Genomic DNA, 57,671 nt, shown 5'->3' with positions numbered 1-57,671 from the left:
CCTGCTGCACGTCGAGGTTGGCTGTTGAAAGGAGCTGGAAGTCCGTGGTTGTTTGCGGGTGAAGGCATCCTGAACAGGTCGGACACCGCCGGGGAACTGAAGATTTCCCCGGGCAAACAGATTCAGGCCACCTCCGGCAATTCATACCGCTCCACTGTGACAGCATGGAGTCCATACGTTGTTGTCGCCCTGTTGCTGGTGGCATCCAGGCTGAAGGTCTTACCACTGCAAAGCTGGATGAAGTCTGTCGCGTTTGAGTATGCAGACATTTTTGGAACCTCGATCTCCAAAAAAACGGAGCCACTGTTTCTGCCGGGGACCATCTTCCTGATGGCTGCACTTTATTGCGTCTTTATTTTCAGGATGAAAGGTGCGGCGATCAGGCGGGCTCTTTCAGTCTCCATGTCGACGATTCTGAAGGCATCAACCGCTTTGGTCTTTACTGTGCCGATGGTTCAGGTATTCATCAACAGCGATGGCGGTCTGGCAGGCTATGACAAGATGCCCCTTGTGCTGGCGAGTGGAGTTGAGAGTTGGGTTGGCGGCCTCTGGCCACTCTTCTCACCATTCATCGGCGGTTTTGGGGCTGCGGTCGCAGGCAGCAATACGGTCAGCAATATGATGCTGTCGCTGTTTCAATTTGATGTGGGACTTCGATTGCAGTTTGATCCGTTGTGGATTGTTGCCCTGCAGGCTGTTGGTGGAGCCGCTGGCAATACAATCTGCGTGCACAATGTCGTCGCGGCCTCAGCTGTCGGTGGCCTGTCGGGGCAGGAAGGAACGATCATCCGACGAACTCTGCCACTGTTCATTTATTATGCCGGCGTCGTCGGAGTCATAGGGTATCTGATTGTGACGCTTGGAGGTTGATTCAGTCTCTGGCGGGCTTTACGGGACCGCCTGTGGTTAGAAGAGATTCCCGAATGACAGCCGGTTTGTTGGTGGTAATGCCAATTGCCCCCAGCGACTGGAAATAGCGTGCGTCTTCCGGATCGTCGACTGTCCAGACGTGAAATTCCTTCAAACCACGTTGACGTAACGTCTCAATGAATTTCGGGGTAACAATGGCTCGGTTCCCCTGAGTTCCGAACCCGTCTGCGCTGGTGGCCTTCAGTGTCTTTGCGACTTCTTCGACGGTAGGTGTCCACTGACCAGTAATCTTGTTCTGCTTGTAGCCGGTTAACCAGTGAACCCGGATATCCGGCAGCACACGTTTGGATTCCATGACCGTCTCTGCCTTGAAGGCAATGATTAAGAGCTGTGATCGATCCGGCTTTAATCGGTCGAGTTCCGTTTTCAGCAGCGGAATAATCTCCGGCCCTGTCTTGAGCTCGATGACGAACAGCTTCCCTTTGGGAATCAGTGCCATCACTTCAGCAAATGTTGGGATTGGTTCCCCGTGAAACTTCGGCGACTTCCAGCCGCCGTATTCCAGTTCTCGAAGTTCTGCCAGAGTCGAATCTTTGACGACAAGCTTCGTGCCGCCGGTACGTTTCGCATCGGAATCATGGATGCAGACAATCTGGTTGTCCTTTGTGACGTAAAAGTCACCCTCAACACCATCCGCACCCTGTGCCCAGGCTTCCCTGAATGCCGCAAGCGTATTTTCCGGAGCATCAAACGAGGCTCCTCTGTGTCCAACAATCTTCTGCCCGAAGGAAACAGATGCTGACATATTCAGGGTCATGCAAAGCAGGATTAGATTTCGATACATAATCAGATTGTCCCCTGTACGGCTCTTTGGAAATGGAGACGAAGGGTAGGCAAAGGAGTTTAAGAATTGATGAATTCGGGTGTCGAGATGACTAACTACTTGCGCTGCGGTAATGGTTCAGTGACCAGTGGAAAATCGTGCGTGCCGACAGCATCCCAAACAATGTGACAATCAGACAGACGGAGGCGAATTTCCAGTCAGTCATCCGTCCCACGATGATTTGTGCCGGGATAGTGACAACCAGAAGAATCGGGATGATGTATGAAAAGAGGAACTGGATTGCCTCACCAGGCTCCACAGAGTCGGCTGATTTTCCATCGTAAATACTGCGAGGGTAACGAGCGAAGACCGTGATGTAGAACCAGAAATCGTATAGGCCCTGGTTTCGACCAAACATGACGCTGGTCGATGCTGTGGCGATCATCAGGGAGTAGAAAAACATCACTCCGATGGTCACATAAAGAATGTACAGTCCAACTTGTGAGACAGTGGGAACGTCGCCAATTCGATAGAGTGATCGACCCAGAAGCGCGAGTGACATCAGTAACTGGCTGATCATCGCCAGGTTGACTTTTTCAAGCGAAATCAGGAACTGCGTGTCGATGGGTTTCGTAAGTGCAAAATCCAGTTTGCCGGTGCGAATCTTTTCACTGAATTCCGCACAGTTGGGCATGAAGAACGCTTCAACGATGGAATTGATCAGCATCCCGGTTGCCATAAACGCGAAGTACTGGTCCTGGTCCCATTCTTTGATCAGCGATACCTGATTGAAAATGATCCCGAACAATGCGATCTGCGCGCCAAACCAGAACATCCGTGAAATCACCTGAATGATGAAATTACCGCGGAACGTCATTTCGCGAATCAAAGAGTTGCGAAAAAACGTGCAGAAGACACGCCAGTGATACATAAGACGTCAGGTGATTCTGTCAGGCAGGGACGGGTCGCAGAAATCTCGGCAGCGATTCTGCCGAACGAATGCTCACTATAGTCGTCGCGCCGAACAGGTCCAGTCGCTCACGCCAATCGTACCCATGAACGCCGACGAGTTCATCTCGAGTTAGCTCAGCTCAGGAGACCTGAAAACACGACGGTTTCCAGTCGTCCTGCGTGCCTGCCCCGGTTTCTCAACGGACCGTGAAGTTAACGGTCATCTGCGACGGCCTCATACACGGCGGTCGCCGCTTTTGCCATGGCATGCAGCAGCTTTGGGGTTGGTGAAACGGGTATGCTGATTTCCGCTTCCGCCAGAGCGTCTTCTATCGCCTGCGCCAGCAAACGTTCGATTTCAGTGACCGTACGCTGATTCATGTGAGTGCTTTCGATGGAGTTGAAGTGAGGGATGGAAGCCGAAAGCAGGCCAATGATCGGCGTCCGGAACGGAATACAGTCCTGAGTCAGGCAAAGCTGCAACAGGTACCGATGTGCCAGCCGGGTTTTACATCAGAGAGAGAATCGCATGCAGTGGTGGTAACAGCTTGTCTGCTCCACGCGTGCTGAATTTTCAGTTGTGGGGTAACTGAAGGCGAATTCGTTCTATGGCGATCTCAGGAGAGATACCCTTCAGAAGGATGTCTTTTTGCCTGCTGATTTCACCACGAACCAGTGTGATCGACGATTTTGGAATCTCAAGTATCTCTGACAACAGGGCAATGACTCCGCTGTTGGCTTTGCCTTTGTCGGGAGGTTCAGTGACAGACAGCTTCAGTCGGTCCTGGTGCATGCCGACAATGTGTCTGCGGCGGGCTTTGGGTTGAACAAACACACGCAGCAGGATTCCGTCTGCGGTTTCCGTCAACGACGTGCTCAGGTTGGTCACGCAGCAACTCGCAGAGCCAGTTCTTCTGTGTTCACAGCAACGACGGCAATTCCCAGTTTGTCCGCAACCTCGGCGACTTCCTGCGGATCCAGAATGATGGTCAAGCCAGCCTCAATGGCCAGAACTCTTCCGCCGGCTTCATGCATGGTCTTGATTGTCTCAACACCAACGGTTGGAACATCAAATCGCATGTCCTGATTGGGTTTGGCGACTTTCACCACAGTGAATCCGCCGCGACGACAAAGTTCGCCGGCTCGGCGAATGCACTTGTCGGTGCCTTCAATCGCCTCAACAGCAATGACGGCGGTGTCGTTGATCACCACTGTCTGTCCGATGTCCAGGCGACCCATTTCTCGGGCAAGTTCCCATCCGAATCGAATATCTTTCCACTGAGCGGAGGTGGGTTTCCGGGAGGTTAGGAATCCGTGTTTCACGAGAAGCTCCGGGCAGAATCTGAGTGCCGAATCAAAGACCAGGCCGTCGCGCTCGAATTCCCGAATGACTGCCAGCAGAAGGGTGTCATCTTTTTTGTTTTCGCGAGCGTAGCGAAGCCACATATGGATTGTTCGCCAGTCCGGCATCAACCGAAGCCAGCGAAACGGATGAAACAGGACCGTTTTTTCGATCTTTCCCGCCATCACAATTCGATCAACCCCAGCGCGGCGAAAGAGCCGAATCGCCTTTCCAAGCCTCGCCAGTGGGGCGGTCCGAAATCGGTCGCAGGCTTCATACAGTTCGTCAGATGCCATTCCTGCGACGCCAAGCCCGAACACGTAATGTCCTGCATTGCGAGCAGCCTGAGCGAACTTAATGGGGAAGTCGCCGGCGCCGGCAAGCAGGCCGACTCGGATGGGTTCTGAACTGATTCCTTCACTGATATCGAAGTTCTCTGCGTCAAAAGGATTCACACCGGCAGCCCTGGCATTGCGAAATGGCAGCAATATGGGTGAATCGGATTGATCTGAGAAAACAGACATGAACGTCACTTCGAATTTCAGAATTCAGGCATCTGGTGAGAGTCAGGGATGGAAGCTGGAACATTCTGCGATCACGCAGCACGCATCTGCTCATGGTTCGAGCCGGGGTCTTGCTGTGACTGTAGTTCGCGAATGGATCTGCGAAGTATCTCGATTTCTTTTTCAAGCTGCTTGAGCGTCGATCTCATTTCCGGCAGGCGTCGCAGTGCCATCAGCTGGCGTCCCGTTTCCGCAGCAGGGGCAGCGGGCGTTCCCAGGTATGCCTGTCCACCGGGCATGTCGCGATGAACACCTGCTTTTGCACCAATAATCGCGCCTGTCCCGAGATGGACGTGGTCAGCGATTCCCGCCTGGCCAGCGCAGACAACATAATCACCTGTGGAAACAGAACCTGCGAATCCGACCTGAGAGATCAGTATGTTGTGACGACCGATCTGGCAGTTGTGCCCGATCATCACCTGGTTGTCGATGCGTGTACCGGAGTTGATCAGAGTTTCGCCAATCTTCGCGCGGTCGATTGTGGTTCCCGCGCCGATTTCGACATCATCACAGATGCGAACAATTCCGTAATGTGGCAGTCGCTGGTGTCCGCCATCGACGAGCCGGTATCCAAAGCCATCCGCTCCAATCACACATGTCGCGTGGATCGTTACGTTATTGCCGATGATAGAATCGTGGTAAATCACCGTGTTGGCGTGAATGGTGACATGATCGCCAATCTGACAGCCGTCGCCGATGACAACGCCAGCATGGATGTCACAGTTGTGTCCAATAACAACATCGCGCCCCACGACCACCATGGGATGAATATTCGTATTGCCCATAATGTGAGCTGATTCATCAACGACAGCTCGGGAGGAGATCCCCAGTTGCGGTCGCGATCGAAGATTGCAGAACATCGCCGCGATTGTGAGCAATGCCTGTTCGGGTTCGTCCACCAGAATGAAGGAATGTTCATCCGATTCCGGAAGAGCGGCAGCACATGCTTCGGGGACGATGACCACTCGGGCTTTTGAAGTCCTGATTCGACTGAGGTTCTTTTCGTCTCCGACAAAACAGATCTCACCTGCTGCCGCGCGCTCTATGACGTTTGCGGACGTGACCTGTGTGTCCGGCGCGCCGATCAGGCGGGCCTGTAGGATGTTTGCAATTTCGCTCGCAGACAAAGATGGACGAGCGCTGACTGGTGAACCCTGTTTCTGCATGTTTGCCTCCCTGCAAACCGCGCAACTTCGGCAGGAGAGCCGAACTGGTCGATTTTCCGCTGATTTTTAAGTCAGAATGCCGTCTTGCTGCAAGCGGAGGATTGATTGGACCCATCAGAATATTGCCCCATTTGCCAGAAAGTCTGCCCATGTCGCCTGTCTTCGGCGAAATCCGCCAGTCATGATCCGGCTATTGCGAAATCTGTGGCGGGCGGGAACAATGGAGAGGACCTGCGGCGACCCCCGGTTTTTGCGGGCCGCCTTCATTCTCAGGATTTCAAAGATGTCTGCACACCCATTTCTCAACGAGCCGCCTGTCTGCCACAGACGAAAGCAGGTCTGCTTCAGAGCGGTCGTTTGTTCGGTAACGACTGGCTGTCTGCTGATCAGCTTCGCTTGGCCCGTGACAGCAGATGAGGATCCATCGCTTGCTGCTGGCGTTCAGGTATCCGAATCAGCTTCGGGGACAGCATCCGAATCTCCGGAAGCGATTCTGAACAGCCAGATTGAGCAGCTTGTTTCGGATTCGTTCGAACAACGTCAGGCGGCAGCCATGAAATTGCGGGAGTTGCCGGCAGACCAGGTCCCTTTACTTTTAGCTGCCGCAGAACGGTCAGAACAGGTTGAAGTCGTTCAGAGAGTGATGGCATTGCTGGATGCGTTCTATGTGAGTGATGACGCAGAAAAAGTTCAGGTGGCGTCCGAGCTTCTGGAAACGGCCGCCGCAAATCCAAGATGGTCGGTTGCTGAGTCGTCCAGAGATATTCTGAATCGTCACGAATCTCGGCGTTTTGCTTTGACCAGAACCAGTCTTGAGCAAATGGGGGCGTTCTTCAGCAGTCTGCATTCCACCTCACTGAATGGTGTGTTTCGTCAGCCTTTCTCCGCAGGGATGTTGCAGGTAAACCTGGACAGCGAATGGAAGGGCAGTGAACGTGGACTACAACTGCTGGTTCGTCTTGCCGAAATGTTTGATCCTTCGTCTCCGGCAGGTTCGCCGAGGGTCGGATTGTATCTGATCGATGGACATCCGTTGAAAGATGAGGATGTTGTTGTATTGAAGGCGGCATTCGGAGACGCTCGGGTTGTTTCCCGCGGCAAAGTTTGTCTTGGGATTACCAACGATCCGAGCAGGAACGATGCAACGGGTTGCAGAGTATCCGAAGTGCGCCGGGGGACGTCTGCCGATCAGGGAGGTATTCAGCCTGGTGACCTGATCGTTGCCGTTGATCAGGTTCGCATCAAAGATTTCGACCATTTGGTTGAGTTGCTGAAGGACTACGATATCGGGGTTGTTGTCAAAATGGAGATCCTGCGTGAGCCTGATCTTTCCGGTCGATTCGATGCGCCACGCGGGCCGCTGTTCCCGGAATTTCGTCAGCTGCAGGAGCCGCCTCTGGAGCCTGAAAAGCCCGATAACAGTGACGACGATGTTAAACCTGATGACCGATTACGGAACAGAAGACGAACTCTGGATGTGAAGCTGCTGGGTTGGCGTTCGGTACAGAGTCTTGAGGACGAGTAATTTTCTCGCCTGTGCGGCGTTTAGAAAAATGGCTGATCATAAGAATTTGTGAGGGAGACGGGACAGCAATGGCGGACTGGATTGAAGAGGGCAAGAAAGCCCCGGCGTTCACGCTGAAAGCGACTGATGGCAGTACGGTGAAGTTGTCAGCTTTGAAAGGCTCAATTGTCGTTCTGTACTTCTACCCTCGCGATAATACGCCCGGGTGTACCCGAGAAGCCTGTGCGTTTCGGGACCGATCATCAGAGATAGCGGCACTGGGGGCAAAAGTTCTGGGTGTCAGTACGGACGATGTCGCAAGCCATAAGAAGTTCACGGAGAAGTTTGATCTGAATTTTCCTCTGCTGGCTGACACGGAGCATGAGGTGGCCGAAAAATACGGCGCGTGGCGCGAAAAAAATATGTATGGCAAAAAGTCGATGGGGATACAGAGATCGACATTCATCATCGATGCAGAAGGTGTCGTCGCAAAAGTCTGGAAACGCGTTTCTGTGGACGGTCACGATGAGAAGGTCATCGAGGCTTTGAAAGAAATGCAATCCGCTTCCTGATCCACGGAGCCACCAAACCGTGGCGAAATCGGGATTTCGGCCTGCCGAACCCGATTTTTGCTGCTTTTTGCGAATCTGCGCCACCGAGCTGAAGGCTCAGATTGACTTGGACCGAAATGGTTGTATCCTACGCGGCTTCGTTGAAACCGGTGTTTTTGAACGGTTCGCCGTGATGGCGGACATCTGATTGTGACGGGATTTCAGGCGTTATGGGACGTACCGAACGAACACGAGAAATTGCTCGCCGCCGCAAACGTAAAGTGCAACTGCTGAAAATGCGCACTCGCTTTGCTGCCGCTACCTCTGAATCAGAGAAGGCAGAGATTCTGGCAAAGGCTCGCCGCATGAGCCCGTTTATCGAGCTGGAAGCGGCTGCAGGCTAACTGCTCTGCAGGTGAGAATTCGCCGATTTCTGAACTAAGCGTGGGCGGAGTTAACCTTTTCAGATTGCCTCCGCTCTTTGCATGCGCTGATTCTGGCCTGCGTTTTTGGAGACAGATCCTTCGGGCCGCTGGACGCTTTGCTGCGGTTTGGCTACAGATCGAACCTGCGTTGCCCTGAGAGGCGAAGCCCGATTCGACAGAAGCTACTTTCCGACAGGAGCCATCCATGAAGTCTGTCTGCGCCCGTGTGCTTTGTGTTTGCGCCCTTCTTGTTGTTTGTTTTGCAACTGTAGATCTGCCGGTTGCACGTGGCGAACTAAAGGCAGGAGCAGCAACCAGCAACATCACTCCGCCGCTGGGTGGAAGCATTGTCGGCGGTTTTCTTCCAGTGCCATCCCGGCATATCCACGATGAACTGCACGCGCGATGTCTGGTACTGGATGATGGAAACAAAAAACTGGCACTGGTTGTTTGTGACCTGCTTGGTTTTCATCGCGGTGTCAGTGATGCGGCCCGTCAGTTAATTGAACAGCGTCTGGGGATTCCAGCGTCCAACGTTCTGATCAGCGCGACGCATACGCATTCGGCGATGAGTGCACTCGGGCGGGATCGATTCCAGTTCCAATCGGAACTGGACGACTACCAGCAGTTTGTCGTGGAACGAATTGTGGATGGAGTTCAACGAGCAGGCAATCTGCTGCGACCAGCAGAGCTGGCTTTTGGAAGTGTTGATGTGCCTGAGCATGTTTTCAATCGCCGTTGGTTCATGAAGCCGGGGACCGTTCCCCCCAATCCATTTGGAGGGACCGATCGTGTGAAAATGAATCCACCCGGCGGAAGCCCGAATCTGGAAGAACCTGCAGGTCCCACTGACCCCACCGTTTCTTTTATCTCTGTACGCGAAGTCAATGGACCATTGGTCGGGCTCTATGCCGCCTATTCACTTCATTACGTGGGTGGTGTCGGTTCAGGCCACGTTTCGGCAGACTATTTCGCGATGTTCTGTGAGGAAGTCATTCGTTTGCAGGGCCTGCAGGATCAGGATCCGCCATTCGTCCCGATGATGGCCAATGGGACCAGTGGCAATATCAACAACATCAATTTTCGTGAACCTCGACCTCGCAAGGCTGCGTATGAGCAGATGCGATACGTGGCCCATGACGTAGCCGCCAGGGTCAGCTCGGAATTGAAGAATCTGAACTACGCATCACAGGTCACCCTGGATGCCGCATACGCAGAATTTGAGGTCGGTTGGCGCGTACCATCCGAAGAACAGTTGAGTTGGGCTTCGGGAAAGCTGGCAGCACCTGAGTCCGCTGGCCGAGGGGCCGACCTGCCTCGAATCTACGCAGAACGTGTCATGAGCATGAAAGATACACCGGCGCGCGCTCCGCTGCCGCTGCAGGTCCTGCGAATCGGCGATGTCTGTATCAGCACAATGCCGTGCGAGATCTTTTGCGAGATCGGACTGGCATTCCGTCGCGAGTCACCACAACAGCCTGCCTTCATGGTTTCGCTGGGGCATGGTTACTTTGGCTATCTGCCGACGCCGGAGCAGCATCGCCTGGGGGGCTACGAAACCTGGCTCGGCACGAATCGGCTGGAATTTGATGCTTCCGACAAGATGCTGGATCAGCTGCTGAAAATGGCCGCTTCGATTCAGGTGAAGTGATCCAGACAAAGTGGTCCAGGCAAAGTGATCCAGAATGTATTGCCCGGGTGTGACCCAAAGGGTCAGAATTCGATTTTGCAATTGGGCGAATGTCGAAGGAGGGAGTCTTTGGTCTCCGGGCTTGTGTCCTGCGCGCTGGTCAAAACAAGATGCTGCACCTGAGGAAGAGTATGGATTTCCTGATCGGACAACTGAACAGATCTCACGATCAGCGTGTCCAGTTCCCGAAAGCGGCTGAATTGGTGCACGTATTCTGAGGTCAGCGTGATCTCTGAAACCATCAACTTCTGCAGGCCTGGGTATTGATCCGCCAGAATTTTCAGATCTTCGGGGGTGATGTTCCATCGTCCCCCTTTGCCTCCGGATCGGAAGTCTGCGACCTGTGGCGTCCCGTGTTCGTCAATCAAAATGGACCAGAATGGCCTGGACCATTTTTTGTCGGATTCTGTCGCAGGAGCTGCTTCAAGCGATTTCTTTGTCATCACTCCGTCAGCGACGGGAAAACAAATCGGCGGGACAGCGATCTGCTCCGGATCTGCGACCGAGGGTGTGACAGCGAGCGATTCGATGATGCTTCTTGCAGTGCTGTTCGGCAGATCTCTCACAGAACCGTCACACATACAGAACATTCCGCCGTCCGATCGACCACCGTAGCTGCCGACGCCACCATTGACTGGCCATGTCAGGCTCCTCCAGTTGCAGGGGTACATCAGCGGTTGATAAACATTGTTGACTTCGCCAATCAGCCAGCTGTTCGTTGTGCCCTTCGTGAAATCCTGAATACAAACGCTGCTGTTACGGTGAAGAACATTCGGGTTGCCCATGTAGTGCATCAGGTAGACGCCTGACGAAGTTTGCTCGGGCTGTCCGGGAATCGAACCGTTCCGTGGGCCTTCGTAATGCAGGGGTGCATTGGCAGCGTGGTTCCATGACCGATTCTGGTCAAGACGGCTGTACCAATCGCTCGCTTCAAGATAGGGAATCAGTCTGGAGCACCATCCGTGCATTGCGGTCCCATCGGCCTGTATGTCAGCGCCAACCGGGAACCGCCCATAAGTGTCGTGGTAGTTATGGAATGCCAGCCCCCACTGTTTCAGGTTATTTCGACTCTGAGTTTTTCGGGCCGCCTCTCTTGCGCTCTGAATTGCCGGCATCAGCAGAGCCATCAGAATGAAGACTATTCCGACGACAGCGACGATATCCAGCCAGCCCAGAGTTGGCGCAATGGGTTTGGCAATTGCTGCAGCATCTTCCTGGGATGACGAATCGGGTGAAGGCTGGTTCATCATTGCCTTAGTCCTTATCCCGGCCCTGAATTGTGCCTCACTGCGGACATAGCTAACCATGGGCAGTTGCTGGCACGATGAGGTCGAAATCTTGAGGTCCGCTGCTGGACGACCTGCCGTGAGTCACAATTTGTCTGTCGGATTCTGAATTTCCGCACAAGGCAGACAAGTGTTCCGGCGAAGGTGGCGCTTAGCTGTCCGTTGAAAGACCGGAACAGGCACGCAGGACGACCGGACACCGTCGTGTCTTAAGGTCTCCTGCTCGAACCAGTCCTGTTCTTCGACTGGCTGTTAAGTTAAGTTAGCCGTCTGTGATTTCAGTGCGGCCGATAAAGTCCGTTCACTGGTGGCGAGTGGTGTTGCGCAGAGGGAACGCCCACCTCAATAAAGGACAGCGGCCTTTAAGGGGATCCACGCACTGGTTGCTGTCGAAGTAGATTCCGTTGCCGAATTCAACTGGATGTGTAACCAATCGGATCGCTGTTCGAGTACTGTGAATTCCATACCATCCAACAATGGAGTGGTGAAGGCCGGTTCGAAGGTTTCAGAATTTCCTTTTCGGGCGATTTGTTCAGTGGTGACCACGCCGTGACGAATCTGATGAGCATTGTTCCAGTCGTTTGCCAGAGACACGGCAGACATGGCCAGTAACATCAGGCTGCCCAGAATTGGCGGCGTGAGGAATTTCCAGGAAGGCTGACAGGTCTTCAGCAGACTCAGTGCCAGAACCGTCATCAGGAAAAGAGTCGTGGCGACGAACTTCTCGGGGTAGCTAAGCCAATGCTGCCAGAACAGAACATCGTCCAGCACCCCGCGATGTGCAAAGACAGAAGGATTTCCAGGCAGACCTGACAGTGCGGACTGCAGGTTGGCCGTCAGATAGGGATCACGTGGTCGGTAGCGCTGTGCCTGACGCCAGGCGGCGACTGCACGACCTCGCTGGTTTGCCCGCATCCAGGCGTTGCCCTGGTTGTAAAAAATGGCACCTGACCGGAATCCAGTTTCAATGATTTCCTGGTACCTGACGGCCACCTGGCTGAATTCTTCGGGAGTGGATGCTTCCGAAAAAGACTGTTCGATGTTTTGAATTCTCAGGGAGCTCTCAGCATCTAACTGCGATGAGCAACCGATGAAGTTGATCAGGCAACACGCGGCCATCAAAACCAATGTTGATCGGCGAAGCCCTTTGGCGAGGGCGTTCAGAATAGAATCGGCTTGTTCCAGCAGAGGACCGGTTTCCCGGCTGGCGGCACCATATCGCGCCGCATCACATTCATTCAGGAATTCCTGAATACTGTCTTGCAGTGCGTCGTCTATGTCTGCTGTTCTTAATCGCTGGCGGATGTCGCTTTGTGTCAGGCCTGTTTCCGGCAGATCAAAGTGATCGGCCACGAATGTTACGACGGAACGTCTTGCGGAATCTCTCGCACCGCCCGGCTCTCCGCGGTTTGCCTGAAGACGTGCTTCGTCGAGTCGTGATCGGGCTCTTTCGAACGCCCCCTGACGGCGGAGTACTGCTGGATCAGCGAAGAGCCTCTTTCTTCGGCGGATGATGATCGTCGATGCGGCCCAGACGCAAATCATTGTCGTCCAGGTCATCACCCATCGGGTCGGATGAATCGATTCATCTTTCATGGATCTCACATCGATGTCATTTGCAAAGAGGCCACCTTCGCGGGTCTTCATCAATTCGCTGGTGGTGCCGTCGTTGTTTGATGCCCCCGCCACGATATCCGTTGAAGAAAGTTCCGGGGCTTCAGAAATTGTGACGGGTATCGCTGGAGTGTTCAGCGTGCGGTACTCTTCTGAATCGACATCAAAATACGAGACGGAGATGGACGGGAATTCTCTGGTGTCCTGGTTCAGTGGTCGCAGCGACCAGGTGAATTGTCGACTGTTTCCGTCAGTTGACTGCGTCGCTTCGTAAGTGCGGAACGAAGACGCGATTTCGGGAATTGCGTCAAGGTCCGGAGGTCGAATGGAATCCAGTGTTCCCTGCCCGATGATCGTCAGTGAAAACGTCATCGGGTCGCCAACGCGAGCGTCGACTGGATTGAGTTTCGCTGACACTTCAAAAGAGCCTACCGCCCCGATGTAGGACTGGGGTCTCCCTTCCGTTGGCACATCTTTGACGGTGATGTCGATTGCCGGAGCGATGACGTAGCGTTGTTCGCCCAGGAGTTGTCCGTTTTCGACTTCCAGGGCAAAGGTTCCTTTCAGGGTGCTGGCAGGAATTGTGAATTTGCCGATTTGTTTTGGGATGAAGCGGCGGCTGAGTTTGTATTGCCAGTATCCAGCGTTGTTGCCACTGGAATCGAGTCGTTCGGTGCGTTCGGGTTTGGGATGGAAGCCCGTGGAATTGTCATTGAAAAGTGAAAAAACGCTGCTCGTCCCGATATTGTTCACCTGCACGCCATGACCGCGCTGACTAATCAAAGGTTCAAGAATCTCTCTCCAGGATTCGACGGGTTCCAGTCCGTCCGGAATTTGTTCGTCATTCAGCCATGGCACGCTCAAGACTGGAGGCCGTGGTTGAACGGTTAACGGGTCTCGCGCTGCGAATGCTCCGGGAAGATCTCTCACCAGGATGGTCAGTGTGATCCTGAACGGCTGCATCGGGTAGACCACATCGCGGTCTGACTTCACTTCCAGAATCACATCGTCCTGTCGTTCCGGGGCAATCACTCGAATTGTGACTTCGTCGCCCGCAAGAACTTCACCATGGATGTTGGCAGTAGGTGACGGAATCGTCAGCGTACCAGCTTTCAGGGGTGTCAGTCGATAATTGTACTGACGTCCGCGTCGGATTATCTCCGACCGACGTCCGTTGATAATTGAGATCTGATGAGAGTCGAGCGATTGTTCGCCGAGTGGCTCAATTTGAAAATCTGATGACTCGGGAAGCTGAGGCGCGGAAGGATTCTCAACATGATTCAGTGTGAGGCGATAAACGATCGACTCACCCTCGTAAATGCTGTCCTTGTCGATCTCAACAATCAGCTCTGGCTTTTGAACTGCGGCGTAGAGGCTTGCAGACAAAATCCCCTGTGTGCAAAGAAACAGGATTGTTGCGAAACGGTAGATTCCAGGTTGATTGGAGTGAAAGGGCTGCATTGTTCGAAGTCACCAGTCACGTTCTACAGGTGCGCGTCCACCGATCATTTGTTGAAGTTTTTTCTGCAGTTCACGATGTTGGCGTTCCCGTTCTCGGGCCATTCGCAACACCGACATCGCACGTTGTTCCGATGAGTCTGTCTTGTTCTCAGAACTCTGTTGTTGATCAGATCTGTCATTTTTCTGCTGGTCGCCGCCTTGATCATCGCTGCCGGATTGCTGATTCGAATCCTGCTGTTGATTCTTCTCTGAATCGTTGCCGTCACCGGATTGATCCTGATCCGGGTTGCCGGAATCATCCTGTTTTTGCTGTTCTTCCTTATCCTGATCTGAGTTCTGCTGATCTGGATTCTGCTGTTGTTCTTCCTGGGGGGGCAAAAGATCTGCGATTTCCTTCAAACGTGCGTAGGCTTCTTCCTGATGAGGGAATGCGGACGGTAGATCGCCGGTTTGCAGATGGCTTGTTGCGGTCTGCGATTCCTCCTGGATCAGGGGAGAAAGTTCGATGGCTTTCTTCATGGCGGCCATCAGGTTCGACAGTTGCTGTTGAGCAGCTTCTGCGCTGTCTTCGACTGTGGCTGTCTCGACGCCATTATCGGACTGAGATTCGTCCGCACCATCCGGCGAATCTTCAGACAGTTCATCCGTGGATGCCGGGTGGGCTGCGGCAACCTGATTCTCAAGCGAAGGCAGTTCTGCCTCGGCCTTCAGTTTCATGACTGCGGCCCATTTTGTGACTTGCGACTGCTTCCATGCCTGATTCAGGATGTCGATGTCGCTGACAACGCCAGGATCTTTTGTGTCCCTGGAGAAGTCGGCGAGCTTGCGTTGATGGGACAACGACTGTTGAACGAGTTGTGGGAATGAACTGATGACCAGATTCATATCATCCAGACGATCGAGCGATGTACGTTGCAGCTGTTCCGCCCTGGTGAGGTCACCTTCCAGAAGTTTGCGGCTGGCGGCCGTCATTTGCTGAAAGGTCTCATCGGCAAGACTGAGCATCGCTTCCGAGAGTTTGGCCAATTGCTCCGATTCTGCATCTTCATCGCCTGCCACGGACGGGGAACCCTGCGGATGTGCCGACTGTTGCTGGTTTGCCGCGGCGAATGTTTCAGTGATTTTCTGTTTCAGGGGTTCAATATCTTTCGACAGGGTCTCCTGTGCGACGGATTCGGCTTGCGTGGCCTGCTGGTGGCGGTTCGGATCTGACGGATCGCTTGTGTCGGTCGTCCGTATCAATTCAATGACGTTGGTGCGCACGGCGTCTTGTTGGCGCATGATCTGTTTCAGAAGCGAGGCCAGATCTTGCTCAGGCTGTTCCTTCTGCTGATCGAGCTGTTCCCATTGCGATTGAATGTGTTTGATGAACATTCGGATCAATTCGAGATTGTGTCGAGCGTCCGGATGTTCCGGATTGATTCGAAGGCAATCACGATAGTGTCCCACGGCTTTCAGCAGCAGATTGATTCCCTGGTCACGTTGTTTTTGGGTCGCTTCGATCGGGTTTCCGCCAAGAGCCGTTCTTCCCTGCTCTGCAATCATGCATCCGAGGTTGTAGTGAGATCGACTGGCAATGTTCTGATCACTGGACATTGCTGCCTTCAGGAACAATGGTTTCGCGGTGTCAGTGTCACCTGTTTTCATCAGAGCGCAGGCTCGGTCGTAGGCGACGATTGTATCTTCGGGGGCCAGCTTTTCGGCTTCAGCAAACTGCTCTTCCGAACTCGTAAAGTCACCCCGCATGAACTGGTTCAGTCCTTCGCGAACGAATTCTGCAGCTCCGGCATCCAGCCCGGCTGCAAAGACCCCGGGGCCCTGCATGGCCAGCAGGACTAACAGGCAAGTGCCCATGCCAATAGAAGTGCGACGAGCGCGCGTGGGGTAACTTTTGCGGGGATCAGCGGGCATCTGGAGAGTGATCGGTTGAGAATGGCAGATGACGTACGGCATGTTTCGAACAGAGTCTGGCGACAAACGACGGTATTCAGATTCCAACTCAACATCGTAGGCTGGCATCCTGATTGCATCAACCGGTTTGAAATGTGTCAGAAAAGACCGGGTCTGACGATAATTCAGCTGAGACTGGCGGTTGGAAGTGAACTTGAGCAGTTTCGCTCGTAGCAGACCTTCCAGATAAGCGTCTCCGGCGGGCGCGCAGGCATTTGATGGGCTAGGATTGTGTGACATCAATCGCAATGCACAAAATGGGTGCCACGTCGAACAAGACAGTTGAGGCCTGGCAGAAAACTGCGTAAAAAGAAAGCACCGCAAGTGTGAGGCCGTCCTGGTGGAACAGCTGTATTTGTTACCGCAGTTGGTCAGTCTTCCCAGTGTCTCAAGTGAGGGATGATTGAATCAGGCTTAAGAGCAGGTATTTGGCAAATGGCAGATGAATCTCGACGCCGGCGACATCTTGTGCAGGACCCACAGCGTCTTGCGGATGTTGAACTCAAACACGATCGAGTTCGCTCCCTTCTGACGGAGGTTGGAGCTGATGCTCTGCTGCTTCAGGATCCTGCCAATATCGCCTGGTTTGCTGCCGGGGCGGATGTGACTCGGTTCGCAACGGATCCCTACCAGACCAGTTTGTTTATCACGCCGGAAGCGAGATTGTTTGCGACAAATGCAGTTGATTCGACCATGATTTTCGAACGAGAAGCGTTTGGACTGGGCTTTCAGCTGAAGCAACGCGAATGGTACCAGCCACATACGGCACTTGTGGATGATCTTTCGCGTGGTCGAAAAGTCATTAGTGATTCCGGCGCGGAGGGTACACGCAGCGCTGCCAGAAGAATCGCCTCCGTTCGTTTGCCTTTAACAGAACTGGAAGTCGATCGCCTGCGGCGTCTCGCAAGGGTTCTGGTTCATGCTGTGGAATTGACAGCCAGAAACGTGACCCGCGGCACAACCGAAGCGGCTGTCGCTGGTGAACTCAGTCATCGGCTTATCAAACGAACGGTTCTCCCGATTCGGATTCAGGTCTGCGCGGATGGTCGCAATCAGCGATATCGCCACTGGGGTTTTGGTGAGGATGCCATCGAATCGTATGCTTCAGTGAGTTGTGTGGCTCGTCGGTGGGGATTGCATGTGGCGATGACGCGCACAGTCGTTCTGGATCGCGTCCCACCGGAACTGCTGGAGGCATGCCAGAAGGCCGTATTGATTCACGGGACTGGCATCTTCTTCAGTCGTCACGGCAGACCTCTGAATGAAATCTGGCCCCGTGTCCATCGCATCTATGAAAAGTTTGGCGTCCCGGATGAATGGCAGATGGCTGACCAGGCAGACATCACAGGCTACAGATCCAGTGAACATCAGCTGACGCCCGAGAATCCCTTCGTCCTGACTGGTCCCGTACCCATTTTCTGGCATCCATCGGTTGATGTCTCCATGATGGGAGACACGGTCCTCGTGACAGAGCAGGGCACTGAATTTCTGACTCGATCTGACTCGTGGCCTGAAATGACTGTCCAGGTCCGGGGGCATGAAGTGAGGTGTCCAACCATCCTGAGACTGCCAAGAGTCGAGGGATCTGGTCTTCAGGAAACTGCGAAGCAGGGTCCCTCGACGCCGTTTAACACGCTGGATTTTGCGGACGAGGGATCACAAACCAGTCGGATGGATTCGATTTGGGAAATGGATCTGAAGACGGACGATTCGATCTTTGATGACGACGAAGTGGCGTATCCCGAAGAATCTGTTCTTGATGGATGAGTGCCATGGCAGATTCAGGTGAGCTGCGTCGTCGCTGGTCAAAGTATGTTCCACAGTGGCGTGATCAGTCCGTGCTGGTCGTGGAAACCGGCACCGAATTTTCCGGAGCATTGTCACTCCAGATCCAGTCCAGTGGACAACTGAACTTGGCGATCCGCTGCACATCATGTCACTCCCTGCGCGATGTTCGGGAACAACTGAATATGGCCAGTGTGTGTGGAGTGGTCTTTGACCTCGTCAGCAGGGCGGCCGAATCCCTCACTGTTCTGCGCTTCCTGAGCGGTCAGATGTCTGTGCCGTCGATTGCGATTGGTCACAGCGAACACGCAGAACTGCTGCCTGTTTTACTGGAGGCCGGTTGCAGTACTCTGCTGACGACCTCGCCATTCGAGCGCGATGTCGAACAGTTTCTGCGCCGGGCACTGGCCTCCAGGGCTTCCGGGGCGTCCTGGATTCGGTGATTTTCACCGGAGCAGGAGATACATAGCATCGGCTGGCAGGGTTAGAGAGACCCCGACTCCTGTCTTTGTCAGAGCAAGCTCTTTGATGGGAAGTCCGTTTGCGTCGAGCTGCGTGGCACGGCTGAGTTTCGTATTTCTCAATTCAATCTGAGCGTCTGTGTTTTCAATGTTCCATGGACTGCCTCCCCGGTTAGTGATCCGTTCTGTTCCATCGCTTGTCGAGGTTCTCCATCCGAATGGCCGAGCCACTGTTCCCACCTGAATCAGCACACGAGAGGAATCCTTGAGATCGTTCTGGTCGGTGGCGACTGCAAGGATGGTTGCGTACCTGTTTCGTCCCCTGATCCTTAAGTCTCCACAGTCATAGGACTCGGCGGTGGACAGGTTTCCGGTGAACCCCTGAGCTTTGGCTGTCATCAGCAAACAGGTGCCTTCGCCGTAGTCCCACAACAACTCATTTGTCGTGCTCCGAACAGTCCTGCGATCGTTGTCGATGTACTGGCTGAGATCCACCATTTGATTCTGCCCGCCTCCAAAGTTGACTTCAACGCCACCGGCGAGATATGCCAAAGGTGTGATTCGCCCCTGCGCTGCCGCTTCCGCACTGGTGGCCGGGGAACGCTGATCGCGATTGGGGTCGAATCCGGATTCTTCGGGCAGAAGAGGAGACCTGCGAGCCCACACATCTTTCAGTTCACGGTGTTCGATGAATACCGGTTCGCCTTTTCGAATGTAACCCTGTCTGAACATCAGCGCAGCGGCGGGAAACATGCCCAGTTGGGCAGGCGTGCTCAGCTGCCACTTTTCGATGGGAGCTCCGAATCCGACATCTTCTGTTGAAAACCAGTAAAAGATGTCGAATCCCGTCAGTGAACTGTAAGTGGAAACCAGAAATGGTCCTTCACTTTGATATCGCAAAGGCGGGACCCAGGCGCTTTCAGAAATGATCATGGGATGCCCTTCTACCTGTCGCAGTGCTAGGGGGAAATCCCATGGGCGTTTCAACGCGGATTCGCTGCTGAAGAGATCGCCCTCGCTGATCAGGTAGCCGGCCTTATGCTTGTCTGTCGGATTGATATGTTGTCCGCCGTTGTAATAACGATTGACTCCGATCACGTCGTTTGCTGTGTAGGAATATCTTTCTGCATCCAGCAGTCGTGCGGAATCCGCAGTTCGCCAGTTTCCGGCATTGATCAGTCCGGTGTAGCCGATCTCATCTTTCAGGAACCGCGCGATTTCTGCATTGAAGTCGTACATCAGCTGCGTGTAGAACTCAAGTTGATCGTTGAGCCGGGCTGACATCGCGCCAGATTGTGTTTGTGTAAGATGCCAGATTTGCTGGGGCATCACGACGCTGTTTTCAAAGTCGTCTCCCCGGATTCCGGCGGGTCCGCCCCAGGCTGACGTTGCGGCTGCAAGCGATCCATATTTCTTCCGCAGCCATGCCGCAAAATGCCTTGCCAGTTGTTCGCGTTGTGCACTGCCGATGGACGATTCCGTCCAGAACAACAGGCTGTCTTCGTTTTGAATTTGAAACAGGGCCACAGCAGGATCTTCCGCAAGAGGAATGCCTGTGTGCGGGTTGGGTGGACTCAGTAGTGCTCTCAGCCAGGATTTGTAGGCGGCCTGAAGCTGCGTATCAAAAAAGATCAGACCCGTGAGGTTTTCACCTCCGGCGTCTTTCAATCCCCATGCGGGCTGTGGTTTCACACTGACGGCCCAGTAGGGCGAAATTGTGACATAGATTCCCTGTTTTCTCATGGCAGCAACCAGCCGCCAGGCGGCATCGATATCCTTCTGGTTGACTTCCGACAGTTTTGACCCGGAGCCCGGTGCAAGGTGACCATGGTGGCGGACCATGTTCACTCCTCGTTTGGCCAGCCATCGAGCATGTTCATCGATGATGGCCATGTCATCCCGATGATGTACGGTTGTGTTGACCGCCCAGAATCGGATGGGATTCCCTGATCCATCCACCAGATCCGCCCCGTCAGTCGACCGGCGAATGCGGCCGTTTCGGCCCGCTGGCTTATCGTTCAGGTAAGAAAGATCAAGTAACGATTCTGCGGAGAACGAATCGCGGTCAGGCTCGAATGCCCACATGCCTGGATCGGCCAGCCCCAGTTTCTCACCTGGTTTTCGGTTTCCCTGCGGCAGAAAGCCTGATCGACTGAGGACGAAACAGTCGAGTCCCCCATGATTGTTGTTCCTGCTTTCGAAGCGAATCTCCAGTATGTTTTTACCATTCTCAAGCTTCAGCTTGTCGGCATGAACCCATGCAACAAACCGCAGGTCTGGTTTGCCGTCACTGGCAATGTTGAGATTCTGTTCATTCTTTTGAAGCGAAATGGCCTGCCAGTTTCCATTGTTCAGGCGGATGCCAAGACCTGCAGCCACCGGATTTACTCTCAGCCAGAAATCATATTCACCTGCTTCGGTCGTCCTGAATTCATATCGGGCGACGGGCATCTCACCCGGAGCGAAGTGCGACAGCCAGTTCCCGCCGGAAAGTTCGGTCTTTCGGACAGAGTTATACCATCCATGATCTCGCATGTTGTCTGCGACAGCGTCCTCGCCTTCGACCCAGATGATGTCGTCAGCGGCTACACTGATGGGATGAATCAATGTGGCCAGAAGGAAGAACGAAACGACAGGTCGGAGCATTTTGTGTGTTCCGGTGAGAGTGGCATAATGAGTTGTGTCACGCATCAAACAATGATAACCATCATGCGTCACATTCATGAAATCACGCAATTGCATGTTTGGAAATTCGAACAGGAAAGAGCTGAGATGAGAACATTTTTTGTCATCACCGCCTGCTGCGCAGTCAGTCTGCTTCGTGTCTGTTCAGCAGCAGTGCAGGCGGATGAAATGCCATCTGTCTCGAATGCCTGGCAATATGATGCGTCGATCATGAATCCATTCTGGCTGGGTAATCGAGTCGACGGCGAATCGGTGTTGTTCATTCGCGATCCGGAGTCCGGGGAAGCTCGAGCGAGTTTGCTGTTTCCGGTTCAGGAAGTCTCCAGAGTGGAGCGGGCAATAGACTGGCACATAAAAGATGCGAAACCGTTCGAAGAAGGTCGCGACTATATTGTCACGGTGGGTTCGCGGGAGATCCTGCTGCCCAAAGGATCAGGTATTCCGTCGGTGACTGCCGAACAGCTGCGCCGTGAACCCGGAACTCAAAAGTACCGCCTGACCCGTCGCGACGGAAATGGAGAAATTCTGTTTGGGGCGGCGGATGAGTATCACCAGATGCAGGTCTGTGTCAGCTACCGACACTCAGCAGAATCATGGCCCACGGTTGTGCCTTCGTATGATCCCGCTGCATTGCCAAAAACCACTCAGAAGCTGCTGCAAAGGAAACCTGTTTCGATTGTGTTGCTGGGCGACAGTATTTCCACGGGTTGCAATGCGTCCGGCTGGGCAGGGGCCAGTCCATGGCAGCCTCCGTACCAGGACATACTTCTGGAGCATTTAAGGAAAAGCACATCCGCCGAAGTTGCGCTGACGAATCTCGCGGTTGGTGGTACTTCGACACCCTGGGGCTTGACTCGTGCCGGGGATGTGATTGCAGCGAACCCGGATCTGGTGATTCTGGCGTTCGGGATGAATGATTCCTCTGGTCGTTCTGCAGAGGAATACAAAGCTAACACTTTGCAGATGATGAATTCCATCCGTGCATCTGTGCCGGATGCGGAGTTCATTCTTGTGGCCACGATGCTGGGAAATCCCGAATGGGTGGCGCTCAGGCAGGATCTGTTCCCGCAATACCGCGACGCACTTGCCAGCCTGGTTGGTCCGGGTGTGGCCCTGGCCGACATGACGTCGATCTGGACGGAGATGCTCAAACGCAAGAGTGACCATGATCTCACGGGCAATGGAGTCAATCATCCCAATGATTTCGGGCATCGTATTTACGCCCAGGTGTTGTCGAGTCTTTTGCTGCCGAGGCAGCCCGGGGAACTGGCGGAAGACAAACGTCGGGATCCATTCCCCATTAAGCTGTGGCCGGATAAGGCTCCAAACGGAGATGGAACCTTTGAGACATCAGATGCGAAGATCACGATTCATTTGCCGGAGAAATCCAATGGTTCGGCCATTGTTATTTGTCCAGGGGGAGGTTACGGCGGCTTGGTTACCGGACCTGAAGGTCATGGCATCGCCGCCTGGTTGAACCAGCACGGAGTTGCAGGAGTTGTGCTGGAATACCGACTGCCGGGAGGTCGACCATTTGTGCCGCTCCTGGATGCTCAGCGCGCCATTCGTTTAGTCCGGTTGCACGCACCGGAATGGCAGATCAACCCAAAACAGATTGGGATAATGGGTTTTTCGGCGGGGGGGCATCTGGCTTCAACTGCCGCAACCCATTTTGATTCCGGCAACAAAAGTTCTTCGGATAGGGTTGATCAATTCAGCTGTCGACCGGATTTTGCAGTTCTCGTCTATCCGGTGGTCACGATGGACGATCAGACTCATCGTGGTTCACGCAGGAACCTGCTGGGAGAAAATCCATCACAGGAATTAATCGACTCGTTCTCCAGTGAGAAACAGGTCACGGACCAGACACCCCCCGTGTTTCTGGCTCACGCGGTTGATGATGTGCCGGTACCGATTTCGAACAGTCAGGCCTTGTCGGATGCACTCATTGCGGCCAGGGTCCCGTCGAAGTTCCTTCAGTTACCGTCTGGTGGTCACGGCCTGAATGGATACCGTGGCGCTATGTGGGACGAGTGGCAAAAGCAATCGCTTGAATGGCTGATCGAGCGGGGGTTGATCTTGCCGCACGGGCGATAGTGGACACGGATAATAGCGGACATGATCTGCGAGCAGCGTGAAGTTGAATCTGACGTGTCGACAGCGGTACGTCCGATTTTCTTGTCAGCTAATCATCTCATGGATGACGTGCGCTTCGTCCGGTCCCGTCAGACGTTTGTCGAGACCGTTATGGAAGTGTGTCAGTTCGTTGTGATTGATTCCCATCAGATGCAGTAAGGACGCGTGGAAATCGTTGACGGATACGCGGTTGACTTCCGCTCTCAGACCAATGTCATCTGTTTCTCCGAATGTACGGCCGCCGGAGACACCAGCCCCTGCCAGCCATGCACAGTAGCCCCAGGGATTGTGATCCCGGCCCCGTCCCTGCTCGCTCATCGGCATTCTGCCGAATTCACCACCCCAGATAACCAGTGTGTCTTCAAGTAGTCCGCGTTGTTTTAGATCTTTCAGCAATGCGGCGACGGGCTGATCGGTTTTTTGACAATATTCCGAATGATTCTTGTCGACATCGGAATGGGCGTCCCAGCCATTTGTATCTCCGGAATACAGCTGAATAAATCGAACTCCCCGTTCCGCCATGCGGCGTGCGAGCAGGCATCGCATTCCGAATTCGCGCGTTTCCTTTTTGTCGATCCCGTACATTCTGATTGTGGTTTGGGTTTCCCGACTGATGTCCACCAGTTCCGGCGCGCGGGACTGCATTCGAAAAGCCATTTCGTAAGCGCGAATTCGCGCGTTGAGCTGATCGTCGTTGTCTCGGTGCTGCAAATGTTGCTGATTCAATGCCTGGATCAGTTTCAGATTGCGAACCTGCTGATCTGTCGTGATCTCGCCCGCAGGTTGCAGATCGATAATTGGTGACGAGCCGGATCTGACAGTGACGCCCTGGTACGATGCTGGCAGGTAACCGCTGCTCCACGCGGTCGGTCCGCCTTTTAGTCCGCCCCCGGGATCGGGCATCACAATAAAAGATGGCATATCCTGGTTTTCTGAACCCAAACCATAGGCAACCCAGCTTCCCACACTGGGGTTTCCCATCAGAATGCTGCCGGTATTCATCTGGTAGACAGCCTGAGGATGGTTGACGCTATCCCCGTGAAGCGACTTCACAACGCAGATATCATCGATGCATTCGGAAATATGCGGAAGAAAGTCGCTGACAAGCACGCCTGATTTGCCGCGAGGTCTGAACCGTCGGATGGGAGCCAGCAATGGATTGCGTGCGACATCTCTACGGGTCATCACAGGGCCGAAACTGTCTGGAAGCGGCTTGCCGGAATACTTTGTCAGAGCCGGTTTATGGTCGAACAGATCGACGTGACTCGGGCCACCATGCATGAACAGCCAGATCACCCGTTTCGCCCGGGCGGGGAAATGGGTGCGTACTGGCTGTGGAGCATCGTTCGGCTGATCGGCCAGGGCTAATGATGTGAATGCCAGCAGGCCTGCTCCTCCGCCGGCCTCGGCGAGGAATGATCGGCGGTCTGAGTTTCCGGGAGTCGGGAGCATTGGAAGATTGACGCTGCGCATGAGGAAGGTTGCGGGTCGCGATTTCTTTGTGTTGAGTGTACGGCCCAGCCAATTCGGGCACAATTCCCAATCCAAAATCGGTGTTTTGTTTCAACCAGCGATGGACCCCTTTGTGAGGCCATTCGACACTCGGTATCCTGCCGGTGTGGATGCGGTCATGTCGTTCGAAATTTTGTTAACGCTGAATTTGTCTGAGTTCGGCTGGTCAATGGATAGGGTTGGTGTCATGGCACTCGATGTGTCTGGCTGTCTGAATCGGTACGAAGCGCACGGTATCAGCTTTGAATATCCTGATATTTGGTCCATTAGCGAAGAAGTGGACGAAAGCGGTGATGTCGAAGTCACGGTCAATGCCGACGGCAGCTCGTTCTGGGTCATTCGTCTGCTGCGGGACTGTCCGTTGCCTCGCGATGTTGTGGCCTCCTGGCTGGAAGCTTTCCGGGATGAATACCAGGACATTGACGAATATGAAAAATCCGGGAGCGTTGCCGGACTTCCCGCCGATTCTCGCGATGTTGAATTCAGTTGCCTCGAACTTATCAACGGCGCATCTGTCAGCTGTGTGAGAACCCTGGATTTCTCCCTGCTGGTCTGGTGGCAGGGAACGGATCATGAACTGACCGATTTGCGCCCGGTGCTCGAACAGATGACCGGGTCGGTCAGGCTGGTTCGATAACCCGGCTTTGTCTTTCGGGAATTCGTGCCCGATTAGAATCCCTCTGGATACATTCTCAGCAACGCAGGAAGATAGAAAATGTCGCGCACCTCTAATCCCTCGGAGGATGATTTTGCTCTGTATGCGAAGAAAGCTCGCTTTGTTCCCGTCTATCGCCAGCTGACAGCAGACACACTGACGCCGGTGACTGCCTATGCAAGAATGGCACAGGGAAAGTGGGCTTTCCTGTTCGAAAGCGTTGTCGGTGGTGAAAAGATTGGTCGCTACAGCTTCGTCGGTAGTCAGCCGTTTCTGACCGTGACGGCGATCGGACAGACGATGTTCGTCGAAACGCAGGATGGAGGGAGCCGCGAGTTCAAATCGCAGGACCCGTTGCATGATCTCGATGTGTTAATTGCGGATTACAAGTCTGTGGCCGTTCCGGGGTTGCCGGTATTCAGCGGTGGAGCAGTTGGCTTCGCCGGGTACGACGTGATTCGCTATACCGAACATCTGCCGAACGTGCCAAAAGACGACCGGCAACTTCCTGATTTGTGCTTTGCGTTTTACGATCAGATGGTGGTGTTTGATCACATTCGAAAAGCTGTTCTGGTTGTTGCTCTGGCAGACACGGCATCAGGGGATTTGCCGTCCGCTCGAGCCCTTGCAGAATCCAAACTGGATTCGATGTGCGAGAGACTTGCTTCCCGATCGGATGGCATTTCTCTGCAGGACATCAATTTGGCGTCCGATCCGGCTCCGACGATTCAGTCGAATTTTACTCAGGATGGATTTCACGCTGCTGTGGAATCGTGCCGGGAATATATTCGGGCTGGTGATATTTTTCAGGTGGTGATTAGCCAGCGACTTGCGCATCAGAGCGACGCCAGCCCTCTGGATGTCTACCGCGCGCTGAGAATGGTAAATCCCAGTCCGTTTATGTTCCTGCTGAACACCCCGGATGTGGATCTGGTTGGGAGTTCACCGGAAATCATGGTGCGAGTAGAAAATGGAAAGACGACGATCCGGCCGCTGGCTGGAACTCGAAAACGTGGTTCGACCGAGGGCGAAGACGAGGCTCTGGCAGCAGAATTACTGGCCGATCCGAAAGAACGGGCGGAACACGTGATGCTGATTGACCTTGCGCGAAATGATGTTGGTCGCGTCGCTGAATCAGGTTCCGTCCATTTGACTGACGTCATGGTTGTCGAGCGATACAGTCATGTCATGCATATTACGTCCAATGTCTATGGTCAGTTGCGTCACGGGTTGACGGCGATCGAAGCGCTTCGCGCCGGATTACCAGCAGGGACCGTATCCGGAGCCCCGAAAGTTCGCGCGATGGAGATCATCGATGAAGTAGAACCGCACAAACGCGGTCCTTACGGAGGTGCCGTGGGATACATCGATTTTACGGGCAGCATGGACACGTGCATCGCCTTGAGGACGCTCGTGATGAAAGACGGCGTCATCTATATTCAGGCAGGCGCGGGAATCGTTGCCGACAGCATTCCGGAGATGGAGTATCAGGAAACCCTGAACAAGGCGAGAGCCATGTTGAAGGCAATTCATATCGCAGAAACTCAGCTCCATCGGAAGTAGCGAACGTTCATGATTCATCAATGGCCGGATCTCAAAGGGCATCATGAACAGCGAGAGCTGTTTCGCCGTTCGATTGCGCGCGGGCGTTTGTCACACGCCTACGTATTCGCAGGGCCAGGCGGGATTGGCAAGCGACAGTTCGCCCGCTTGCTGGCCAAGTCGCTGTTCTGTCGGGAGCACCCGAATGAAGACGTCGAAGCATGCGGTGAGTGCAGAGCGTGTCGAGGATTTGAGGCTGGCACGTGGCCCGATTTTCTGGAGATCACCCGCCCCGCCGGTAAGAGCCAGATTCCGATCGATCTGTTAATTGGTTCCCCGGAGAAACGTGGTCGCGAAGGGATGTGCTATGAATTATCGATGGCACCGCAGGCGTCAGACCGACGAGTCGCAATTATTGATGATGTTCAGACACTGGGGGTCGAAGGGGCCAATGCTCTGCTGAAGACGCTGGAAGAGCCAGCTGCACACGCTTTGATGATTCTGGTCGTCGATAATCCGGATTCATTGCTGCCTACAATCCGCTCTCGGTGTCAGATCATTCGATTTTTTCCTCTGCCAGAGTCTGACATTGCTTCCATCGTCCTGTCTGAGCAATGGGTTGAGAATCCCGATGATGCGGCGATCGTCGCTTCCATGGCTGACGGAAGCCTGAGCACCGCCCAGCAGCTTTTGAATCCGGAACTCCGGAAGCTGCGGGATGCCCTGCACGAACAATTGTCCCGCCTGGAAAAAATGCAGCCTCTCGTGATCGCCCATCAACTTGCAGACGAACTTGATAAATTGTCCGCAACAGGTGATGAGGAACGCCGCAATGCAAAGTGGCTGCTTCACTTCGTAGCCGATTTTCTGCAGCACCGGCTGCGGCAACTGGCAACCGGAGATCTGTCTGACCCGCTAACTCAGCGATTTGGCGTTCGATACGGTGTCGATCTCCTGGGGCCACTGCTTGGTCGTACCATCCAGGCTACTCACCAAATCGAAGCGAATTCGCCAGTACGGCTGGTGCTGGAAGCGTTATTCGATGATTTTGCGCGTCAGTTGCGTTTGGGCCCGTTTTCTGCCCGCTGATACACGGGCAAAGGTGGTCGGCATTTGTTCAGTTCATGCCGGCTGTTGCAATTTGCCGTATCAAAATTCGCCATTCAGGTCGCTATTTGATCAGCCAGTCAGGATCGAGGTTGTCTGGGACGCCAGTGATATTCCCGACCCAGACTTAATCAAATGGCTTGTTTTTTCCCCTGTATTCCTCTTTTCCCCGGGATTTCTCAGGCAAATTCGTAAGGAAAATGGATGATAAGTTGTCGTGTTGCAGGATATCGGCAGATTTTGCCGATTTTCGGGCTTATTTTTGCAGGTTGGTTCCGAACAGCGGAAACGGAATTCATGTCATTGTGTTGTGGCTGAGAAGCAACATTTTGAGAGCTGCCACTGGCTCTCTACCGGAAAAGGATCAAAGGGAGGTGCAGGATGCTTGTCCTAAGTCGAAAAAAAGGTGAATCCATTCAAATAGCTGATAACATCAGCATCACCGTGACTGAGGTGAAGGGCGGACGCGTTCGATTGTCCATCGAAGCGCCGCGGTCAGTGCGAATACTTCGGGGGGAGCTCACCGACAGCCTTCCTGAGGTGACTGAATTCGTCGACGTTGATTTGTCATCGATTTTGAATTTGCCACGATGAACGAACGATCAGATTGGAAATGATTCAGGTGGAATTCGTGACGGGTTCATTAAGAACTGTTGGCGCGTCGACGTGATCCGATCCACCTTCTTGATCCGTCGATCATCACGGCCAGAACGATGACGATCCCTGTGACCACCTTCTTCGAGCCCTCGTCAACACCCAGTTGACTGAGGCCGGTTTGCAGCACGGCAATAATCAGTACACCAAACAGCGTACTGATGACGTTGCCTCTTCCGCCCATCAGGCTGGTCCCGCCGATGACTGCAGCGGCAATTGCGGAAAGTTCGAAGCCTCCTGCACCGTTGGGATCCGCGGCCTGCATGCGAGATGTTTCGAAGAATCCCGCCAGGGCTGCCATCATGCCGGAAAACACAAAACAGCTGATTCGTATCGGGCGACTATCAATGCCGCTCATACGAACCGTCGCTTCGTTGGTGCCTGTAGCAATGCAGTAGCGTCCGAACACAGTTCGCGTCAGAGCGAACTGTGTTGCGAGTACGACGAGCAATGCGAACAGGAATGCTGGTGAGATTCCGATGATTGGCAGATGCATGGTGGGAGCGGAAACTGCTGGACCGACATAGCAAGTGGCAGAGTCGGTCACCAGGTAAGCCATGCCGCGCGCAATCTGCAGAATGCCCAGCGTTACAATGAAGGAAGGGACGTTCAGGCCGACGGTAATCAGACCGCTGACAAATCCGCAAAAGGCACCTGTACCCACGGCCGCGATGAACGCTGCCGGAAGACTCCAGTGATGGTTTACCATCAGGATGCCAACAACCGATGACGCCAGCGCAAGAACCGAACCTACAGACAGATCAATCGCGCCTGTGATCAACACAAGCGTCATGCCGACAGACACGACGGTCAGGGCCGGGATCTGATTGACGATGGAAGTCACCGTCTTCACCGACAGGAACCGAGGATTCTGGCTGGAAAATATGACGACCAGCAGAACCAGAACTGCAGCAAGGCCGGCGTAGTCGCCAAACCTTTGCCAGAGGCGCTTGGTCAGTGTTTTCGGATAATTAGCTGCGCGTGTCATCATTTGGCTTTTGGTTTCGATATCCGTCGAAGGCCGCCTTCATGATGGCCTCTTTGTCGAAGGGCTGCGCCGAGAACTCCGTTACAATTCTTCCGGCAGACATAACAGCGATCCGATTACAAACGTGTTCCAGTTCAGAGAGATCACTGGAAACAATAATGATAGCCTTTCCGGCGATTCGCAATTCGTTAAGGAGGCTGTAAATTCGTTCTCGGGCGGCCGCGTCGATCCCTCGTGTTGGTTCGTCCAGGAGAAAGATATCTGCATTTCGCAGTAACCATCTGGAGATGACCACTTTTTGCTGATTGCCTCCGCTGAGTTCAGATACCGGTTGTTGCAGATCGTGGCACTGAATCTGAAGCTTCTTCTGCATGAATGCTGCGGCAGTTTCTTCTTTTGTATGACTGATCTTCCGGAACACAGATGGGAGAAGGTTGATTGCACCGCTGGTGAGCTGGCAAATTGCTCCCAGAGTCGTGTTAGCTCGAATACTTAGCGAAGGCAGCAGCCCGTCGTGCCTGCGTTCTTCGGTCACCATCGCTATCCCGGCATTCGTTGCCGCTACTGGGTGGCGGAATGGGCTTCGAACGTTCCGGTCCGGAAGTTCGACGGATCCTGCGTCTGCAACATCCGCTCCAAAGATGCAGCGAAGCAGTTCCGTTCGACCCGACCCTACCAGGCCTGCAATTCCCAGACAGTCGCCGGAGAAGAGTGTCAGGCTGACATTTCGAACCAACGGCGGTCGGTCAAGGTTGCAGATTTGCATCACCGGTTTCGGCAAAGTCGGCTCTGCACGCTTCCGCTCGAGTGGGACCGCTGTCGACAGAAATGGTCTGTCGGCCTCTTCTCCCGAAATGAATCGGACGACTCTGTCCGCATCGAATTGCTGTCGAGTGATACTGGCGATTAGCTGACCATCTCGGAGCACTACCGAGCGATCTGCTATTTCCCGCACTTCATCCAGCCGGTGGCTGATATAGAGCACGGCGATTCCTCGCTGTTGCATCCTGCGAATTCGATTGAAGAGCAGACTTGATTCGCTGGCAGTGAGTGCGGCTGTTGGCTCGTCCAGAATCAGAACCCTGCAGGGCCGACTGATGGCGGAAGCAATCTCAATTAATTGTCTCTGCCCGACCCCAAGAGATTCCAGTGGGGAGTCCGGGGCAATATGGCCCATGTCCATTTGTTGAAGGGCATCATGGGAAAGCTTCAGCAGCTTCTTGCGAGAAACAATTCCAAAATGATGAGGCAGTCGGTTCAGGAAGAGATTCTCGGCAACGCTGAGCGTTGGAATGAGGTTCAGCTCCTGCTGAACGATCTGCACCCCGGCGTTTTCTGCAGCAGCTTTGTTTGCTGGCCTGAATGGTCTGCCGTCCAGGGTCATTTCACCCTGGTCCGGCTGCACCAGTCCGGAGATGATGCGGCTGAGAGTACTCTTGCCAGCACCATTCGCACCCAGCAGGGCGACAACCTGTCCGGATTCGACCGTCAGATCAATCGATTGAAGAACAGGTGCCGAAAAACTCTTCGTGATGCCCCGGACGGAAAGCATCAACTTCCAATGCAGTACAAGTGCTGACTGGAACGGATGAGGATGTGGCCGTCGACGAACACGGGTGTTGCCACAGTATGTTCGTCGCTGATGGAGTTTGTTGCCAACACTTTGAATTCGTCAGCAAAGGCATCCAGCACGAATACCGTTCCGTCCTGACGCGTCACGTACAGTTTTCCGTCTGCGACTATCGGGGAAGATCTGTAGGTATTCCTGTTGACGTCAAGTTGGCCGGACCAGATTGTCTTGCCGGTCTTTAAGTCGAGGCAATCAATTGTGCCCCGTTTGTCCTTAAGATCGCGGCAGATAAAGACGCGTCCATTTGCGATGGCAGGTGTTGGCACATCTGCCGAGGTCTCCTGGTTCATCCACAGGATATGCGAATCTGTGACATCACCAGATCCACCAAGTTGAATTGCTGTCAGTGAGTCACCGCGAGCATACGGCGCGATCACGATTCCATCAGAAACAGCTGGTCCCGCGATCGAACGAAAGTACTTGTGCTGGGTGGGATTAAGTCCGCCGACTCGCCAGAGCTCTCGTCCAGTTGCGGCGTCGTGGGCGGTGACATGATCCGCTCCAAGGACGATGATCGTCTCCGCGTCGCCGTCAACCGAAACAACCGGTGTTGAGTAACTTTGGGCCGCTTCTTCCGGAGCGCCAAGGTCTCGATCCTGCTTCCAGAGAAGTTTTCCGTCCTGTCGATGAAATGCGGCCAGATAGGATGGTCCAGTCTGCATGCATGCAACGACTACGGCATCTTTGACAAGGATGGGTGAAGTACCGAGGTCCCACCAGAGAGTGTCTTCGCCGAATCGTTGCTGCAAATTGGTTTCCCACTGCAGTTTGCCATCAACGGAGCAACAGCCAAGATCCCCGCTCTTAAAGTACGCAAAAACGTACTTGCCATCAGTGGTGACCGATGGATTGGCACCAGTGCCATCCTTCCCGGGTTTACCGTCAACAGCCTTGCCGAGTGCCTGCTGCCAGCGGGGCTTTGAATCCATGCCGTAACACAACAGCAGGTTTTCTCCGTTGACGGTCGTTGTCAGGAAAATGTTGTCTCCTGCGACGGCTGGGGTGGAAGCCCCAATGCCAGGGACTTCAACCGACCATGTCAGGTTTTTTTCAGCGGACCATTCTGTTGGATATCCGCTGCCCGGTGCCTGCCCGTTGTGCAGGGGGCCCCGCCACCCGGGCCAGTCGCCGGAATGAACCGTTGGTATGAGTGCGAAGAAGGCCGCTGCGATAACGAAAGCAAGTCGGGGATGGCAACGCATTTGGGAGGACCCTTTTGAGGTTTAGTGGGCAGCGTGAGCGTGGTCATCGTGAGAGTGGTCGTTGTGAGAGTGGTCGCTGTGACTCTCTTCCGGCGGGTCCGGAAAGTCGCAAAGCTTCCCGAAGTAACCCGAGAGTTGAGCTGCTCCGCAAAGCAGGGCCATGCATGTCAGCAGCGTCACGTAAACAAATTTGCCAGTGTAGTTGCCCACTTTCAACCCAAAGATCAGGTGGTTTTCAACCGGAGGATCAACAGCCCCCCAGACCATCATGGCGATAAACATCAGCAACACGATGCCAATCCAGCCTCCACGCCAGATAATTGGCAGTGCCTTCGACCAGTTGACGGCGAACGTCCAGTAGGCCAGCCACGCGATTAGAGGGAGCCACGGCAGGATGACGTGCACGAGAGCCAGCACAACATCCAGCAATGACCAGAAAACATTGACCAGGCTTTGGATGAGGTTGAAAAGGGCGTCCATAAGTATCTTCGCGAACTAAGAGTTGAGCCAAACCGATCATGCCGGAGTTACGATGGAAGCCCTGCATTCCAGCGAATCCGGCCCCGGTTGTCCAGTAAATCAATCGTGCACTGACCAACATCGCGGAATGCTCACCAGTTTTGGGACGGAAATCATGAATTAGCGGCGCCGATTGTGGCATTTCGTGTTTAACGGCTCATGCGGCCCGCATGCTGAAATCACAATTCGTCTTGACAACGAGCGGAATCTTCCGGGACCTGTCAATGCGATGCATTTGAATCCTTTCTGTGTCAATTCCAATCAGGATAACGAGGTCAGAGCCATGAAAAAATTCTCGGTAGCTGTAGGTGTCTGTTGGGTGGCCGCGACGGCTGGTTCAGTTCTGGCGCAACCACCTGGTGGTCGACCAGGTTTTGGCGGACCAGGTTTCGGTGGGCCGGGCATGATGCGTGCTCTGCCGGTGATGGCAGCGTTGGATGCTGACAAAGATGGAACAATTTCCGCTGCTGAGATCGATGGAGCTGCTGCGGCATTAAAGGCCCTGGACAAGAACAATGATGGGAAGCTTACGGAGGACGAGATTCGCCCGAGTTTTCCAGGGGGCGGCGGTCCCGGATTTGGACCTCCAGGTGGCGACAGTGGTCGCGGACAGGGCGGCGACGAAATGTTGAACCGGCTGATGCAGCAGGATAAGAATGGCGACGGAAAACTGACCAAAGATGAAGTCGGTGAACGCATGCAGGCAATGATCGAGCGTGCCGATACAGATAAAGATGGCGCTGCTTCGCGTGAAGAACTGGCCCGCATGTCAAGAGATCGAAGCGAACGCCCGGATGGCGAACGTCGGCCTGAGGAACGTGGCCGCGACGGCGAACGTGGCCGCGATGGCGAACGTGGGCGGGATGCAGAAGGTCGGGGAGCACCAGCCGGCGGACCCGGCGCGGGGCCACAGGGATTCATTGATCGCATGTTTGAATTCGATGCCGACAAAGACGGAAAGCTGAGCCGCGAAGAGCTGGGCAAAATGTCGCAGGAGTTCGGTCGCGGTCGAGGTGGAGAAGGTCGGGGTGGAGAAAATCGGGGCGGAGAAGGTCGACCTCGCCGGCCTGAAGCAGAATAAACCCTTTGCGTCTCACGCAATCGAAAACACGATGACTGCAGCCACGTTCAGTTCATACAGCTGTTCGTGGCTGCTTTGCTGTCTGCCGTTTGTTCATTGCGGGCTCTTATTTTATCGGGAGTGTTCGATGGTCCCTGGATTCCTTAGCAGACCACGTTTTCGAAAACTACTGGCAGTGTTATTGCCGGCCGCAGTTTGTTTTTCTGTCGGACAATGCGAAGACTGGCTTCGGTTCCGCGGCCCGAACGGTTCAGGTGTGTGCCTGGACAAAGCTCCTGTTCCGGCTGAATGGGGGCCAACAAAGAATCTCAAATGGAAGGTTGCCGTCCCCGGGGCTGGCGTCTCCTGTCCAGTGGTTGTCGGCAGCAGGGTCTTTGTCACTTGTTATGACGGTTATGGACTGGACCGCCGTGAGCCCGGCGAACAAGAAGATCTCACGCGGAGCATGGTTTGCTTCGACCGGGCAGACGGAACTGTGCTTTGGCAGAAAACGGTGAAGGCGGTCCTGCCTGAAGACCCTTATTCGGGGATGGGTGTTCCTGAGCATGGATATGCCTCGCATACGCCCGTCTCAGATGGAAAGCACATTTATGCTTTCTTCGGCAAGTCGGGTGTATTTGCCTGGGACCTGGATGGTCGGGAACTCTGGCATGCACCTGTGGGTCTCGAATCCGATCCGCGTCGCTGGGGTTCTTCGTCGAGTCCTGTTCTCTCGGGAAATATTCTGATCGTCCCGGCCGGGCCGGAATCTCGCGCGGTCATCGGATTTGATGCCGGAACGGGCAAGGAAATCTGGCGAGCTGAGTCGGAAGGGCTGGGGAATGTCTGGGGAACTCCCATTGAAGTCACTTCCGACGGCAGGACAGATGTCGTGATCGGGGCCCCCAATGAAATCTGGGGTCTGAATCCTGAAACCGGAAAACTGCGATGGTTCTGCGAAGCTATGGAAACGGATCAATTCAGTTCCAGCGTTGTTGAAGCTGACGGAATGATCTACGCAATCGAAGGTCGAGGTGGCGGTTCGATTGCCGTGAAGGCCGGGGGAAAGGGAGATGTTACAAAGACGCACGTCATTTGGAGCGGTCGTGACAGCAGCCGATTTGGTACGCCGGTGGTGTATGACGGCCGGATCTATTACTTCTCGAACAAAGTCGTGAATTGCATGAACGCGGTCACGGGAGAACGCATTTTTCAGGGGCGGCTGACAAATAACATCGCACCAGCTGCCAGCAACCAGCCTGAAGAAAGCGGCGGTCCGGGAACCGGTCGGCAACGCACCCGTGGCTTTGGTGGAGCCTCCGATTACGCGTCTGCCATCATTGCTGACGGGAAGATCTTTTACACGGCGCGAAATGGCGACATTTACGTGCTGAAGGCCACCGATACACTGCAACAACTTGCGGTGAACCGTGTCACGAACAATGACGAAGAATTCAGCGCGACGCCTGCGGTCAGCGACGGACAATTGTTTATTCGGTCCAGCAGGTACCTGTACTGCATTGCTGCGAAGCAGGAATAAAGCACCCGGCGTCTGCATACGGGGAACTGAATGCGGGGTACAGAACACGAGAGGCGGAAAGCGGTTCTGTTTCAGTTGCTGGCCCGTTGTAGCGCAAATTCCAGTATCCTTGCCGCAGTTGGCGCTGCTACGGTTCCACCGTATTGTGTTCCATCTGCACGAGGTTCGTCGACCATAACAAGTACCAGAACCTGGGGGTCTTCCGCCGGGGCACCGCAGATAAAAGACAGCACCCAGGCTTTGTCTGAATAGCGGCCGGTCTCTGGGTCCAGTTTCTGCGCTGTCCCTGTTTTGCCAAAAATGCTGAGTCCTTTGATGCGGGCCGATTTGCCTGTGCCTCTTTCGACAACCTGTTTCATCGGGTTCTGAACGAGCCAGTTGCAGATATGACCATTCAGGACGCTGGATTCTACCTGTGCCGATGCTTCTGCCAGTGCAATTTCCTGTGAGACTGAACCGGATGTCCTGTCGTGTTTGAGCAGTCGCGGTCGAACAAGTCGTCCTCCATTCGCGATGGCAGCGTGGGCGGTAATCAGCTGCAGCGGGGTAACAGCCAGTTCCTGACCCATGGGGATGGATCCAAGCGAATAATCAGTCCATTGGGAAATCGGACGCAATAAACCTGTCAGTTCTCCCGGGATTTCTATGCCGGTGCGGCGACCAAATCCAAACTGCACCGTGGCGTCATAGAGAGCGTCCATTCCCATCCGTTCTGCGATTTTAGCCATCCCGATATTGCTGGATTTTACCAGCACGTCTTCGACGCTCAGGTCACCATAGGAATGATGATCGTGCAGAATTCGTTTGCCCATTCGATAGACGCCGAAAGCACAATCGATCAGTTCCTCTTTGCGAAGCAGATTGTGCTGTAGTGCCCAGGCGACGATGAATGGTTTAAAAGTGGAGCCTGGTTCAAAGAACGCGGATACCGCGAGGTTTTTCCATGCGGAATCTTCGACCTGCCGGAGGTTGTTGGGGTCGAAGGCCGGGCGCGAAGCCATTGCAAGAATTTCGCCTGTGACTGGTTCCATCACAATGGCACACGCGCCGACGGGATTCCATTTGGCCATAAGTTCATCCAGTTGCCGCTCCGTTTCAATCTGCGTCAACAGGTCAATGGTGGAAACAACGGTCTGTCCGTGAACGGGAGATTCAGACCGATCCGCAGCGACTTCCATGATCAGCCCGCGAGCATCTCGTGTCATGAAGCGTGAGCCATCCTGTCCGCGAATGAATTCGTGCAGACTCTCTTCCAGCCCCCCGCGTCCGATGTTATCGATGTCCCGCATGCCAAGAACATGTGCGGCGTACGATCCCTGCGGGTACTGCCGTTGATACTCGCGACGCAATCCCCATGTTTGTCTCGGCAGGTTCAAAGCCAGGAATGCCGCACGCTGCTCTTCCGAAAGTCGGCGACGAATCCAGAGAAAGCGTTTGTCGGAATGTTCCAGTATCTTTCGATAGACCTGGTCGGCATCAATGTTCAGGACAGAGCTCGTTTTCCAGGCAAACTCCCAGGGGTCGTCAATGGCATCGGGAATCGCAAACAAGCTGTCCCGCGTGATTGTCATGGCCAGGACATGACCATGACGGTCCAGGATTTCCCCGGGGCGGGCTGCAATCACTTCAGAGAAGTGGCTTTGGCGCTGCACTCGGTTATTCATGAGTTCTCGCTGGGCTCCCTGAATCTGAATCAGTCGGCCGATGAGCAATAACCACCCCAGAAGAATGATGGCTCCTGGAAATCGAATTCGCCAGTCGGCCATCAGTCGATTCCTCTGGGACTGAAGGGATGCTGGAATCGCAGAAGCGGAAGTCGTCCCGATTCACCGGGGTTAGGGTGAGAAGAATTCCGGTCGTTTGACGCGTTGTCGCCGGGTGGACTCGGTTCGCGCATTCCGGAGGTTGACGCCTGCGAACTTTTCAATGGATTCTGTCGACTGTTACGCCGATCGATGACGGCGGCTCGCAATGTGGAAAGCTGCGCAGGAGCAGTCAGTCGCTGAGTCTCAAGTCTCAAGGCCACCTGTTGCTCTATCAGGAGATCGGTTTGATAGTACTGACGGCTGATGGATCGACGCAGTTGGAGCGTCTGCTTTTCCAGCATGACACCCGCCATAGAGACCATGACGACAAGAATGAGAGATGCGGCAAATCGAAAGAACATGTCTTCCACCCGTGAGGCGCTGTGAAAACACAGACATCCCTGTCTGTGCGTCTTCAATGTTTGCCTTCCCCGCGTATCGGCAAATTCTGCCGATATTGTCATGGAAAACCTGCCTTCCTGAATGACGTCCGACGCGATACGTGTCCATCGAGCCGAATGTGACGGTTGAAGCGGGTCGCCCGTTCCCGATTGCCTGTCGCTCACAGGTTCCGGAGTCACTCATTCCATGGAATTGCAGGAGGCCGGGCCAGCCATGCAGTTCTCATCACCCTGGATCTCTGTTCTAACGGCAGAACGCTCGTCTTGCCCTCCACTTTGCCTGGCCCTATGCCTGCGTTCACCGAGTGGGGTCCGTGACCGGTGCTCTTTTGTATGGAGCCCTTTTGCATTGTGGTCCGCCGCAGGTCAAGATTCAGCCGTACAGAACGATATTACGATTTGCAGGAGTGCCCGCAGTGTTGCTTCGCCCGCCGTCGATTCTTTTCATGTTGATTCTGTGGGCGTCGCTGCTGGCCGTTTCTCGTTGCCAGGCTGGCGAGCCGTTGGAATACGTGCCTGCCGCCATCGACAATCCTCTGAAGGGACTGGTGCCTTATTCCGGTGAGAAGCGAAACAACTTTCCGCACAGCATGGAATTCAATTCTCTGCCGCTCGGTCAACTGATGACCGGCATGGACGAGTTCAACTGGCAGCCGCTGGAAGAACTGCTCAACGATGTTGCTTCACGCGGACATCAGACCGTTCTTCGCATCTGGATGGTGTATCCCGGGTTTGACAACGGCATCCCTGAATTCCTGATCAAAGACGGATTGAAGGTGACGACGTGGCTGAATGAAGCGATGGACCCATTTCCTCCGGCAAAAGTTCACACTCCCGACTACAACGATCCTCGTCTTCGCAGGGCCATGCAGAGTTTTGTAACTGCGATGGGGAAGAAATATGACGGAGACCCACGCATCGGTTTCCTGACAGCAGGGTTGCTGGGGCTATGGGGCGAATGGCACGAATACCCTCGGCAGGATCTGTTTGCATCAAAGGAAACTCAGGCCGAAGTGCTGAATGCATTTACTGCTGCGTTCCGTGTGACTCCGATCCTCCTGCGATATCCCACCGGGGATGATCACTGGCTGTACACGAAGAACGCACACCGACCGTTTGGTTACCATGATGACTCCTTCGCATGGGCTACTCTGGACACCGGTCGCGACGAAGACAGCTGGTTCTTTATGCCATCGATGAGAGTTGCCGGACCGTCGGCGATGTCGAAATGGAAAACGCACCCGATCGGAGGCGAGATCCGTCCCGAGCTCTGGGGCAGCATCTTTGACGACAACGTCGATCACAAGCAGGCTCAGGATTTCGGCCAGTGTGTTCGGGAAACCCATGCCAGCTGGCTTCTGGATACGGGCATGATGGAAAAGAAACAATCCCGCGTGCGAGTGAAGAATGCCAGCATCGCCGTTCAGAAAATGGGCTATGAATTTCACGTGACGCAGACCAGCATCAAGCACGAAGCCAGCCGAACGAACGTGAAAGTGCAGCTGCGCAACACCGGTGTCGCGCCATTCTATTACGACTGGAAAGTAGTCATGGCAGCGTTCGACAGCAGGCAGGCAACCTTGCGGCAGTGGCCCACGGACTGGAAAATTACAGGGTTGTTGCCAGGCGACGCCGACCGTACCTGGCTGTTCACACTGGAGAATTCACAAATTCCGACGGGTACCGATGTCCTTGTCTTTCGTGTAGTGAATCCGCTCTCGAATGGGCTGCCTCTTCGCTTTGCGAATGCTCAGCATCACCAGTCCCCGGACGGATGGTTTCGCATCGGAGAGATGCCGGCAGAGTGAACGCCGGTCGTGGATAAGTGATGGCTGGAAGACAGCCGGCCGAACGCAGCTACGCACGGCACCACACGGTGCCGTGAGCCAGGAATCGTTCCTGCACTTTTCTGATCCCGACGCCTTAAACCTGAAGCCTCTTGTCTTTTCACCCGCTTCCCGTGTCCGCACTTTCCGCGTTCAGGTGTCCGATGGTCAGGCATCAATTTCGCGCTGCGCAGCAGGCGATTCGACAAACTGATATTATCCCGGCTTACCGTACATCCAGGACCACCTGTGATTCTGCATGAATGTCCAAGTCCCCTTTACAACCTGAAACTCGGACCGCCGTTTTTGAAGCGCGCGATATTACCCGTGTATATCGCATGGGCGAAGTGGATGTGACTGCCCTGCGCGGCACGAGTGTGAAACTCTATGAAGGAGAGTTTGTTGTCCTGGTGGGGCCGTCCGGAAGTGGTAAATCAACGTTGCTGAACATCCTTGGTGCTTTGGATGTGCCTACGTCCGGCCGGGTTTTTTTTCGCAACGGCGAGCTTACGGCCATGACCGACTCGCAGCTCACGCGGTTCCGGCGAAATCATGTCGGCTTTGTCTTTCAGTTCTACAATCTGATTCCCAGTTTGACGGCCGAAGAGAATGTCGCTCTGGTCACGGAAATCTGCGAGCACCCGATGAAACCTGCCGACGCGCTGGAAATGGTGGGATTGAAAGCACGTCGCAACCATTTTCCATCTCAGATGTCCGGAGGTGAACAGCAGCGGGTTGCCATAGCGCGCGCGATTGCCAAGCAGCCGGGTGTTCTGCTGTGTGACGAACCAACCGGTGCCCTGGATGTCACGACTGGTGTTCTGGTGCTGGAAGTGATTGAGCGTGTGAATCGAGAACTTGGCACAACAACGGCCGTCATCACTCACAACGCAGCGATTGCAGCGATGGCGGATCGCGTGATCAGCATGTCGGATGGTCGCATTGTTGATGAACGTATCAACGATCACAAAAAACTGCCGTGCGAGATCGAATGGTAATTCATGCTCGCGATTCACCGAAAATTAGTTCGCGATCTCTGGACGCTGCGGGGCCAGGCCGTTGCCGTTGCTGCCGTAATTGCCTGTGGTGTTGCTATCAGTGTGATGTCGCTCAGCACGCTGGAATCACTCTCCGAAACACGCGATACCTACTACGGACGGTTTGCCTTCGCCCATCTGTTTGCTTCTGTTAAACGGGCTCCCCTGCATGTCGCAACACGACTCAATGAAATTGACGGAGTGGCGCAGGTTGAGGCACGAATTGTGCGCGACGTCACCATGATGGTCGAAGGTCTGGCCGAGCCTGCGGTGGCTCGCCTGATTTCCATTCCGGACACCGGCACATCGCGATTGAATCAGGTTTATCTGCGGCGCGGTCGAATGCCTCAAATTGGACATGGTCTGGAAGTACTGGTGGGCGAATCGTTTGCGGCGGAACACAGTTTCAGGCCGGGGGATTCCGTGCAGGCTATTCTGAACGGCCGCCTGCGAACACTGCGAATCGTTGGTGTTGCGCTGTCGCCGGAATATGTGCTGCAGATCAAAGCCGGAGACATGCTGCCGGACACGAAACGCTTTGGGATCTTCTGGATGCCCGTCACCACGATGGAAGCGGCCTTCGATATGAAGGAAGCCTTTAACGATGTCAGCGTATCACTGATGTACGGAGCATCCGAAGACGAAGCGAAACGCCGCATGGATCTGCTGCTGGATCCCTGGGGCAACGGGGGAGCCTACGGCCGGGACGAACAAGTATCGGCACGTTATCTGGATGAAGAAATCACCCAGTTGCGAGGCACAGGAATGATTGTGCCAATCGTCTTTCTGGCCGTGGCCGCGTTTCTTCTGAACATCGTGCTGTCGCGACTGATCAGCACACAGCGCGAACAAATTGCGGCAATGAAAGCATTCGGCTATTCCAACGTGGAAGTCGGACTGCATTATTTTCAGATGATCGCCGTGATTGTGTTTTGTGGTGTCGTGCTGGGGACTGCCGTCGGGGCGTGGATGGGGCACGGCTTAACCAGCATCTACACCCAGTTTTACCGTTTTCCGATGTTCCATTTTGCGATGGATTTGCGATCGACGGTACTCGCTTCCTCGCTGAGCCTTGTGGCGGCTTCCATTGGCAGCCTGAGTGCCGTTGCCGCCGCGGTGCAATTGCCTCCTGCTGAAGCCATGCGGCCCGAACCTCCACCCAGATACCAACCGACACTTGTGGAACGCTTTGGACTGCAACGCTGGTTTTCGCAGACCTGGCGGATGATTCTGCGTCAACTGCAACGGCGTCCCTGGAAGTCCTCGCTCAGTTGTCTGGGGATTGGTTTGGGAACGGCCGTGATGGTTGTCGGCAGCTTTGGGTCAGACGCTCTGGATTATCTGATTGAGTTTCAGTTTCGGATGGCTCAGCGTGATGACGTTATGGTGACTTTCTATGAGCCAACACCAAAAACGGTGCTGAATGAACTGCACAATTTGCCTTGCGTTATCCAGGTCGAAGCATTCCGTTCGCTTCCCGTGCGGCTGACATTCGGTCCGCGCGATCGGCGTCTGGCATTGATGGGTTTGTCAGCGCAGCGGGAGCTTTTTCGACTGTTCGATGCGGACGTCAGGGAGATCCAGCTGCCGGAATCCGGTCTTTTGATTTCCGAAAAACTGGCTCAACTGCTCAATGTGTCTGTGGGTGATCGAGTCGCCGTCGATGTACTGGAAGGTAAGCGGCCTCAGACCAGCCTGATCGTGTCCGGTCTGATTCGCGACTTCAGCGGAACCAATGCGTATGTTCACAGCAAGGTTATTGATCGAATCATGGCCGAACGCCCGATGGTTTCCGGCGCGTGGTTGACGGTCGATGCCTCCGGTCAGCAGCAGCTTTACGAAACGCTCAAGCAGACGCCCCGTGTGGCAGGTGTCACCGTCAAAATGGCGACGATTCAAAGCTTCCTGGATACGATTGCAGAAAATCAGTTGCGTATGCGGTTGTTCAACATTGCCTTCGCCTGCGTGATTGCCTGTGGAGTCGTCTACAATACGGCCCGAATTGCCCTGGCGGAACGCAGTCGTGAACTGGCTACACTGCGAGTTCTTGGATTCACAACGGGTGAAGTCTCGGGGATCCTGCTGGGAGAACTGGCTGTTCTGACCGTCATTGCTATACCACTGGGACTGATGATCGGGCACATTCTGGCATGGCTGACCTGTCAGGCTCTGCAGACAGAAATGTATCGCATCCCGTTCATTATCAGCCGGTTCACCTACCTGTTTGCGTCCGTCGTTGTGTTGCTGGCGACCATTGTTTCAAGCCTGCTTGTGCGCCGGCGAATTGATCAACTGGACATGGTGGAAGTGCTGAAGAGCCGTGAATGAATCCATGCCTTCGGTCTTGTTTTGAAATCACAATTATGCGTCGAATCATCATCATCACCGGACTCCTGAGCTTTGCTGCTTTGGTGTGGTTCCTGCTGCAACCCAAACCAGTCGCCGTCGACCTTGCCGAGGTTTCTCGGGGCGACATGGTGCAGACCGTTCAGGATGATGGCCGTACGCGGATTCGGGAGAAGTATATTATTTCCGCACCGTTATCCGGACGGCTTGTTCGAGTCGATTTGGATCCAGGTGATGTCGTCACCGCAAGCGAAACTCAGGTTGCTGTGATTCAGCCCACAGATCCTTCGTTGCTGGACCCACGCGCACTGGCCGAGGCGGAGGCTCGCGTGAAAACGGCAGAAGCGAGGATTGCTCAGCTGGAACCGCGCTTGAAGCTGGCGGAGGAGAAACTGAATTTTTCCGAAACAGAACTGGGACGCATTCAGAAGCTCTCAGAAGAGAATGCCACCGGGAAGAGTGATCTGGACGCTGCCAAACTGTCGTTCGCGGTCGCTCGTTCTGAATATTCGGATGCCGTTTATGCTCAACAGATCGCAGAATTTGAACTCAAATTGGCTCAGGCGGCATTGATTCATACCAGTGACGCAACTGCGACTACTGACGATAAGACGGAGAAAGCTCAAGCAGCCGCAGAAAGCAGGGAATTTCAGTTACCGATTCGATCCCCTATTACCGGGCGCGTCCTGCGAGTGTTTCAGGAAAGCGCAACCGTCGTGGCGGCCGGCGCACCGCTGCTGGAAGTCGGCGATCCTGCCGACCTCGAAGTGGAAGTTGATGTCCTTTCGAGTGATGCCGTTCGTATCGAACCGGGAGCGATGGTATTTCTGGAACAGTGGGGCGGTGACAAGCCGTTGACTGGAAAAGTGCGACTGGTGGAGCCATCCGCCTTCACAAAGATCTCCGCACTGGGGATCGAAGAACAGCGTGTTAACGTGATCATCGATTTCGAATCGGCGGACGAACCGCCGGCTTTAGGGGATGGCTATCGTGTGGATGCCAGAATCGTTACGTGGCAAGGTCAGGATGTTTTGAAAGTGCCGGCCGGGGCACTCTTTCGTTCGGGCAATCAATGGGCCGTTTTTCGTGACGTCAATAATCGCGCTGTCACGACACTGCTGAAACTGGGACATCGCAATGATGCTGAGGCCGAAGTTCTGGATGGACTGTCCGCAGGCGAACATGTCGTGCTGCATCCCGGGGATCTGCTTCAGGAAGGATGTTTGCTGAAGGCCCGATAACGCTGGGCTTTCCTGTCGCTTGATCTGTCACGTTTCGGGCACTCTCAGGGACATTGTCCTGTTCCCCATCCGTTGACGCGTGTAACGAGTCGACTCCGCATATATTCCCGATCGGGAAAAATCTGCTTGACGCATGGGCAAATGCAGCCTAATATTCCCGCTCGGGACATTTTCTGTGATCTATGGTTGAATTGTTCAAAAAATTCCCGCTCGGGATTATCTTGATGGTGAAGGTCGATAGTGCAGGTCAGATTGGCCAGCTCGTGCGCCAACGACGAAAAGAAGCTGGCATGACACTGAAAGACGCCGCGGCACTGGCTGGCGTGGGTGTTCGTTTTTTGTCGGAGCTGGAACGCGGCAAACCGACGTTACAGCTGGGCCTGGCAATCAGCGTATTGCAGTTGTTCGGGCTGGAACTGCACGTGGAACAACGAGGTGATCAGCGTGGCTGAAACCTTATTTGTACACTATCAGCAACACACCGTGGGCGAACTGACGCTGTCTGCTTCCGGGCTGATAGAGTTTCGATATTGTCAGGAGTGGCAGAGCAACCCGGACAGCTTTCCGGTTTCAATCTCTCTTCCACTGGACGGCAAATTCGATGCCCAGGCAAGCCACAATTTCTTTGTGAACCTGCTTCCCGAAGCGAACGTTCGCCTGCAGATTTGCCAGTCACTGCAGATCTCGCAAGGTAACGATTTTGAATTGTTGAAAGCGATTGGAGGAGATTGCGCCGGGGCTCTGGCGATTACGCGTTCCGGCACACCGACAGAGCAGGATCAGCGCTATGAAGCCGTCAGTGAACGTCAGCTGGCGGACTGGTCCATTGGAACACCGAATGCATTTTCTGCGGTGACGGGACAGGATGAGGTGCGACTGTCACTGGCAGGAGCTCAGGACAAGCTGCCGGTGCATGTGAAAGAAGACGGCATTTTTATTCCGCTTGGCAACACGCCCAGTACGTCGCTGTTGAAGTTTGCGTCTCCGATTTATTCGCACCTGCCGGAGAATGAAACGTTTGTCACCATGCTGGCCAGTGCTGTCGGATTACCAGTCGTGGACATTCGTCTGCGACCGACAAAACGATCGGCCATTGCCGTCATCGCGCGCTATGATCGCGTCGCTGAAAACGGAGGTTATCGACGACTGCATCAGGAAGATTTCTGTCAGGCACTGGGAATTGGTGCCGCCTGTAAATACGAAAAAGAAGGCGGCCCGGGACTGCGACAGTGTGCTGAAATTATCCGTCGTCATACTTCTTTTCCACTGGTCGAACTTCAGAAACTGATGCACTGGACGCTCTTTAATCTGTTGATCGGAAACGCAGATGCACATGGAAAGAATTTGTCACTGTTGTACGTCGATCGACGTCGTCTGCAGCTTGCACCCTTCTACGATCTTGTCTGCACAAGGAACTACAAGAACATTTCTCGCCACCTGGCAATGAGTTTGGGCGGTGTAACCGACCCGGATCAGATTGGCGTCAGGCAACTCCAGGCTGTCGCAGAAGATCTGGGCGTGCGAGCAGCAGTCGTGACGAAGGCAGTTGCCACCATGAGCGACCAGCTTCAGATCGCGCTGCCCGATGTTGTCGATCGCTTTTCGCAGTTATTTGGTCCGTCGCCCATTCTGGAACGCATTCCGATGGTTGTTCGGAAACAAATACGTCGAATCAAGACCACCCTGAATGCAACGCTGTAACGAATACATCAACGCTCTGTGAGGTGAGTTCACGTTGTGCAATGCGCTTCCGCCTGACTATCATCACACGGGATGCGACAGGCTCGCAAGACCCCGGTTTGCACCACACAGTCGACGATCTGAAGGGGGCGTCATGCCGATGCTGTCCAAAGCACTTGCAGTGGTGGCCCTTATCATCACTGCCGTTTCTCCTGCAATTGCGGATGAAGATTCCACTCGCTTGCGTTCTCGCCGAACGGGGGACTGCTCGCCGCCGGGGACGACGAAGGCCAGATCACTGTTTGGCGCGTGACCCCATGAAGCGAGGTCGCATATATCTGATTTGGCTGCGTGCATGCCGTCGATGTCGCAGTATAGAATGAGGCTCAAACCGAAGCGTCGTTGAGTTTGGTTCCGGACTGGACCTGGAGAACAGCTGATGCAGTTTACGTTGGTGAATCGCATATGGGTCTCAACCTGCCTGGTATTTGCCGCTGCGATAGTTGCGTGTCCCTTTTTCTCGCAGGACGCTTCGTCCGCGCAGCTATCAAGTGACGACCGCAAGATGCTGCTCAGCCTGATCGGAGATCCGCTTACCGATCCAACTGAGAAACAGTACTGTACCGTGACAATTGCTGCACGTTCGTGTTGGGGTTCATCGGGCGAATTCGAAACCGGGGCATGGTATCAGCCTGCATCAGATATGGTTTCTGCTCGCGTGTACTTCCTGGACAACGACTGGATTTCGGCGCCGAAGGAATTCAAACGTCGCGATTTTGTTGACGAATCCAGATCGCTCCTGGAGCCGGATGCGGACAGCAACGACAACAACGACGATGATGACTTTCGCCACATTCATCGTCGCATGTCTGCAATGTCCACAGGATCTGCAGCCGGCACGCCCGGAATCGTGCGGGCCGCATGGCTTGCCAAACTAGGGCATAATGAATTGGCTGCGAAGACACTCGCCAGAGCCAGAATCGACGAGATGCGTTCAGAGAATGCGCTCACCAATGAGGAACTCATCAAAGATTTACACATTGAACTGGCATGGAGAGCGTATGCCGATGGCGTGCATGCTTATATGCAGGGTGCGGATGAGGAATCGCTGCGGCATATCTCGCGTCTTAATGACAAGTACGCTGAGCTCGCAGCCGAGTTTGGAAACGGAAAAGAACTTTTCGCTGAACTGAATCGCCGCAAGGAGGCACAGACGTTTGGCGAAGCAGCACCGGAGAAGCCGATTGGTTTTGATCACTGGGAAAAATCAAAGCAAGCGCACTGGCTCATCGGACAGCTCGACCAGGTTGACGCACGCCAATACAGCCAGCCGGGTGGTGTGGATCTCGCGTCAGACTGGCGAGTTGAGGCGATCATCGCGATCGGAGATCCGGCGATCGATGAACTGATTGATACCCTGGAGCAGGATACGCGACTAACACGTTCGGTACACTTCTGGCGAGATTTTTCCCGAAATCGCACAGTCCTTTCTGTCCGAGAGGCGGCACTGACGGCCGCCATGAGCATCCTCAAGGTACGTGTTTTCGAGCCAGTTGCGACGGGTGACAATTTTACCAATCGAGGCCACGATAAAGTTGCCACGACGGTCGCAAGTCTGCGTCGCTACTGGAAGAAGTATCGCGACACGCCTTTCGAAAATCGAATGATGGACGTACTCACGAATCCGGCCAGCGATTCTGAATCGCTGCGAGAAGCCGCACAGAATCTCGCTCAAATGAACGAACAACGGACATTGGCGACCACGGTATTTTCGGATACCAGACGTGTTAAGCCCGGCGAAATCGCGGCAAATCCCGCGATAAAGAAGTTCACGAATCCAACTTCTGCAGAAGCCATCCTCGCGGCGATGGATCGAGAGCTCCTCCGACACGACGCACAGAATGACAATGACCGGCTCAAGGATTATGAACGACAACAAATCGAAGATATTTATCTTCAGTCACTGGTTCAGCTCGGCGACGATCGAATAGTGACTCAACTCCGGCAACGTTGCGGTTCCGCAAATTCCCTGAGGCTGCAATGTCAGCTTATTCAGGCGACGTTTGAATTGGGTGACGCCGAATCGCTAAACGCATTTGCAGCCGAATTCCTGAATGGCAAGATAAGATTATCGACCAATGACGAGGACGATTCAGAAACAACGGAATTGGAAGGTATTGTTCGCATGCTCGGCACGGCCAATACTCCATCGGCCGACGCGGCGCTCGCAGCATTAACTCTGCCCAATCATCCGTATTTTGAAGTCGCTGCTCGTGGGATTCAGCGCGCCAGGATCAACTGGGTCGATGAAACCGGATGGTTCGTCCATCCGTACTGCATCGCACTGCTGCGCCGTGAACTCGATGACAAGACACCGACAGGCACGATAGCGATGATCAAAGGGGATGAAAACTATGTCGAAAAATCCGAGGAAGGAACAACTTCGAGCAACATTCCTGATGTCATCGCCGATCCCGCTTCTCGTCGCCAGCAGGCGGAATTGCGTCACTGCGACATTGCGGGTGAAAAGCTGTCGGCTTTGGTGATCGGTCTGCCCGAATTTCACCCGCTGATGAAGGACGTTGATCAGCGACTGGATTCCATGCGAAAACTGCTCGACACTAAATCAGGCTCGTTGAGGCGGGCCACTGACGAAGAACTTGAACAACATGACCGAATAGTGTGGCGGGCCTTTGTGATCGAGTAATCCAGGAACTCAATGACGGGGATCATATTCGACATTCGCTTGATCACTGCCTTTCTCGGCCCATGGCACGCGAACCTGCTTCACGCCATGCTCAGCACAGTCGACTCGAGGAATCCTTGCGTGCAAGATCGTCTTGAACTGGCAACTGTCAAGATGCCGCCGTGGACGCTCTGGAGTGTGGTCGTAACACGCCAACGATTGTGAACACTCAGGACAGCGTACCGGACGGATGCTCGATATAAACATCCACCTGTTGAATTTCGACGTCCAACGCTACCTTCGACACCGACCACGGACTCTTCAAACCAAGGATCTGCTGATATAACTCACGGTCCTGCATCGCCCACCATCCAAAAACCGAAATCTTAGCAAACCCACACGAAAACCGGATGGACCAGAAAAATCCTCTTCGCTTCCGGCGCTTATAGCGATGACCATTCTTGCCATTGATTCCGGCAAAACACAAGAGCGTTGCCTGTCGGTTGATTGCTTCCGATTTTCAGTTGCAGTTTCACACCGTCGGTTTCAGTCCACACCGTTTTGCCAGTTGATCGCGCTGTCCATAGGTCTCAAAAGGGGAATGACTCGAAGCAAGAGGGCTCGTCTGCTGGTCTAAGAAACAGACCCCTTTTAGGCTTTCAGTTGCGAATTACGCGAAAATTGTCGAATCGCACCCAGTGATCACGGTCTGATGGGCCACCCGATGCAGAAAGACAGAAACCACGTTTCGGTCTGTTCTCGCGGAGCCGCTGAGTGGAAGAGGTTCAAATATTTGCCCTTCTGCGATGGGCCAACCTGGAAGTGGCCATAGTGTCCGCGAACGATGATTCTCAACGGACCGTAGTCCTCATTCGCGGGCCAGAACTTCAACGCATATTGCTGCGGATCTCCTTCCTCTCCTTCTTCCCCAATAAATTCTACGTTTCCCGGTGAGAACACAAGATGACCGTTCAGAATCCTCTTCTCAGCACCGAATTCACAACTGTCAGCATCTGTGAGAAAGAGCCCGGCAGATTCATCCGGCTCGGTGAATCGATCGAGTGGTGTCACCTCCACGGAAGCCGTTACAGTCTCCGATGTATTGAAAGGCAGCAAAACCATCAGCATCGGCGTGTCATGGGTCCGTCGCCCCGGTTGGACACGCATCTCCAGTCCGCCGTCCCGGACGCGGTAGTCGTCTTTCGTAAACCCGAAGACCTGCCACCCGGGCGATAGAGTCCCATTAAAATTATCTTCAAAGAGCACATCTTCTCCCGATGCACGGCGAGCTGTCCCCAACGCCACCAAAGCAATCATCACGAGCAAAGTGCATCGCAGCATGGTAGTCGGTCCTCTCTGTGGATTGTCAGACGAACGCCGGCGATTACGGGATGTGCCGGACGGCTTAAATTTGAAGTTGGGGCTGATGCACAATTCCAGTGTATCGTTTTGTTATTCAATGATTATGGCTTCTTGAACAAGAGATTAGAACTCGGTTTCGCTAATCGCGTCGCGAGTTTCTAATCCACCGGGGTTCGCCGACATTATCGGGGAAAACCCCGGAACACGCCATCATCGTCGACCGAATCGGCAAACTCCTCGAAGTCCATGTTGGCGATTGAAAGGTTGTTTTCGATGCTTTGGATTGTAGACGGAATTGCTCGGAACGATTTGATATCCGTTGAAGGCGTTTGCTTCGGCGTCCGTTGATAGTCTTTGGGATCAACGCTGTTCGGTGAAAACCCTACGACAAGAATTGGATGCTCTTCGCTTTCAAGCGTTGTTTTGTCAACGATGAAACAAATAAAGCCGGGGTAGTCGTCGGGCAGCGAATGAATGAGCGTCTCTGGTTCCATGCCAGCGTACTTTTCATCAGCGACATATTTGACGTACGCGTAGAACTTTCGACCGATTTCGAACTGCGGCGCAGCAACCTGTTCACGTACCGCAGACCATTTCTCATCGTCAGAGAATTCAGTTCGAATTACCCAGGGGTTCTGTTCATCTGGGTGTGCCATGGGATTTTTTGATTGCGCGCATCCCATGATTGCAATAGCGAGCACGGCGGACAGGCCAATAGTGTGTTTCATGTCGTTGTCGGCGAACGGCTGCCGTAACCGGGCACGAACGGAAGACGTGGATTTCAGTTGCCGCGTGAATGAGTGCTCCGGTTCACGGACTGATTACTTGCGAGGTGCTGTGTACGGATTTTCTTGTTTGAGGAAGGTCGCACAAGTGCCATCTGACTCCATAGTCCAGGTTGAGTCGCCGAATTCAGGGTCGGAAGCCACAAAAGTCGCACTGAGCTTATCGAACACTGATGGGAACAGAATTTGTTTCAGCATCCGCCACGGTGATGATCGTTTTATCGTTGACAGGATCAGGGTACGAAACAGATCTTTGCGGACATTGTCAGGTGGCTGCCCCATTTCTGTCTCTACTTCCGTGCCAGCGGACGTGAAGTAGCGGAATGGTGTTGGGCTATCTTCGTTGAATTCAATCTTGACTGCGTTGGCTCTGTTTGCCCAGAGAAGGATGGACCCCAGAACGTTTCGCCGATATCGCCAACGTGGGTAGTCCGGCTTCATGTGCTGGTCTGTCACAGGGGTCAGGTTGATCACGGTCACATGCCTGCTTGCCAAATAACGGTAGGGTTCAGAGGGGCCGCGCGAACGACCCACCACTTCAAGAACGTCAACTCGCGGCCTCCGTTGCAACGGTACGCCCAACATGGGTGTGAACTTGTGGGGTGGCAGTCCCCTGTACGAAAACGGGGTTCACTGAGGAAGCAGTATGCCAAATGTCTCATTGCGAGTGAAGTACAAGGCGAGGGCAACTGCGGAAGAGCGATCGACCGTGGGGAGGAAGCCTGCGAAGGTGTGTGGCCTCGTTGCTCTTCTTTGGGGCCGGGTTTGACAATCGCTACCTTGGAGTGCTGAGACTTGTCGCCGCTTTGGATGTTTCTGACAAACGATCTTCGAAAAGGGGGGGTCTATTCCGGAAGCATTTACGACAACACTCGAGGCACCCAATCTTCGTTGAATCTGGCGATCGGCAGAAGCGACGGTTCCTGGGCGAGTCACGGAACTGACAGGAATTCTGGCCGAGGTCTGCCGCGTAAATGATCAGAATTCCGAGCGATTCAGAGTTTTGACCAATTGTGCGATCCGTCAATTTTAACCTGCCGCTCGCGGAAACTCGAAGTGGTGAATCAAAGCCAAAGCTGCGACAAGTCGCCGCACTCCAAACGACAACCTGGCGCTGCCCAGTTAGCGATCCCCGGCGTCAGAAATCCTCACTGCGTCAAGCAGATCACACGTCGCAACCGCGGCGTGTCGATGTCTCATACCTTCACGAAGCTGAGTCGCTACTTTCAGGGCTGGGTGGCTTACTTTCGTTTCGCGCCGATCAAAACGTACTTCGCGGAACTCGACAAGTGGATTCGCCGTCGCATCCGGGCCTGTGACTGGAAGCACTGGCGCGGTGTCCGCACGAGGATCGCGAATCTGCGTTGGCTCGGTGTCAAAGACGACGAAGCGGTGACTCACGGCAGCAGTCGCAAAGATCCGTGGACGCAGTCGTCCAGCAAAGCCGTGCACGAAGCACTGTCGCTGGACTATCTCGCTCAGGAAGGATTAGTCAGCCTGTTCACAATCTGGCAGACACTCACTGCGAAAGATCTGAACCGCCCGGTGCGGACCCGCATGCCGGGTGGTGTGGGAGGGGCTCAGCCGCAAGGCTGACCCCTATCCCGATCATGGTTATTTTGCGTCTGTGTCAGTGTCGAGCGAACCATGCATCAGAAAAAATTCGCTAGGCGATCGTAGCGATGCAAGTCTGCGCCCGTGGTTTCGTTACGGTCGTTACCGCGCACCATGCATCGTAACGCAGGTTAAGATACCACGATGTAAAGTGAATTGCAGCCACAAGTTCCCGAGGCCACATCGGTTGATGTTGCCATTGCTCCGCAGCAATCCGTAGCAAATCCAAGTATTTGGTTGCCCATCCGGTTGGCAGCCGACCATCGTTGAGCAGCGATTGTGTCGGCCCATCATCGCCAAAGACGTGATCGCGGAGACGGTCAACGATCGCTCGTTCTTTGTCGTTGCTGTCAATCATCAGTAGAGAGCATCCGGCGGAGCTAGTGTAGTGTCTTTGAAATGTGGTGAATTATTCGCTGCTGAATTGTGCGTGTGCGGTGTTGAATGGGTATCTGATTCTTCAAGGAGGATATCCATGCGAGTGGCACCGGCGATCGAGTTGACTGAGGAAGAGCGAACGACGCTGGACGAAGTACAGCCGCGGAAGGAACACGCCTGCGAAAATCGCTTCGTGCGAAGGTGATTCTGCGAGCGGCCGAGGGGCTTCAGGAATAAGGTAATCGCCGCAGAACTGCAGACCGATCCGCAGTTTGTCTGTCGCTGGCGAACCTGCTTTGTCAAAGGACGCCTGAAGGCCATTGAAAAGGATGGCACGCGCAGTGGGCGAAAGCCAGGCCAGAAGTTGCTGTGTTACGTTCTGACGCGACAACTCAGGAGAAGCCTGCGGGAGCCACGCACTGGAGCGTGCGAACATCTTCGGCAGATCTGGGCGTCAGTCGCTGGTGAAAAATACTGCGTGTGGCGGCAGCACAATCTTTCAGCCGCATCGAACGAAGACGTTCAAGGTTTCGAACGATCCGAAGTTTGAAGAAAAACTGCATGATGTTGTGGGTCTGTACCTCAGCCCGCCCGAACACGCGATCGTGCTGAGCGTCGATGAGAAGAGTCAGATCTGTGCACTCAATCGCACCCAGAAGAGCTCAAGCAATGTTCCCGGGTCGGCTGCAGACAATGACCCCATGACTATAAACGCAACGGGACGACTGGCCTTGTTTGAAGCGATGAACGTGAAGGTCGATGGCACTGTCCTTGCAGATTTCAAACCGCGGCATCGGCACTGCGAATGGCTTGATTTTCTGAAGACAATCGATGAGACGTTTCCCGACGTCGAACTGCATATCATTTGCGACAACTATGCAACGCATAAACACAAACGTGTGCGGAAGTGGCTGGCCCGTCACCCCCGATTCCACATTCACTTTACGCCGACCAGCAGTTCATGGCTCAATGTGGTTGAACGCTGGTTCCGCGACCTGACACAGACGTGCATTCGCCGAGGATCGTTCAACAGCGTTGCCCAACTCGAAGCCGCAATCTGGGACTACCTCGCTCAGACCAACAACGCACCAGAGCCTTTCACCTGGACAGCCAATCCCGATGACATCCTCGCAAAAGTTGCCCGAGCTCGAGCGGTACTCGATAAATCACAAACTGAGTGAGACACTACACTAGTGCCTTGAGGCGCCTCTCGATTCCGCGTTCGATTTCTACGCGAATGCGCTTTTGGTCAGCGGTTGATGCGTTGCTAAGTCTGACGGCGAACTCACGCTCAACTTCGGCACGAACCATCGGTTGGTTGGCGTCACGTGCTCGGCCGTATCCGTCGGCAATAAATCCGTTGTGATTGTCCATTGGGTACAGCCTCGCGTTGAGCAAAATAACGCACAAGGTCACCGGGTTGCGGCCAGCGACGTTGATTTCAAATTCGGGGCGGACCGCAACTCCGCGTGCACCGGCTTGTTAGCTGACCTGTCCGTCCTGGCGACCTGAACGTTGATTCTCGAAGGCCCGAGCTCGGCACAGCCAAGATACTATCAGAAGAATCGTGAAGAGTAGAATGCCTGCCATGCCATAACCCAATTGAGGGTAACCCTCAATTGGAAGTGGAACTCCGTCTTCGTCCACCGGAATTCCCATGAAGGGCGTGGTCTCGAAAATTCTTACAACTGCCAATCCCGAGACTAGACTGCTTATGCAAACCATGACGATCGAAATGACGCAACACGTGGTGAATACGTCTGACCAGTTTTTGACGATCGGGGCTTGTGCCCCGTCGCTTCTGGGTTCGTCGTTGGCGTCAGGTGTGCCCATTCGGAGGGTGTACTCACGGTTGTGTGACGAATCAGTCGAGTTACCAGCTAACGTCTAAAATCACCCGGTCGCGACGAGAGATTATCCATTGTCAAAACGCCCGACTTCGCGACTCGGGTGCATTTTTTTGTTATTCGCTCGCACTGAGCATTTCGTCTACGGTCGCCTGCGTGTACTCCGGGCGGGGAGTCGGTCGCGCGAACGCAAAATACAGTTGGTCGAGTCCGATCAATAGCACCCAAAATGCTATTCCACCGAGCCAGTTGCCAATAGTATCGGACCACCACTCCATGCCGATACAAAAATATAAGGGTAACGCCAGTGCACCAAACAGCGCGCTGACGGAAATGACAATAAGAACCCAGAAGTAGCTTCCCGATAAACGGTTTGGCTTCGGGACGGTCAAGTCAGAGAGTTCGACGGCATTCCAAAGATTCACATCGGATCCAAGGAAGATGCGTCTGATGTTGCATGTGATTCGAAAATGTTCGATTTGCGCGCGTCGAAGTCTCGCAACTATACAAACAACCAAAGCGCCAACACCGGCCACAGCAGCCAGCAAATATGCGACGTACACGGCGGGTCGTAATGCTACGTCTACACTGGCGTCGCCTTTCATCAAGAAAAGAACAGCAGCCGCTGCGATTCCGCACATCGTCAAGAAGAAACTAGTGAGCTTCGCGCGAAGATCGTCAACGTGATACGCCAACTTCTGAGCGGAGTCATATTCTTTGATCAAAAATGTCGATTCCGAGTCAGTCATAATCTGTCTGCCGATCCGCAATGCGAATAACGCCGACGGTCACGGGATTGTGCCGGACGGTTTTGATTTGAAAATTGCGGGTGATGCACAATTCCCGTGCACCGTGTTGTTATGCACCCCGGTATTGGTAGTGTTGGTGTGCCACTACGGACAGTTTACCGCAAATCTATGAGCATGGAAGTCGAATGCGGAAGCTCCCGTTCGATGAAAGCGATTTGATTGTCTGTGCCAGTACGGAACATAAGCAGTGAAGAGTCTCCACGCAGCAATTTTACGGTTGATTAGATCGCGATCCTATTGCCCGCAGATTGACGGCAGCGCAGAAGTGAGGGGTGCCGCATGTGCATATTTAATTCGGCGTATTGCACACGGACGGGGTGAATTCAGCCTGTGCGATTCTCGGAGCGACTATGCACGACCGGAAGACGATGCCTGAGCGTTGAGTGGCAGCTGCAGTGGCTCCGGAATACTGCAAGCCAGATGTCCGCGTCAATCCGCAGGTCGTCCCCGTGGGTGACCATGCCCCGCTGTTTACCTGTCGAATTGCAACACAGGCGAGCACGATTACGTTGGTGCATAACGGCAAAAATCACCCGGTTGCCGCCGAGAGACTTTGACTTCAGGAAACGCTCGATCGGCAACTCGGGTGCATTTTATGGTTATTCGACGATTTGGGCGAGCCTGATGACTGCTTCCATTTTTTGATCGAACCATTGGGTAGCTTCGGCAATGGGAACCTCTGCGTTTCTCCCGGCATTAAAGTCAGCCCAAATCGCTCGGAACTCGTCGATGTTTGTCGTTTTGTTTATTTCGTCACAATGTTTCACCGCACCAAGTACGTCCGCTTGATCAAGTGCCAAATCTGGGCGACGCAAATAGTAGTGAAGGTATTTTTTGAGGTAATCAAGAGACTCTGGAGTATTGATGCGAGCAAGTGCAAGTGCGTAGCCGCCACCTGCGTAACACAGGTCAGATCGGAGGAGCAGCTTTCCGATATGGTCGCAGTGATGGGCCATCCGTTTTATCGCAACGAAATACGCCGCCGTAATCCTTGGACGCCAATTTCGTTGCGTCAGTAATTCAGTGATCAATTGGTCGTCGATTTCTGCGGCGATCAGTCGGAAACTCGACTCAAAGGTATCGTATTTGTAAACGAGGTTAGTCAAGTAGAAAGGCTTGACCCATTTGTCGACGTATTCCTGAGACGGCATTTCGTCGGAAATGGGGACGACGAGTTTTGCGAACTCTCCGGCACGAGCAATCGCAGCAGCCTCAAATTCATATTCGTGGGATGTGTCGTTCAACGGCTTTAGTCGAATAACGTCGGCGGTAACGGGGCCGCCGCCGAAAAACTATGATTTCAAAACCCGCGTCATCGGCGGCTCCCGTTCACCGCATGGTTATTTGCGATTTTGGTTAATTGTAGCGGCAAGCTCTCGCTCCTGTTTCTCGATCGATCGTTTTTGGGCAAAGTAGTTGCCGATTGCGAGCAACGGAACAAACAGAAGACCATAGCTTAGCATGCCCCAAGTGAGGTTGAATCGCAGCAATCTGGTCAGAAGCAAGCGTGCATCCTCAGGAGTTGCACAAACGTGGTGTTTATCTTGTACGAACCAAACCAGAAACCCGCGGTAAGTATGGTAAACGAAACAGACGTCGCCGTGCTGAGGTATTTCATGCAAGTCGAGTCCTGCGAATCGTTTCTGAAGTGGCTTCAAGGCAAACTTCTGAATGCCGCCCATGAAGACAAATATCGGAACGCCGATGAATGTAAGCGGTACCGCAATCATGACGAACAGGATCAGGAGTCGCTCGCCGATTGTCATTCAGTGCCTTTCGCCTTCCGCAAATAACGCCGACGGTCACGGGATTGTGCCGGACGGTTTTGATTTGAAAATTGCGTGTGATGCACAATTCCCGTGCACCGTGTTGTTATGCACCCCGGTATTGGTAGTGTTGGGGTGCCACTACGGACAGTTTACCGCAAATCTTTGAGCATGGAAGTCGAATGCGGAAGCTCCCGTGCGATGAAAGCGATTTGATTGTCTGTGCCAGTACGGAACATAAGCAGTGAAGAGTCTCCACGCAGCAATTTTACGGTTGATTAGATCGCGATCCTATTGCCCGCAGATTGACGGCAGCGCAGAAGTGAGGGGTGCCGCATGTGCATATTTAATTCGGCGTATTGCACACGGACGGGGTGAATTCAGCCTGTGCGATTCTCGGAGCGACTATGCACGAC

47 protein-coding genes and 1 pseudogene (1 of these 48 running past the window's edge) are annotated in these 57,671 nt (G+C 54.0%); 23 read left to right on the top strand and 25 right to left on the bottom strand.

Annotated features, from left to right (window positions below):
- A protein-coding gene (locus tag R3C20_24500) for an L-lactate permease (GenBank protein ID MEZ6043671.1) crosses the window boundary here: on the top strand, positions 1–870 show its 3' portion. The gene continues 834 nt to the left of window position 1, outside the view; the window shows 870 of its 1,704 coding nt (coding positions 835–1,704); its start codon lies beyond the left edge, outside the window; it ends in the stop codon at positions 868–870.
- A gap of 1 nt (position 871) precedes the next feature.
- Here R3C20_24500 and R3C20_24495 read toward each other — a convergent pair whose 3' ends face one another.
- The 6 genes from R3C20_24495 to lpxD all read right to left on the bottom strand — a co-directional run bounded on the left by R3C20_24495 (position 872) and on the right by lpxD (position 5,715).
- Positions 872–1,714, bottom strand: coding sequence for a glycerophosphodiester phosphodiesterase (locus R3C20_24495; protein MEZ6043670.1), 843 nt, complete (start codon positions 1,712–1,714; stop codon positions 872–874).
- A gap of 91 nt (positions 1,715–1,805) precedes the next feature.
- Entirely contained in the window at positions 1,806–2,624 is an 819-nt protein-coding gene (locus R3C20_24490; GenBank protein ID MEZ6043669.1) for an ABC-2 family transporter protein, read from the bottom strand.
- A 233-nt stretch (positions 2,625–2,857) separates the two neighbouring features.
- Positions 2,858–3,025 carry a hypothetical protein gene (locus R3C20_24485; protein MEZ6043668.1) on the bottom strand — a complete coding sequence of 56 codons (168 nt, stop codon included), beginning with the start codon at positions 3,023–3,025 and terminating at the stop codon, positions 2,858–2,860.
- Positions 3,026–3,218: 193 nt separating this feature from the next.
- The gene (locus tag R3C20_24480; protein ID MEZ6043667.1) at positions 3,219–3,533 is read right to left on the bottom strand and encodes a DUF167 domain-containing protein; all 315 of its coding nucleotides are present in this window, start codon (positions 3,531–3,533) and stop codon (positions 3,219–3,221) included.
- Positions 3,530–4,510: a UDP-2,3-diacylglucosamine diphosphatase LpxI gene (gene lpxI, locus R3C20_24475; GenBank protein ID MEZ6043666.1), complete on the bottom strand. Its 981-nt coding sequence runs from the start codon at positions 4,508–4,510 to the stop codon at positions 3,530–3,532. Before lpxI ends, R3C20_24480 begins: the two co-directional genes overlap by 4 nt.
- A 71-nt stretch (positions 4,511–4,581) precedes the next feature.
- Complete coding sequence (lpxD, locus tag R3C20_24470; protein MEZ6043665.1) at positions 4,582–5,715, bottom strand: UDP-3-O-(3-hydroxymyristoyl)glucosamine N-acyltransferase; 1,134 nt, start codon at positions 5,713–5,715, stop codon at positions 4,582–4,584.
- Positions 5,716–5,998: 283 nt separating this feature from the next.
- On the opposite strand from lpxD, the gene R3C20_24465 reads away from it, so the two are divergent.
- The 4 genes from R3C20_24465 to R3C20_24450 all read left to right on the top strand — a co-directional run bounded on the left by R3C20_24465 (position 5,999) and on the right by R3C20_24450 (position 9,846).
- Positions 5,999–7,240 carry a PDZ domain-containing protein gene (locus tag R3C20_24465; protein MEZ6043664.1) on the top strand — a complete coding sequence of 414 codons (1,242 nt, stop codon included), beginning with the start codon at positions 5,999–6,001 and terminating at the stop codon, positions 7,238–7,240.
- Positions 7,241–7,308: 68 nt separating this feature from the next.
- The gene (gene bcp / locus R3C20_24460) at positions 7,309–7,791 is read left to right on the top strand and encodes a thioredoxin-dependent thiol peroxidase (GenBank protein MEZ6043663.1); all 483 of its coding nucleotides are present in this window, start codon (positions 7,309–7,311) and stop codon (positions 7,789–7,791) included.
- Positions 7,792–8,000: 209 nt separating this feature from the next.
- A complete protein-coding gene (locus R3C20_24455) occupies positions 8,001–8,174 on the top strand; it encodes a DUF6800 family protein (GenBank protein MEZ6043662.1) in 174 nt (57 codons plus the stop codon).
- Positions 8,175–8,400: 226 nt separating this feature from the next.
- A complete protein-coding gene (locus R3C20_24450; GenBank protein MEZ6043661.1) occupies positions 8,401–9,846 on the top strand; it encodes a neutral/alkaline non-lysosomal ceramidase N-terminal domain-containing protein in 1,446 nt (481 codons plus the stop codon).
- A gap of 62 nt (positions 9,847–9,908) precedes the next feature.
- Here R3C20_24450 and R3C20_24445 read toward each other — a convergent pair whose 3' ends face one another.
- From R3C20_24445 to R3C20_24435, 3 genes are all read right to left on the bottom strand, one after another.
- Entirely contained in the window at positions 9,909–11,135 is a 1,227-nt protein-coding gene (locus R3C20_24445; GenBank protein ID MEZ6043660.1) for a DUF1559 domain-containing protein, read from the bottom strand.
- A 378-nt stretch (positions 11,136–11,513) separates the two neighbouring features.
- On the bottom strand, positions 11,514–14,246 hold the full coding sequence (locus tag R3C20_24440) for a BatD family protein (GenBank protein ID MEZ6043659.1): 2,733 nt from the start codon (positions 14,244–14,246) through the stop codon (positions 11,514–11,516).
- Between the two features lie 9 nt (positions 14,247–14,255).
- The gene (locus R3C20_24435) at positions 14,256–16,436 is read right to left on the bottom strand and encodes a hypothetical protein (GenBank protein MEZ6043658.1); all 2,181 of its coding nucleotides are present in this window, start codon (positions 16,434–16,436) and stop codon (positions 14,256–14,258) included.
- Positions 16,437–16,631: 195 nt separating this feature from the next.
- Here R3C20_24435 and R3C20_24430 point away from each other — a divergent pair, with 195 nt between their 5' ends.
- The gene (locus tag R3C20_24430; GenBank protein MEZ6043657.1) at positions 16,632–17,963 is read left to right on the top strand and encodes a M24 family metallopeptidase; all 1,332 of its coding nucleotides are present in this window, start codon (positions 16,632–16,634) and stop codon (positions 17,961–17,963) included.
- A gap of 5 nt (positions 17,964–17,968) precedes the next feature.
- On the top strand, positions 17,969–18,424 hold the full coding sequence (locus R3C20_24425; protein MEZ6043656.1) for a hypothetical protein: 456 nt from the start codon (positions 17,969–17,971) through the stop codon (positions 18,422–18,424).
- A 3-nt stretch (positions 18,425–18,427) separates the two neighbouring features.
- Here R3C20_24425 and R3C20_24420 read toward each other — a convergent pair whose 3' ends face one another.
- Positions 18,428–21,088, bottom strand: a complete 2,661-nt coding sequence (locus R3C20_24420; protein ID MEZ6043655.1) for a hypothetical protein — start codon at positions 21,086–21,088, stop codon at positions 18,428–18,430.
- 126 nt (positions 21,089–21,214) lie between these two features.
- Here R3C20_24420 and R3C20_24415 point away from each other — a divergent pair, with 126 nt between their 5' ends.
- Positions 21,215–23,224 (top strand): GDSL-type esterase/lipase family protein, encoded by a 2,010-nt coding sequence (locus R3C20_24415; protein MEZ6043654.1) that lies wholly within the window; start codon positions 21,215–21,217, stop codon positions 23,222–23,224.
- 84 nt (positions 23,225–23,308) lie between these two features.
- On the opposite strand, the gene R3C20_24410 is transcribed toward R3C20_24415, so the two are convergent.
- The gene (locus tag R3C20_24410; GenBank protein MEZ6043653.1) at positions 23,309–24,736 is read right to left on the bottom strand and encodes a DUF1501 domain-containing protein; all 1,428 of its coding nucleotides are present in this window, start codon (positions 24,734–24,736) and stop codon (positions 23,309–23,311) included.
- 157 nt (positions 24,737–24,893) lie between these two features.
- Between R3C20_24410 and R3C20_24405 the strand changes: the two genes are divergently transcribed.
- The 4 genes from R3C20_24405 (at position 24,894) to R3C20_24390 (ending at position 28,673) form a co-directional block, all read left to right on the top strand.
- Positions 24,894–25,412, top strand: coding sequence for a hypothetical protein (locus tag R3C20_24405; GenBank protein MEZ6043652.1), 519 nt, complete (start codon positions 24,894–24,896; stop codon positions 25,410–25,412).
- Positions 25,413–25,490: 78 nt separating this feature from the next.
- Complete coding sequence (trpE, locus tag R3C20_24400) at positions 25,491–26,993, top strand: anthranilate synthase component I (GenBank protein MEZ6043651.1); 1,503 nt, start codon at positions 25,491–25,493, stop codon at positions 26,991–26,993.
- Positions 26,994–27,002: 9 nt separating this feature from the next.
- Positions 27,003–28,061, top strand: a complete 1,059-nt coding sequence (gene holB, locus R3C20_24395) for a DNA polymerase III subunit delta' (protein MEZ6043650.1) — start codon at positions 27,003–27,005, stop codon at positions 28,059–28,061.
- Between the two features lie 399 nt (positions 28,062–28,460).
- The gene (locus R3C20_24390) at positions 28,461–28,673 is read left to right on the top strand and encodes a carbon storage regulator (protein MEZ6043649.1); all 213 of its coding nucleotides are present in this window, start codon (positions 28,461–28,463) and stop codon (positions 28,671–28,673) included.
- A gap of 49 nt (positions 28,674–28,722) precedes the next feature.
- Here the strand turns inward: R3C20_24390 and R3C20_24385 are convergent, their stop codons facing one another.
- From R3C20_24385 to R3C20_24370, 4 genes are read right to left on the bottom strand one after another with little or no spacing between them, the layout of a single operon-like run.
- Positions 28,723–29,724 carry an ABC transporter permease gene (locus R3C20_24385; protein MEZ6043648.1) on the bottom strand — a complete coding sequence of 334 codons (1,002 nt, stop codon included), beginning with the start codon at positions 29,722–29,724 and terminating at the stop codon, positions 28,723–28,725.
- Positions 29,705–31,273: a sugar ABC transporter ATP-binding protein gene (locus R3C20_24380; GenBank protein MEZ6043647.1), complete on the bottom strand. Its 1,569-nt coding sequence runs from the start codon at positions 31,271–31,273 to the stop codon at positions 29,705–29,707. The genes R3C20_24385 and R3C20_24380 overlap by 20 nt, the downstream gene beginning before the upstream one ends.
- Entirely contained in the window at positions 31,273–32,553 is a 1,281-nt protein-coding gene (locus R3C20_24375; GenBank protein ID MEZ6043646.1) for a PQQ-binding-like beta-propeller repeat protein, read from the bottom strand. The genes R3C20_24380 and R3C20_24375 overlap by 1 nt, the downstream gene beginning before the upstream one ends.
- A 21-nt stretch (positions 32,554–32,574) precedes the next feature.
- Entirely contained in the window at positions 32,575–33,033 is a 459-nt protein-coding gene (locus R3C20_24370) for a hypothetical protein (protein MEZ6043645.1), read from the bottom strand.
- Positions 33,034–33,355: 322 nt separating this feature from the next.
- On the opposite strand from R3C20_24370, the gene R3C20_24365 reads away from it, so the two are divergent.
- Positions 33,356–34,153, top strand: a complete 798-nt coding sequence (locus R3C20_24365; protein ID MEZ6043644.1) for a hypothetical protein — start codon at positions 33,356–33,358, stop codon at positions 34,151–34,153.
- A gap of 127 nt (positions 34,154–34,280) precedes the next feature.
- Positions 34,281–35,672: a PQQ-binding-like beta-propeller repeat protein gene (locus tag R3C20_24360; GenBank protein ID MEZ6043643.1), complete on the top strand. Its 1,392-nt coding sequence runs from the start codon at positions 34,281–34,283 to the stop codon at positions 35,670–35,672.
- Positions 35,673–35,743: 71 nt separating this feature from the next.
- Here the strand turns inward: R3C20_24360 and R3C20_24355 are convergent, their stop codons facing one another.
- Positions 35,744–37,438 carry a penicillin-binding protein 2 gene (locus R3C20_24355; protein MEZ6043642.1) on the bottom strand — a complete coding sequence of 565 codons (1,695 nt, stop codon included), beginning with the start codon at positions 37,436–37,438 and terminating at the stop codon, positions 35,744–35,746.
- Positions 37,438–37,941 carry a hypothetical protein gene (locus R3C20_24350; GenBank protein ID MEZ6043641.1) on the bottom strand — a complete coding sequence of 168 codons (504 nt, stop codon included), beginning with the start codon at positions 37,939–37,941 and terminating at the stop codon, positions 37,438–37,440. Before R3C20_24350 ends, R3C20_24355 begins: the two co-directional genes overlap by 1 nt.
- 353 nt (positions 37,942–38,294) lie before the next feature.
- On the opposite strand from R3C20_24350, the gene R3C20_24345 reads away from it, so the two are divergent.
- The 7 genes from R3C20_24345 to R3C20_24315 all read left to right on the top strand — a co-directional run bounded on the left by R3C20_24345 (position 38,295) and on the right by R3C20_24315 (position 48,715).
- Positions 38,295–39,686, top strand: coding sequence for a DUF4832 domain-containing protein (locus R3C20_24345; GenBank protein MEZ6043640.1), 1,392 nt, complete (start codon positions 38,295–38,297; stop codon positions 39,684–39,686).
- A gap of 281 nt (positions 39,687–39,967) precedes the next feature.
- The gene (locus R3C20_24340) at positions 39,968–40,702 is read left to right on the top strand and encodes an ABC transporter ATP-binding protein (GenBank protein MEZ6043639.1); all 735 of its coding nucleotides are present in this window, start codon (positions 39,968–39,970) and stop codon (positions 40,700–40,702) included.
- Positions 40,703–40,705: 3 nt separating this feature from the next.
- Complete coding sequence (locus tag R3C20_24335) at positions 40,706–43,069, top strand: ABC transporter permease (GenBank protein MEZ6043638.1); 2,364 nt, start codon at positions 40,706–40,708, stop codon at positions 43,067–43,069.
- A gap of 35 nt (positions 43,070–43,104) precedes the next feature.
- Complete coding sequence (locus R3C20_24330) at positions 43,105–44,328, top strand: HlyD family efflux transporter periplasmic adaptor subunit (protein ID MEZ6043637.1); 1,224 nt, start codon at positions 43,105–43,107, stop codon at positions 44,326–44,328.
- 224 nt (positions 44,329–44,552) lie between these two features.
- Positions 44,553–44,780, top strand: a complete 228-nt coding sequence (locus tag R3C20_24325; GenBank protein MEZ6043636.1) for a helix-turn-helix domain-containing protein — start codon at positions 44,553–44,555, stop codon at positions 44,778–44,780.
- On the top strand, positions 44,773–46,029 hold the full coding sequence (locus R3C20_24320) for a type II toxin-antitoxin system HipA family toxin (GenBank protein MEZ6043635.1): 1,257 nt from the start codon (positions 44,773–44,775) through the stop codon (positions 46,027–46,029). The genes R3C20_24325 and R3C20_24320 overlap by 8 nt, the downstream gene beginning before the upstream one ends.
- Before the next feature lie 418 nt (positions 46,030–46,447).
- On the top strand, positions 46,448–48,715 hold the full coding sequence (locus R3C20_24315; GenBank protein ID MEZ6043634.1) for a hypothetical protein: 2,268 nt from the start codon (positions 46,448–46,450) through the stop codon (positions 48,713–48,715).
- Between the two features lie 208 nt (positions 48,716–48,923).
- Here R3C20_24315 and R3C20_24310 read toward each other — a convergent pair whose 3' ends face one another.
- The 4 genes from R3C20_24310 to R3C20_24295 form a co-directional block, all read right to left on the bottom strand.
- Positions 48,924–49,055, bottom strand: a complete 132-nt coding sequence (locus tag R3C20_24310; GenBank protein MEZ6043633.1) for a hypothetical protein — start codon at positions 49,053–49,055, stop codon at positions 48,924–48,926.
- A gap of 341 nt (positions 49,056–49,396) precedes the next feature.
- Complete coding sequence (locus R3C20_24305) at positions 49,397–50,035, bottom strand: hypothetical protein (GenBank protein ID MEZ6043632.1); 639 nt, start codon at positions 50,033–50,035, stop codon at positions 49,397–49,399.
- 203 nt (positions 50,036–50,238) lie between these two features.
- On the bottom strand, positions 50,239–50,712 hold the full coding sequence (locus tag R3C20_24300; GenBank protein MEZ6043631.1) for a hypothetical protein: 474 nt from the start codon (positions 50,710–50,712) through the stop codon (positions 50,239–50,241).
- 165 nt (positions 50,713–50,877) lie between these two features.
- Positions 50,878–51,315, bottom strand: a complete 438-nt coding sequence (locus R3C20_24295; protein MEZ6043630.1) for a hypothetical protein — start codon at positions 51,313–51,315, stop codon at positions 50,878–50,880.
- A 582-nt stretch (positions 51,316–51,897) separates the two neighbouring features.
- Here R3C20_24295 and R3C20_24290 point away from each other — a divergent pair.
- The gene (locus R3C20_24290; protein MEZ6043629.1) at positions 51,898–52,437 is read left to right on the top strand and encodes a group II intron maturase-specific domain-containing protein; all 540 of its coding nucleotides are present in this window, start codon (positions 51,898–51,900) and stop codon (positions 52,435–52,437) included.
- A gap of 70 nt (positions 52,438–52,507) precedes the next feature.
- Here R3C20_24290 and R3C20_24285 read toward each other — a convergent pair whose 3' ends face one another.
- The gene (locus R3C20_24285) at positions 52,508–52,813 is read right to left on the bottom strand and encodes a hypothetical protein (protein MEZ6043628.1); all 306 of its coding nucleotides are present in this window, start codon (positions 52,811–52,813) and stop codon (positions 52,508–52,510) included.
- Between the two features lie 117 nt (positions 52,814–52,930).
- Here R3C20_24285 and R3C20_24280 point away from each other — a divergent pair.
- Positions 52,931–54,014: pseudogene (locus tag R3C20_24280) on the top strand (IS630 family transposase).
- A 782-nt stretch (positions 54,015–54,796) separates the two neighbouring features.
- On the opposite strand, the gene R3C20_24275 reads toward R3C20_24280, so the two are convergent.
- The 3 genes from R3C20_24275 to R3C20_24265 form a co-directional block, all read right to left on the bottom strand.
- Positions 54,797–55,429, bottom strand: coding sequence for a hypothetical protein (locus R3C20_24275; protein MEZ6043627.1), 633 nt, complete (start codon positions 55,427–55,429; stop codon positions 54,797–54,799).
- Between the two features lie 659 nt (positions 55,430–56,088).
- Positions 56,089–56,733, bottom strand: a complete 645-nt coding sequence (locus tag R3C20_24270; GenBank protein ID MEZ6043626.1) for a DUF6000 family protein — start codon at positions 56,731–56,733, stop codon at positions 56,089–56,091.
- Between the two features lie 96 nt (positions 56,734–56,829).
- The gene (locus R3C20_24265) at positions 56,830–57,255 is read right to left on the bottom strand and encodes a hypothetical protein (protein MEZ6043625.1); all 426 of its coding nucleotides are present in this window, start codon (positions 57,253–57,255) and stop codon (positions 56,830–56,832) included.
- Between the last annotated feature and the right edge of the window lie 416 nt (positions 57,256–57,671).

Source organism: Planctomycetaceae bacterium (genome assembly GCA_041398825.1).
GTDB lineage: Bacteria > Planctomycetota > Planctomycetia > Planctomycetales > Planctomycetaceae > F1-80-MAGs062.
The sequence above is the reverse complement of the archived record's forward strand: the minus strand, read 5'-3'. Positions and strand labels throughout refer to the sequence as shown.

Excerpts from the sequence above, each read along its gene's own strand:
- R3C20_24495 (MEZ6043670.1), bottom strand. The coding sequence starts at position 1,714 with ATGTATCGAAATCTAATCCTGCTTTGCATGACCCTGAATATGTCAGCA.
- R3C20_24490 (MEZ6043669.1), bottom strand. The coding sequence starts at position 2,624 with ATGTATCACTGGCGTGTCTTCTGCACGTTTTTTCGCAACTCTTTGATT.
- R3C20_24485 (MEZ6043668.1), bottom strand. The coding sequence starts at position 3,025 with ATGAATCAGCGTACGGTCACTGAAATCGAACGTTTGCTGGCGCAGGCG.
- lpxI (MEZ6043666.1), bottom strand. The coding sequence starts at position 4,510 with ATGTCTGTTTTCTCAGATCAATCCGATTCACCCATATTGCTGCCATTT.
- lpxD (MEZ6043665.1), bottom strand. The coding sequence starts at position 5,715 with ATGCAGAAACAGGGTTCACCAGTCAGCGCTCGTCCATCTTTGTCTGCG.
- R3C20_24465 (MEZ6043664.1), top strand. The coding sequence starts at position 5,999 with ATGTCTGCACACCCATTTCTCAACGAGCCGCCTGTCTGCCACAGACGA.
- bcp (MEZ6043663.1), top strand. The coding sequence starts at position 7,309 with ATGGCGGACTGGATTGAAGAGGGCAAGAAAGCCCCGGCGTTCACGCTG.
- R3C20_24455 (MEZ6043662.1), top strand. The coding sequence starts at position 8,001 with ATGGGACGTACCGAACGAACACGAGAAATTGCTCGCCGCCGCAAACGT.
- R3C20_24450 (MEZ6043661.1), top strand. The coding sequence starts at position 8,401 with ATGAAGTCTGTCTGCGCCCGTGTGCTTTGTGTTTGCGCCCTTCTTGTT.
- R3C20_24445 (MEZ6043660.1), bottom strand. The coding sequence starts at position 11,135 with ATGATGAACCAGCCTTCACCCGATTCGTCATCCCAGGAAGATGCTGCA.
- R3C20_24440 (MEZ6043659.1), bottom strand. The coding sequence starts at position 14,246 with ATGCAGCCCTTTCACTCCAATCAACCTGGAATCTACCGTTTCGCAACA.
- R3C20_24435 (MEZ6043658.1), bottom strand. The coding sequence starts at position 16,436 with ATGTCACACAATCCTAGCCCATCAAATGCCTGCGCGCCCGCCGGAGAC.
- R3C20_24430 (MEZ6043657.1), top strand. The coding sequence starts at position 16,632 with ATGGCAGATGAATCTCGACGCCGGCGACATCTTGTGCAGGACCCACAG.
- R3C20_24425 (MEZ6043656.1), top strand. The coding sequence starts at position 17,969 with ATGGCAGATTCAGGTGAGCTGCGTCGTCGCTGGTCAAAGTATGTTCCA.
- R3C20_24420 (MEZ6043655.1), bottom strand. The coding sequence starts at position 21,088 with ATGCTCCGACCTGTCGTTTCGTTCTTCCTTCTGGCCACATTGATTCAT.
- R3C20_24415 (MEZ6043654.1), top strand. The coding sequence starts at position 21,215 with ATGAGAACATTTTTTGTCATCACCGCCTGCTGCGCAGTCAGTCTGCTT.
- R3C20_24410 (MEZ6043653.1), bottom strand. The coding sequence starts at position 24,736 with ATGCGCAGCGTCAATCTTCCAATGCTCCCGACTCCCGGAAACTCAGAC.
- R3C20_24405 (MEZ6043652.1), top strand. The coding sequence starts at position 24,894 with ATGTCGTTCGAAATTTTGTTAACGCTGAATTTGTCTGAGTTCGGCTGG.
- trpE (MEZ6043651.1), top strand. The coding sequence starts at position 25,491 with ATGTCGCGCACCTCTAATCCCTCGGAGGATGATTTTGCTCTGTATGCG.
- holB (MEZ6043650.1), top strand. The coding sequence starts at position 27,003 with ATGATTCATCAATGGCCGGATCTCAAAGGGCATCATGAACAGCGAGAG.
- R3C20_24390 (MEZ6043649.1), top strand. The coding sequence starts at position 28,461 with ATGCTTGTCCTAAGTCGAAAAAAAGGTGAATCCATTCAAATAGCTGAT.
- R3C20_24385 (MEZ6043648.1), bottom strand. The coding sequence starts at position 29,724 with ATGATGACACGCGCAGCTAATTATCCGAAAACACTGACCAAGCGCCTC.
- R3C20_24380 (MEZ6043647.1), bottom strand. The coding sequence starts at position 31,273 with ATGCTTTCCGTCCGGGGCATCACGAAGAGTTTTTCGGCACCTGTTCTT.
- R3C20_24375 (MEZ6043646.1), bottom strand. The coding sequence starts at position 32,553 with ATGCGTTGCCATCCCCGACTTGCTTTCGTTATCGCAGCGGCCTTCTTC.
- R3C20_24370 (MEZ6043645.1), bottom strand. The coding sequence starts at position 33,033 with ATGGACGCCCTTTTCAACCTCATCCAAAGCCTGGTCAATGTTTTCTGG.
- R3C20_24365 (MEZ6043644.1), top strand. The coding sequence starts at position 33,356 with ATGAAAAAATTCTCGGTAGCTGTAGGTGTCTGTTGGGTGGCCGCGACG.
- R3C20_24360 (MEZ6043643.1), top strand. The coding sequence starts at position 34,281 with ATGGTCCCTGGATTCCTTAGCAGACCACGTTTTCGAAAACTACTGGCA.
- R3C20_24355 (MEZ6043642.1), bottom strand. The coding sequence starts at position 37,438 with ATGGCCGACTGGCGAATTCGATTTCCAGGAGCCATCATTCTTCTGGGG.
- R3C20_24350 (MEZ6043641.1), bottom strand. The coding sequence starts at position 37,941 with ATGACAATATCGGCAGAATTTGCCGATACGCGGGGAAGGCAAACATTG.
- R3C20_24340 (MEZ6043639.1), top strand. The coding sequence starts at position 39,968 with ATGTCCAAGTCCCCTTTACAACCTGAAACTCGGACCGCCGTTTTTGAA.
- R3C20_24335 (MEZ6043638.1), top strand. The coding sequence starts at position 40,706 with ATGCTCGCGATTCACCGAAAATTAGTTCGCGATCTCTGGACGCTGCGG.
- R3C20_24330 (MEZ6043637.1), top strand. The coding sequence starts at position 43,105 with ATGCGTCGAATCATCATCATCACCGGACTCCTGAGCTTTGCTGCTTTG.
- R3C20_24325 (MEZ6043636.1), top strand. The coding sequence starts at position 44,553 with ATGGTGAAGGTCGATAGTGCAGGTCAGATTGGCCAGCTCGTGCGCCAA.
- R3C20_24315 (MEZ6043634.1), top strand. The coding sequence starts at position 46,448 with ATGCAGTTTACGTTGGTGAATCGCATATGGGTCTCAACCTGCCTGGTA.
- R3C20_24310 (MEZ6043633.1), bottom strand. The coding sequence starts at position 49,055 with ATGCAGGACCGTGAGTTATATCAGCAGATCCTTGGTTTGAAGAGTCCG.
- R3C20_24305 (MEZ6043632.1), bottom strand. The coding sequence starts at position 50,035 with ATGCTGCGATGCACTTTGCTCGTGATGATTGCTTTGGTGGCGTTGGGG.
- R3C20_24300 (MEZ6043631.1), bottom strand. The coding sequence starts at position 50,712 with ATGGCACACCCAGATGAACAGAACCCCTGGGTAATTCGAACTGAATTC.
- R3C20_24285 (MEZ6043628.1), bottom strand. The coding sequence starts at position 52,813 with ATGATTGACAGCAACGACAAAGAACGAGCGATCGTTGACCGTCTCCGC.
- R3C20_24275 (MEZ6043627.1), bottom strand. The coding sequence starts at position 55,429 with ATGACTGACTCGGAATCGACATTTTTGATCAAAGAATATGACTCCGCT.
- R3C20_24265 (MEZ6043625.1), bottom strand. The coding sequence starts at position 57,255 with ATGACAATCGGCGAGCGACTCCTGATCCTGTTCGTCATGATTGCGGTA.